Here is a 56,142-nt window from a genome sequence, read left to right as displayed (position 1 = left end):
GTCAGGACGCCGATCTGACGGACCCGCTGTTTCCCGACCTGCGGGACGACGCGCGGCTTAGCGAGAAAACCCGCGTCGCGGCCCAGGTTGCGGGCGGGCCCCAAAAGCTCTGGTTCGATCTGACACAGGTCCATCACGAAGATGGTCGCTTGTTCTATGCCGTCGATGTCAACGCCATTGTCGAGGCGGAAACGGCGCAGCGGAAATTTGTGCAGACCATGACCAAGACCTTTGCCCAACTGTCCATCGGTCTGGCGATATTCGACCGCAACCGCCAATTGGCGCTGTTCAACCCGGCCCTGATCGACCTGACCAGCCTGCCCCCCGATTTCCTGAGCTGCCGCCCAAGCCTGTCGGGCTTTTTCGACCGGCTGCGCGATCAGAACATGATGCCCGAGCCCAAGAATTACCGAAGCTGGCGCAACCAGATGAACGACCTGCTGGAAGCGGCAGAGGACGGCAACTATCAGGAAACATGGTCGCTGCCCTCAGGCTCGGTCTATTCGGTCAGCGGCAGGCCGCACCCGGATGGGGCCGTGGCGTTTCTGTTCGAGGATATCACCGCCGAAATCACCCTGACCCGCCGCTTCCGGTCGGAGATGGACCTGATGCAGTCCATTCTCGACAAGCTGGCAGATGCGATTGCCGTCTTTGCCGATGACGGCTCGCTGGCGCTAACCAACTACGCTTATCAGCAGCTCTGGGGTGACACGGAAGAAACCGGGTTTGCCATGGACTCGGTGATCGATGTGACGCGGAAATGGCAGGACCACTGCGTCGCCACCCCCATTTTGGGCGAGATTCGGGATTTTGTGGAAATGCGCGAAGACCGAGCCGAATGGTCTGCCGAAATCCGCATGCGTGGCGGGCAGGCGCTGGACTGCACGGTGACACCGATGCAGAACGGCGCGACCATCGTGCGCTTTTCCGTAGGTGAAAAAACCGGGATACATCAGGTCCCGGCCTGAACCGGGTTGCAGCCGGTCAGGCGCGGGTACATTGTGGCGCCATGACGACGCCACCCCTGCCAATCACCCTGATGTCGCCGGACGAAACCGCCACCTTTGCGGCCCGTCTTGGCGCGCGCCTGCATCCCGGCGACACGCTGTTGCTAAGGGGTGCAATCGGCAGCGGCAAAACCCATTTCGCGCGCAGCCTGATCCAATCGCTGATGCCGGTGCCCGAGGATGTCCCCTCGCCCACATTCACGCTGGTACAGGCCTATGACACCCCCGCCGGGGAGGTCTGGCATTGCGACCTCTACCGCCTGAACCATGTGGACGAGATCGAGGAACTGGGCCTGACCGAGGCGTTTGATTCAGCCCTGTGCCTTGTGGAATGGCCCAACAAGCTGGGCCCGCTGACGCCAGCGACGGCACTCACCTTGGATTTTGCGACGGACCCCGAAGCCATGGACACACGCCACCTGACCCTGTCCTGGTCCGACCCGAAATGGACCAAAAAGCTGGAGACTTCTTCATGACACACCGGTCCGCTCTGGCCGAGGCTCTGATCGCGCAAACGCAATGGGCCAATGCCACGCGCGCGCCGCTGGCCGGGGATGCCTCGAACCGGCGGTATGAACGGCTGACCGATCCGGCCACAGGCCGGACCGCCGTTTTGATGGACGCCCCGCCAGACAGGGGCGAGGACGTGCGGCCATTCGTGCGCATTGCGAATTACCTACGCGATATCGGATTGAGCGCGCCGGAAATCTACGCTGAAGACCCTAACAATGGGTTTTTGCTGCTTGAGGATCTTGGCGACGACCTGTTCGCCCGCGTCGTTCTGCGCCACCCGGACAAAGAGCGCGCGCTTTATGAAGCCGCAACAGACGCTCTGTTGCACCTGCACGAGGCGCCCTCGCTGTCGCTGCCTTCTTACGACCCGGCGCTGATGACGGAACTGGCCGGGCTGGCCTTCACCAAATATGCGTGCGGTATCCACGGGCAGTATGATGAGGACGTGCTGAAACGGTTCGGAAACCGGTTTTCCGATGTCCTGCACCGGGAAACGTCGGGCGCGAAAGTGGTGATCCAGCGCGATTACCACGCCGAAAACCTGATCTGGCTGCCAGAGCGCGAGGGTGTTCGGCGCGTCGGCCTGCTGGATTTTCAGACCGCCATGCTGGGGCATCCGGCCTATGACCTGATGTCCCTGCTGCAGGACGTCCGCCGCGCGGTCCCGGCGGGGATCGAGATGCAGATGATCAACCGCTACATTGCGGCCTCGGGCATGGATGACCATGACTTCCGCACCGCTTATAGCGTTCTGGGCGCGCAACGGAACCTTCGCATCCTTGGCGGATTCGCTCGGCTGGCGACCGAATACGGCAAGCCGGGCTATGTGGATTTGATCCCGATCACATGGGCCCACCTGATGCGCGATCTGGAACATCCCGCGCTGGTGCCGGTGGCTGAAATGCTGCGCGACACCCTGCCCGAACCCACGCCAGAAAACCTCGCGAAGCTGAGGGCCAAATGACCGCAAAACCCAAAGCCATCATGCTGTTTGCGGCGGGTTTCGGCACCCGCATGGGAGCGCTGACCAAGGACCGCCCCAAACCGCTGATTGAAGTCGCCGGAAAACCTCTGATCGACCGCGCGCTGGCGCTGGTCGACGATGTTGCACCCAAACGCGTGGTGGCCAACCTGCACTACCATGCCGACCAGCTTCAGGCGCATCTGACACCAAAAGGCGTCCTGCTGTCCCATGAACAGCCCGATATTTTGGAAACCGGGGGCGGCCTGCGCGCCGCCCTGCCCCTTTTGGGCTCTAATCCCGTGTTTACGCTGAACACCGACGCAATCTGGGCCGGTCCGAACCCCCTGACCCTGCTGCAAAATGCATGGGATCCGGGGCGCATGGATGCGCTGATGATGTGCGTTCCGGTGGGCCAAACCATCGGATACAAAGGCACCGGCGATTTCACGGCGGATGCCGAAGGGCGGATCACCCGCGGGCCCGGCCTTGTCTATGGCGGTGTTCAGATCCTGAAAACCGATGGTCTGGGTGATTTTACCGAACAGGCATTCTCGTTGAACCTGCTGTGGAACCGGATGCATGACCGGGGCCGTCTGTTCGCGTTGGAATATCCCGGCCGTTGGTGCGATGTCGGGCGGCCCGAAGGCATTGCGTTGGCCGAGGACCTGCTGGCCGATGTTTGACCCCCAAACCCATCCGCGCGTCTTCGGAGTTCCGCCAGGCGCGGATTTTCCCAAAGCGCTGGTGGAAGGGCTGCGGTACCGCTGCCCAACCCCGCCCGAGGCGTTGGCGCGGGTGCAACTGGTGGTCAACACTCGCCGCATGGCGCGGCGCGTGCGGGACCTGTTCGATCAGGGCCCGCCCGGCCTGCTGCCGCGCCTCTCGCTGGTCACCGATCTTGGGGAAAGCGTCGATCTGGCGCATATCCCTCCGGCCATACCTCCGCTGCGGCGCAGGCTGGAACTGACGCAACTGATCGCGAAACTGCTCGACCAGCAACCGGATCTGGCGGCGCGGTCGTCGCTGTTCGACCTGTCCGACAGTCTGGCCGCCCTGATTGATGAGATGCAGGGCGAGGGCGTCCACCCCAGCGCGATCCGGGGCCTTGATGTCAGCGACATGTCCGGTCACTGGGCGCGGGCACAGGCCTTTATCGGGATCGCCGACCATTTTATCGGGGCGGGAACGCAGGCGATGGACGCGCATGCCCGCCAACGGCGCGTTGTGGAAAACCTGATTTCCCGCTGGCAGACCGACCCCCCGAACCATCCGGTCATTCTGGCCGGTTCGACCGGGTCGCGCGGCACCACCTTGATGCTGATGAACGCGGTGGCCCGCTTGCCGCAGGGCGCGTTGGTGCTGCCGGGGTATGATTTCGACCAGCCCGACGGCGTCTGGACCCGGCTGGATGAGGCGCTGAGTTCGGAAGATCACCCGCAATACCGGTTTCGCAAACTGATGCGCGCGCTGGACCTGACCCCGGATCAGATCGCCCCTTGGACTGACGCCCAAGCCCCGTCCCCTGCCCGTAACCGATTGGTTTCACTGGCTTTACGCCCTGCCCCGATCACCGACGCCTGGATGACCGAAGGCCCGCGCCTGACCGATCTGGCCGAAGCCACCAACGGCTTGACTCTGGTCGAGGCGCAATCCCCAAGGGCCGAGGCGCTGGCCATCGCCCTGCGTCTGCGGCAAGCGGCTGAAACCGGCCAGACCGCCGCGCTGATCACGCCCGACCGGATGCTGACGCGTCAGGTCAGCGCCGCGCTGGATCGCTGGAATATCCTGCCCGATGACAGTGCGGGCCTGCCGCTGCAACTCTCGCCCCCGGGCCGGTTCCTGCGTCACGTCGCCGGTCTGTTCGCCCGCCGTGTGGATGGCGAAGCCCTGCTGACACTGCTCAAACACCCGCTCTGCCATGACGGGGCCGAACGCGGCGACCATCTGCTGCATACCCGCGATCTGGAATTGGACCTGCGCCGCCACGGTCCGCCCTTCCCCGACAGCACCAACCTGATAGCGTTTGCGATCCGCAAGGAAGTGCCCGAGGGGTGGGTCAACTGGGTCACCACGCAGTTCTGCGATCAGCAGATTGCCGGGGAACGCCCGCTAAGCGACTGGGTGGACCGCCTGTTTTCACTGGCAGAGGCGATATCGTCGGGCAGCACCGGCACCGAAGGAACCCTGTGGGATAAGAACGCAGGCCAGAAAGCGCTAGCCGTCATGACCGCGTTGCGGGACGAGGCGCAGCATGGCGGCCCGATGACAGCTCACGATTTCGCCGACCTGCTGGGCGCTCTGCTGGCCGGGGAAGAGGTGCGGGACCGGGACAAACCGCATCCCCATATCATGATCTGGGGCACGCTCGAGGCGCGGGTGCAAGGGGCCGATCTGTTGATCCTCGGCGGGCTGAACGAAGGCAGCTGGCCCGAGGCCGCCGCGCCCGATCCCTGGCTGAACCGTCAGATGCGCGATCAAGCGGGCCTGTTGCTGCCCGAACGGCGCATCGGCTTGTCCGCGCATGATTTTCAGCAGGCCGTCGGCGCGCCCGAGGTCTGGCTGACCCGCGCAACCCGATCCGACGATGCCGAAACAGTGCCGTCGCGCTGGCTGAACCGGATGACGAATCTGTTGCGGGGCTTGCCGGAGCAGGGCGGTCGCGACGCCCTGTCCGATATGCGCGCGCGGGGACAGAAGTGGCTGAACTGGTCCGAGGCGCTGGAACAGGCCCCTCGGATCACACCCGCGCACCGCCCCTCACCCCGCCCGCCGGTTCCGGCCCGCCCGCGCCGCCTGAGCGTGACCGAGATCAAGCGGCTGATCCGCGACCCGTATGCGATCTACGCCAAACATGTGCTGCGGCTTAAACCGCTCGACCCGCTGGTGCAGGCCCCAGATGCGCTGCTGCGCGGGATCGTCATTCACGAGATCCTGGAACATTTCGTCAAGGACAGCGTGCTGGACACCGCCTTGCTGACCCGCGAGAACTTCCTGAAACGCGCGCAGGACTTGCTGGATCAGCATGTCGCGTGGCCCACGGCCCGGCAGCTTTGGTTGGCGCGGCTGGAACGGATCGCTGATGATTTTCTAAGCGCGGAAATTGCCCGCCGCGCCGATGGCGGCCCGGTTGCCTTTGAAGCGGCGATGAAACTTGCGCTGACGCCGCTGGACTTCACCATCGCCGGACGCGCCGACCGGATTGACCGCAACAGCCGGGGCGCTCTGCGGATCATCGACTATAAAACCGGCGCGCCGCCGACGGAAAGCCAGCAAGCCAAATTCGACAAGCAATTGCTGATCGAAGCCGCGATGGCCGAGCAGGGGGCCATTGAAGGAATCGACCCAATGGCCGTGGCCGAGGCCGTCTTTATCGGCATGGGCGGCAGCTACAAAGAGGTACCCGCGCCGCTGGCCAAAGAACCCACGGACAAGGTGCTGGCTGAGTTAAAAGACCTGATTTCCGCCTATTTAGAGCCTGAACAGGGCTTCTCCTCGCGCCGGATGCTGCACAAGGACACCGATATCGGTGACTATGATCACCTCGCCCGGTTTGGCGAATGGGATCGCACCGCCGAAACCAATCCCGAGGATCTGACATGAGCCCCCACAACGACGCCACCGAGCGGCAAGTGCAGGCGGCGCGGCCGGATGCCTCGACGTGGTTGGCGGCCAATGCGGGGTCGGGCAAGACGCGGGTTCTGACCGACCGCGTGGCGCGCTTGCTACTGGGCGGGGTGCAGCCGCAGCACATCCTGTGCCTGACCTACACCAAGGCCGCCGCCAGCGAGATGCAGAACCGGTTGTTCAAACGGCTGGGCGAATGGGCGATGCTGGGGGATGATCCCCTGCAGCAGCAATTAACGGACCTTGGTGTTGCGGGTGTCATTGACCCGGCGCAACTGGCACAGGCCCGCACCTTGTTTGCGCGCGCGATTGAAACGCCCAGCGGGTTGAAAATCCAGACCATCCACTCGTTCTGCGCCGCGCTCTTGCGCCGCTTCCCGCTTGAGGCTGGCGTCAGCCCGCAATTCGCCGAGATGGAAGACCGCGCCGCCGCCCTGCTGCGCGAAGAAATTGTCGAGGATTTTGCCGAAGGCCCGCAAGTCGCTCTGATCGAGGATGTCGCGCGGTTCGTCACCGATACCGGGTTCGACAAGCTGACCGCCGCCGTAACGCAGAAACGAAACCTGTTTGCGCAGGACTTGCAATGGCCGGACCTGTTACAGCGTTTTGGCCTGCCTGACGGATTTGACGAAAACAGCCTGCTGGAACAGGTCTTTCTGGGCGGTGAGGTCGAGCTGGTTCAATCCATGCTGTCAGCCCTCACCGAAAGCGGCGGCAACAATGCCAAGGCTGCGACGAAACTCGCCGGGTTTACCGAGGCGCGGTTGGGGCAACTGCCCGTTCTGGAAAGCGTCCTGCTGACCGGGAAAAGCGCCAAGGAACCGTTCACCGCCAAGGTGAACAGCTTCCCCACCAAGGCGCTGCGCGAGGGGGCGCTGACCGATCGGATGCCACAGCTGGAATCGCTGATGCTGCGGGTCGAGGCCGCGCGGGAACAGCGATTGGCACTGATGGCGGCCCAGAAAACTGCCGTGTTGCATCGCTTTGCCGCCGCCTTCCTGCCTGAATACGAACGGCGCAAGCAGGTGCGAGGCTGGCTGGATTTCGACGACCTGATCCTGCGCGCGCGACAGGTGCTGAACGACCCCGCAGTGGCCGAATGGGTGCTCTACCGGCTGGATGGTGGCATCGACCACATTCTGGTGGACGAGGCGCAGGACACCAGCCCCGATCAATGGGATGTGGTCGAGAAACTAGCGCAGGAATTCACCAGCGGCGAGGGCGCCCGGTCCGGGGTTGAGCGCACAATCTTTGTGGTCGGCGACAAGAAACAGTCGATCTATTCCTTTCAAGGGGCCGACCCGCAGGCGTTCGATCGGATGCAGGCCGAGTTTGGGCGACGCTTGGTTGATTCAGGCTCTAAATTGGAGAGTTTGGAGCTTGAGTATTCCTTCCGCTCGTCCAGCGCGATCCTCTCTTTGGTCAATATCCTGTTCCAAAATCATGCCGAAGCCGGGTTTCAGGACAAGGCATTGCACCAAGCCTTCAAGACCAACCTGCCCGGGCGCGTCGATCTGTGGCCGGTGGTGGAAAAGGTCGAAGAGGATGAGGACACCGACTGGACCGACCCCGTCGACCGGCCCGGCGCGCGCCATCACACGGTGATTCTGGCCGAACAGGTGGCATGCTCAATCAAACGCATGATCGACCGGGGTGAGACCATTCCCCAAGATGGTGGAACGCCCGGCAAACTCGTGCGCCGCAAGGTGCAGCCGGGGGATTTTCTGATCCTAGTCCAGCGCCGCTCGGACCTGTTTGCCGAGATCATCCGCGCTTGCAAGGCCGCAGGCCTGCCCATCGCCGGGGCGGATCGTCTGAAGGTGGGGGCGGAACTGGCGGTGAAGGACCTTGCCGCGCTGCTCAGCTTTCTGGCGACGCCCGAAGACAGCCTGTCTTTGGCCACCGTGCTGAAATCGCCTCTGTTCGGGTGGAGCGAGCAAGCCCTGTTCGATCTGGCCCACCGGCGGCAGGACCGGTTCCTGTGGACAGCCCTGCGCAATCGCAAGGATGACTTCCCTGAAACGCTGGAGGTTCTGAACGACCTGCGCAGCCAGATCGATTTTCTGCGCCCTTATGACCTGATCGAACGCATCCTGACCCGCCATGACGGACGGCGGAAATTACTGGGGCGTCTGGGGGCCGAGGCCGAGGATGGCATCAATGCGCTACTGTCTCAGGCTTTGGCCTATGAGCGCACGGATATCCCCAGCCTGACCGGCTTTCTGGTCTGGATGCAGACCGACGATCTGGAAATCAAACGGCAGATGAGCGGCGTCGGCAACATGATCCGGGTGATGACCGTGCATGGCTCCAAGGGCTTGGAAGCGCCCATCGTGATCCTGCCCGACACCGGAAAACGCCAGCGCCCACGCGATGCCGAGATCATGACCGCCGATGGAACGCCACTGTGGAAGGTTCCGGCGGACGCGTCGCCTCGGCTCCTCTCCCAGGCGCGGGACGAGGCGCGCAGCCGGGAGGAAAATGAGCGACTGCGGTTGCTCTATGTGGCTCTAACACGAGCGGAAAAGTGGCTGATCGTCGCCGCTGCGGGGGATGTCGGCAAGGACCGGACCAGTTGGTATCAGATGGTTGAGGCAGCGATGGAACGGGCCGGGGCGACACAACTGGATGGCTCGGGCGTGCAACGGCTGGCGCATGGCGACTGGGATGCCCTGCCATTGATCGACCACGCCCAACCGGTGCCGTCAAGCGACCCGTTGCCGGACCTGTTCCACCAACCCGCGCCACCCGCGCCCGAGGCCACCGTAACACTCAGCCCGTCGGAGTTGGGCGGTGCCAAGGCGTTGCCGGGGGATGCCGGACAGAATGAAGAGGTCGCCAAGCTGCGCGGCACCCGTCTGCATCTGCTGCTGGAACATCTGCCGGATGCCACGCAAGACATATGGCCGCAGCTTTGCACCCGGCTTCTGCCCGATATGCAAGACGTGGACCGTCAAGAGCTGCTAAACGAAGCAACACAGGTGCTGACCGCCGAACACCTGAAACCTGTTTTTTCCACGCAAGCGATGGCCGAGGTTCCGGTCTCAGCCGACCTCAATGGGCGGCGGATACACGGGATGATCGACCGGTTGATCGTTTCGGACATGCAGGTTCAAGTGATTGATTTCAAATCAAACGCGACCGTTCCAGCAACCCCCGAGGTATGCCCCGAAGGCCTGCTGAGACAGATGGCGGCCTATGTGTACGCGCTGTCGCAAATCTATCCGGACCGAGAGATTCGCACCGCGATCCTGTGGACCCGCACGGCTGAGCTTATGTGGCTGCCACACGATCTTGTGACGGATGCCCTGTCGCGCACCCAGATATCTTGACCTCCCCCAAAAGGGTACCTAGTTTCACTGCCCAAGCGCATTCCATTCAGGAGACATAATATGTCGACCGTAGCCGTCACTGACGAAACCTTTGACGCCGAAGTTAAGAACTCGGACGTTCCCGTTGTTGTGGATTTCTGGGCCGAATGGTGCGGACCCTGTAAGCAGATCGGTCCCGCACTGGAAGAACTGGCCAGTGAATATGGCGGCAAGGTGAAAATCGCCAAGGTTGATGTGGACAGCAACCCGAACGCCGCCGCCGCCATGGGCGTGCGCGGCATCCCGGCGCTGTTCATCTTCAAGGATGGCCAGGTGGTGTCGAACCGCGCGGGCGCAGCCCCGAAGGCCGCCCTGCAAAGCTGGATCGACGAATCAATCTGATCTCGCCGCAGTAGTGAAAACAAGAAGGCGCCCGAACCGGGGCGCCTTTTTTCTTTAGGTCAGCGCTAAAAAAGAAAAAGCCGCGCGGGGCTCCGGGCGACTATTTCGGGTTAATGATCTTGGGTCAGATCAGATATTGGCGATGTCCGCGCGCACCAGACCGATATCTTCCAGCTGTGCGTCGCTGAGTTCCGACAGCAGCTTGCGGGTTTTGCGGCCTTCATTCCAGTCGGCGATTTTGCCGATGGTTGCGGTGATCGCGTCCACTACGTGCAGGATGGTAGCTGCTCCGAGCGGCGCATGGATATTTGCAGTGGTTGCCATGTGCGCAGTCCTTATATGTGAAACAGCCGACCCGTTGTCGGTTGTGAGGCTGATGTAGGACCAACGGCTGAGTCCTACAATTGCTTGTTCGACAGCCCCGAATTGCGCTCTGTGCATATCTTTTGGGCAGTTTTAGAACGGGTTGCGCCGATCTCGCGCCCGGCCCATATATAACGCCGACAGAAACGGAGGCCCTCATGGCAGACAGCGACTTTCCCGGTTGGCATGGCACAACGATCATTGGCGTCAAAAAAGGCGGGCAGGTCGTCATTGCCGGGGACGGGCAGGTCAGTTTGGGCCAGACCGTGATCAAGGGCACCGCCCGCAAGGTGCGCCGCCTGTCGCCCGGCGGGTTCGAGGTGGTCGCGGGGTTCGCCGGATCCACGGCGGATGCCTTCACGCTGCTGGAACGGCTGGAGGCCAAGCTGGAAGCCACACCTGGTCAACTGGCCCGCGCCTCGGTCGAGCTGGCAAAGGACTGGCGCACCGACAAGTATCTCCAAAAGCTTGAGGCGATGCTGATCGTCACCGACGGCAAGGACCTGTTGGTGATCACCGGGGCAGGGGACGTGCTGGAGCCCGAGCATAACGTGGCCGCCATCGGATCGGGCGGTAACTTTGCGTTGGCCGCCGCGCGTGCGATGATGGACAGCGACAAACCGGCCGAGGATGTCGCCCGTCAGGCGATGGCAATTGCCGCCGATATCTGCGTCTATACCAACGGCAATCTGACGGTTGAGACCATATCAGGCTAACAGTGCCTTGATCTCTTTGCCTTTCCAGCGGAGGTGCATTCCGATCAGCCCCATGATCGCGGTGGCGATCACGATGTAATAGGGCAGGCGGATGTCGATGCTCATTAACCCTCCACCGATCAGGGACATGACCCCTCCGGCCAGACAGAAGACGGCTGTGCAAACCCCCATGACCCAGCCCTGATCTGTGTCACTGACGGCAGACGAGAACAGGCCCAGCAGCGTCGGGTAGGAGACGCCGAAGAAGAAGTAGAAGAAGAAGACGGGGATATAGCTCAGCACACCGCTGGGACTGAAGGCAAAGCCAAAGCCGCAGATCACCATGACCACCAGCGAGAAATAGATGATCTGGTGTTTACTGAACCTCTGCTGCGCGGGCTTCACCAAGAAGGTGCTGGAAAAGGCCAGCGCGAAACCGATCACGACCATGGCCATGCTGCCGCCGATCACGCCGTAACCCCAGGCGCTGGTCAGGAAATTGTCGACGAAGACATAGAAGGTGACGTTGGCGATCATGAACAGCGCGTAGACCGGCAAGATTTTCAAGACCATCGGATGCCCGCGCACGGCAATCAAGCTGTCGGTGATGTCGCGGGGGCGAAAGACAAAGGGTGCGCGCTCGGTCCGGGTTTCTTTGAAAAATGTGGTCACAAGGAAGATGGCGATCACGACCAGAACAAAAGCCCCATAGAACGGGGTTTTCAGCGTCGCCGCGCTGCCCAGCAGGGCCGCATCAGACAGGACCGCGCCGATGATGGGCCCTCCGACTAGACCAAAGCTGACGCCGGTGACAATATAGCCCATGTTGCGATCCCGGTCGGCGGCATCAGTACTGCCATCGATCATCGCCGCCTGCGCGATGGGCTGGTTCCCGGCGGTGAATCCGGTGATCGAGCGACCCACGATCAGCATCAGCAGACTGTTCATGTAAAGCGCGGCGATGGTCAGCGCATAACCCGCCAGCGCCCCGCCCAGACAGATCAGCAGGGCATTCTTGCGCCCGATGGAATCCGATACTTTGGACACATAGACCACCCCCAGAAACCACGACAGAAAGAAGCATCCGATCACCAGCCCGTAATAGAAATGCCGCCGCCCCATGGGGGTGTTTTCCGGCAGGAAGCCGGATTTGGTCTCCATGATCAAAGAGTTGATGATGGGAAAGACCAGCCCCTGTCCGATCAGGTCCACAAACACCACAAACAGCAGGGTGATCTTGGCTATTTTCGTCATCTGCGCGCTCCTGACCCTTAACGTGTTGATATCACTGTAGCAGAGCGCATGGCATTCACCTATGGAAAGCATTTGCAAACCGGATGGGGCATTGCTAAGCAACGCCGCCGATGTTGTTTTCGCCTGTGCGGTGACTACGTAAGCCAAACCGCTGATCGAAAGGACCACACCCGTGACCGACCTGACCCCGCGCGAGATTGTCTCGGAACTGGATCGCTTTATCATCGGGCAGAAGGATGCCAAACGCGCCGTCGCCGTGGCGCTGCGCAACCGCTGGCGGCGCAAGCAGCTGGCCGATGATATCCGCGATGAGGTTTATCCCAAGAACATCCTGATGATCGGCCCCACCGGCGTCGGCAAGACCGAGATCAGCCGCCGTTTGGCAAAACTGGCCCGCGCGCCCTTCATCAAGGTCGAGGCCACAAAGTTCACCGAGGTCGGTTACGTGGGCCGCGACGTGGAACAGATCGTGCGCGATCTGGCGGATGCGGCGATCATCCAGACCCGCGAATATATGCGCGAGGATGTGAAAGCCCGCGCTTATCAGGCCGCCGAGGACCGCGTGATTGCCGCCATCGCCGGGGAAGACGCCCGCGAGGCCACGCGTGAGATGTTCCGCAAGAAACTGAAAGCCGGCGAGCTGGACGATACCGAAATCGAACTGGAGCTTTCAGACAGCTCGAACCCGATGCCGATGTTCGACATTCCCGGCCAGCCCGGCGGGCAGATGGGGATGATGAATCTGGGCGACATCTTCGGCAAAGCCTTTGGCGGGCGCACCGTCAAGAAACGCATGACCGTCGCCGACAGCTATGACGCGCTGATCGGGGAAGAGGCTGACAAGCTGCTGGATGATGAAACCGTCAACCGGGTGGCGCTGGAATCGGTCGAACAGAACGGCATCGTCTTTCTGGACGAGATCGACAAGGTCTGCGCCCGCGCGGAAGCGCGCGGCGGCGATGTCAGCCGCGAAGGGGTGCAGCGCGACCTGCTGCCTCTGATCGAAGGCACAACCGTGTCCACCAAGCACGGTCCGGTCAAAACCGACCATATCCTGTTCATCGCCAGCGGCGCGTTCCATATCGCCAAACCCTCGGACCTTTTGCCGGAATTGCAGGGGCGTTTGCCGATCCGTGTCGAGTTGCGGGCGCTGACCGAAGAAGATTTCGTGCGTATCCTGACCGAGACCGATAACGCGCTGACCTTGCAATACACCGCCCTGATGGGCACCGAAGAGGTCACCGTCAGCTTCACTGAGGACGGCATCGCTGCGCTGGCGAAAATCGCGGCAGATGTGAACCAGAGCGTCGAAAACATCGGCGCGCGGCGGCTTTATACCGTGATGGAACGTGTGTTCGAGGAACTATCCTTCACCGCGCCCGATCAGGCCGGGGCCGAAATCACCGTGAATGCGCAGTTTGTCGAGGACAATCTGGGCGAGCTGACCAAGTCCACTGATCTCAGCCGTTACGTCCTGTAAGCCCGATAACCTGCCGCTCATTTCGCCTGACCCGCAATGTCCGACTGGACGCGGGGGCAAAATGCGATAGCGTAGCCGCGAACCGCTTCTGGAGCCCGCTGTGTTGCGCTATCTGACCCTTCTGTTTGTACCCCTCTGCCTGTCCGCCTGCGTGGACCGCTCGGTGACCGAGACCGTGCCCGCGGCGCTGACCATCGGCACGCCGGAAACCGTCTTCGCCACCACCACCCGGGCCCGCGAAGCCGACGGAACCTATGGGTTCCGGCGCGGCGAGAGGTTGCAGTTTCTGGAAACCACCGTCTCAGTCCCACCGACCCATACGCCGGGGACCCTCAAATTCTCTTACGCCAACCCGGACCCGCAAAAACAGTTCGTGCTGGCAGGCGTGACCGAGTTCGACGGGCCGCAGGATTTCAGAACCCGCCTGCGCGGGACCGAGGAAGTGACCATCTTTGTACACGGCTACAACTCGACCCAGACCGAAACCCTGTTCCGCGCGGCGCAGCTGACCCATGACATCGGCATTCCGGGCTCGATCCTGGTCTATTCCTGGCCCAGCCGTGCGACGGGTTATGGCTATGCCTATGATCTGGACAGCATGCTGTTTGCCCGCGACGGGTTGGAGCAAACCATTCGCGAGTTGAAATCCATGGGCGTCCGCCGGGTTCTGCTGGTGGCGCATTCCATGGGCGGCGCCCTGTCGATGGAGATGATGCGGCAGGCGGAACTCAGCGAGCCGGGCTGGGCCAAACGGAATCTGGAAGGTGTGGTGCTGATCTCGCCCGATCTGGATATCGACCTGTTCCGCTCGCAAATGTCCCGGATCGACAACCCGCCTGATCCGTTCATCGTGATGGTGTCGCAAAAGGACAAAGTCCTGAACATCTCGGGCCGTTTGCGTGGCACGGCGGATAGTGAGAGGCTGGGCAATATCAGTTCAATTGACGAACTGGCCGAATTTCCGATCAGCGTGATCGACACAACCGCGTTCAGCGGCGATGCGGGCTCGTCGCATTTTGTTGCCGCAACCTCTCCGGCGTTGCTGGCGATCCTCAGTTCGGTGCGCCGGGTCAGCAATACCTTCGGACCCGATGAACGTCCGGGGATCGACATTCTTGTGCCGCCCAGCCAGCGCAACCCCGACGGGGCCACCGAAATCACTCTGACCGGAACAGGGCAGGCCGAGGTCAGCACCCCGTGACGCAGTTCAGCCTGCGCCGGTATCTGCTCCGGAACGCAAGTTGGCTGGGCGCGGGGGTTCTGCTGACATTCCTTTCCAGCTTCGGGCAGACGTTTTTCATCTCGGTCTTCGCCGGTGAAATCCGCGCCGAATTCGGGCTGAGCCATGGGGCCTGGGGTGGGCTGTATACGCTGGGCACCACCGCTGCCGCGATTGTGATGATCTGGGCGGGCGGGCTGACCGATATCTTCCGCGTCCGCGTTCTTGGCCCGGCGGTGTTGTCGGGGCTGGTACTAGCCGCGCTTGCGATGGCGCTGAACACGTGGCTGATCCTGCTACCGCTGGTGATCTTCCTGCTGCGCCTGTTCGGGCAGGGGATGAGCACCCATCTGGCGCAGGTCGCGATGGCGCGCTGGTTCACCGCGACGCGCGGCAAGGCGCTGTCCATCGCCACGGCCGGGTATGCGGTGGGCGAGGCGCTGTTGCCGCTGATCTTCGTGGCGCTGATGACGCTGCTGGACTGGCGCTGGCTGTGGGTCCTGGCGGCGGGCATTACGGTGCTGGGCATTCCCTTGCTCATGCGCCTGCTGCGTCAAGAAAGAACACCACAGGCCCTGTCGGACGCGTTTTCCGCCACCGGTATGCAAAACCGCCATTGGAGCCGTCGCGACGCCCTGCATAACCCGCTGTTCTGGTTCATGGCCCCGGCGGTTCTGGGGCCGTCGGCCTTTATCACCGCGTTTTTCTTTCATCAGGTCCATCTGGCCGAGGTCAAGGGCTGGCAGCATCTCCAACTGGTCGCTCTATTCCCGGTCTTTACCGGTGTGTCCGTGCTGTCGATGTTCGCTGCTGGCTGGGCGCTGGACAAATGGGGGACGGCGCGGATGATGCCGTTTTACCAGCTTCCCATCGCCCTTGGTTTTGTCATCCTTGGAACGACCGGTTCAATCAGCGGGGCGCTTCTGGGGCTGGTGTTTCTGGGCCTGACCGTGGGGGCCAACAGCACCTTGCCCAGCGCCTTTTGGGCCGAATTCTACGGCACGCGCCATATCGGTGCGATTAAGGCAATGGCGACTGCGGTGATGGTTCTGGGCTCGGCCATCGGGCCGGGGCTGACCGGGTTTCTGATCGACAAAGGCGTGTCGCTGGACACCCAGTTTCTGTGGATCGGAGGGTTTTTCGTGATGATCTGCGCGCTGGTCTGGACCGGCGTCTCCCGCGCCGTGCGCGCGTTTTAACGGGTGCGCCGCAGATAGACGTAGTAGGCCCCGTCGCCGCCATGGCTGATATGGGCGGGCGCAACCTGCATCACCGCTTGCGCCAGCGGCGGGATCGACAGCCAATGCGGCACCTGATTGCGCAGCACGCCGCGCGGGGTGGGGATCGGGCCGGGATCGTCCCGGTCCTTGCCCTTGCCGGTGATCACCAGAACCAGCCGCTTACCCTGCGCCTGTGCGGTCAGAATGAACCGGATCAGGGCGGGATGGGCATTGTCCACCCGCATGCCGTGCAGGTCCAGCTTGCCCTCGGGTTTAAGCTTGCCCCGTTTCATCCGGCCAAACGCCTTGGTGTCCATCTGCACCGGCATCGATCGCAGCGTGTCCGTGACCGAGGGTTTCAGGCTGTTGTTGCTTGGCTTTTCCAGGCGGGCCTGCCCCAACTCAAACGCTTCGATCCGCGTTTTGGGCAGTTTTTTGGGCTTGGGTTTGGGCAGCGAGATTGGATGGACTGTCTGCGGGAGTTCCGGGTGCAACCGCTCGGTCTGTTTGGCGACCTTGCGCCAAAGATCGATCTCCTCACTGGTCAGTTTGCGCCGGGTCATCAGAATTCATCCGGCAGCAGCGCATAAGCGCGCTGGATCGGCAGCAGGATCACCATCCGGCCCGGGTCCTTGAGTTTTCCGGCGGCCTCTCCGGCCTTGTCCCCGGTGCCAAAAAAGATATCGGCGCGCTGTGCGCCCTTGATAGCGGCCCCGGTGTCTTGCGCGATCATCAACCGGCGTAGCGGGGTTTTGCCGTCCTTTTCCACCCAGACCGGCGCACCCAACGGGGTAAACGCCGGGTCGGCGGCAATGCTGCGCATCGTGGTGACGGATCGGTTCATCGCCCCCAGCGGTCCAAGCTCTGGCGCAACTCGCGTCACCTCGCGGAAGAACACATAAGAGGGGTTGTGAAACAGCAGTTCCGCCCCAGCCTCGGGGTTCTTGCGCACCCAGGATCGGATCATCTGGGCGCTGACCTGATGCGCACCCAGCGCGCCTTGCCGGATCAGCTCCGCACCGATCGAGCGATAGGGATGCCCGTTGGCCCCGCCATAGCCGACCCGCATGCCGCTTCCATCGGGCAGCCGGATGCGGCCCGAGCCCTGAATCTGCAGAAAGAACAGCTCGACCGGGTCATCGACCCAGGCGATTTCCAGACCCCGGCCTTGCATCGCGTCGCCGGTCAGAATCTCGCGTCGGCTGAGCCAGACATCCGCCGCGCGCGCCTCGGGCGGCAATTTGTAGAGCGGGTATCTGAAACGCTCCGTGCGGGTTCTGGACCCATCCAGTTCAGGCTCGAAATAGCCGGTGAACAGCGCATCCTTGCCGTCTTCGACCAGCACCGGGCGAAAGAACAGCTCAAAGAACGACCGCGCCGCATCTGGTTCATAGGTCCGCGCCACAGCGCACAAAGCGCGCCAGTCCGGGTTATCCAGATCGCCACAGGTGTTCAAAAAAACCGAAAGGGCCGCGCCGTGATCATCCTCGGCCCAGCCCTGCAGGTCATCAAACGACAGAATGGATCGCGTCACCTCGGCTCCGGCGGCGCTGGAGGTGGTCATGACGCCCACCAGAAAAAGCGACCGGAGAGCGGCAATCATGCGTCCGTGGCAACAAGCAGCCAGTTCGGATCGTCCTTGCCCATGACACGGGCAAAGGTCCAGCTGTCCTTTTGGCGTTTGACGGTGTTGGGGTTGCCTTCGATGATGTCACCACCGCGATCCCGCACGACCGAGGTCAACTCGCCCACAAAGCGCATGGTGATTTCAGCCTCGTTGGTGTCTTTGTCAAAGCGCACATCGGACAGGGTGGTTTCGCGCACGCCGATGAACTCGGCCTCGATAGTCAGACCCTTGTCTTCGCGGTCGGCGACAACCGAAACGAAAGTGTCAAACACCTCTTCCGACAGGAAAGGCTGGATTTCGTCCAGATTGCCCTTTTCAAAGCCCATCACGATCATTTCATAGGCACCGCGCGCGCCCTGCACGAAATCGCTGACCGAGAATGCGGGCTCGACCCGTTTCATCGCTGCAAGCGTTTGGGCCTGTTCGCTGTCCTCGGGGACATGATCGGTGATGTCGTGATCCGGTCCGCCCTCGATCACCTCGAAATCGCGCCGCGCGGTGCTGGTATCGGGCTGTTGTGGCAGGGGCGGTTTTTCAAACCCTTCGCGCGTGCCCAACACGCTTTTCAGGCGCAGGATCAGAAAAACAGCTATGCCAAGAAGCACCAAAAGCTGGATCATGGGTGAGTTCATTTCATCCTCTTTTCAGAACCGAGACTTTGTGTACGCGGCCTCATGCCACTATGTAGGTGACAGGGGGCGGCAAGTCCACAGCCCGGCCTTAGGGAAAGGATAGCGCAAATGTATCTGTTCTTGGCATTTTTATTGGTGCCGATCATCGAAATTGCCCTGTTCATTCAGGTCGGTGGCCTGATCGGCCTGTGGCCCACCCTTGCGATTGTCGTTCTGACAGCGGTTTTGGGCACCTTTCTGGTCAGGACACAAGGTCGCATGGCGCTGGGACAACTGCAGCGATCCTTTGCCGAGCTGGACGACCCGACCGAGCCGCTGGCCCATGGCGCAATGATCCTGCTATCAGGCGCGCTGCTGTTGACGCCGGGCTTTTTCACCGATGCCGTTGGTTTTGCCCTGCTTATTCCGGCGGTGCGCATGGGCGTGTTCCGCTATCTCAAGTCCAAAGTCACCGTGGCGCAGTTTCAGATGGGGCCGGGGCCGGGCTTTCACAGCCGGGGCGCGCCGCAGGATCAGGGCGATATAATCGATGGCGAATTCACCGAAGTCCGCCCGCGCAAGGACCCGTCAAAGCCTTCGAAATGGGTCGAAGGTCCGTGACCTGCATTGAGGTGCCGCGCCCAACTTGCTAAGCAGTGGCGAATTTCATTTTTGGAGTAGATCCATGGCCGAAGAAAACGCCGCAGAAAACACCGCGGCCCAAACTGCCCCTCAGGTTCAGATGCGTGTTCTGGGACAGTTCATCCGTGACATGTCGTTTGAAAACGTGATGGCGCAAAAGGGCGTGTCGGGCGAAGTGCAGCCCGAAATTCAGGTTCAGGTGAATCTGGATGCCAAGAAGCGCTCGCAGGACCATCAGTTCGAGGTGTCGATCAAGCTGAACCTGAAATCCAAGGCCAAAGGTCTGGAAGATGTTCTGTTCCTGTGCGAGATCGACTATTGCGGCCTGTTCCACGTGGAAGGCGTTGCCGAGGATCAGCTGCATCCGTTCCTGCTGATCGAATGCCCGCGCATGCTGTTCCCGTTCCTGCGCCGTATCGTCAGCGACATCACCCGCGATGGCGGCTACCCGCCGGTGAACCTGGACAATATTGATTTCGTGGCGCTGTACCGCAACGAATTGATGCGCCGTCAGGCCGAACAGGCGCAAAAGACCGACGCCTGAGTGTTTGACCCGCGCCTGATCGGATCAGGCGCGGGTCCACAGGGCGCCGTCGCCCAACTTCTCCACAAAAGCCTCATGCGCCGCGCGTTCTTCGTCAGTAATCCGCGAAGGCAACGCTGTGTCGCGCGGCATTGGACGCCAGTCCTCACTACCCCCGCTGCCCGAGCCCGCCGACGCCGACAGCCCGAAATCCGGCTGCCGCCCGCCGATCAGTTCCAGATAAACCTCGGCCAGAATCTCCGAGTCCAGAAGCGCCCCGTGCAGCACCCGGTTCGAATTGTCGATGTTGAACCGGCGACACAGTGCATCCAATGAGGCCGGAGAACCCGGAAACCGTTTGCGCGCAATCGCCAGCGTATCCAGCGCCTGATCCATTGGAATGGGTGGCAGGCCCATCCACCTGAGTTCCGCGTTGAGGAATTTCATGTCGAAGGACGCGTTGTGGATGACCAGCTTGGCGTCACCTACGAAATCGCGAAAGCCCTGACCCACCTTGGCAAAAACCGGCTTGTCCTTCAGCGTGACCTCGCCCTTTTCCGGCGGACGCGGGGTTTCCAGCAAGTCGGGACCGATGCCGTGCACGCCGAACGCCTCTTCGGGCATCGAGCGTTCGGGGTTGATATAGACATGGTAGGTTTCGCCCGTGGCGACATGGTTCCAAAGCTCAACCGCGCCGATCTCGACAATCCGGTCGCCGCTTTCGGGGTCGAACCCGGTGGTTTCGGTATCCAGTACAATCTCACGCATCTGCCAGCCCCGCCCGTATCTGCCTGACCACATCCTGCACCTGCGCGCGGGCGTGGTCCAGCGTATCCGTCACGATCACGTAATCCGAGCGCGCGCATTTTTCGTCATTCGGCATCTGTTTGGCGCGGATCTGTTCGAACTGCGCCTCGGTCATCGTGCCGCGTTCCATCACGCGGCGCTTTTGCTCCTGTTCCGGGATCGAGACACAGGCGACCGCGTCCATCGCCGCATCTCCGCCCGTTTCAAACAGCAGGGGGATGTCGAAGACCAGAATATCGGCCGTGGCGCTTTCGCGAAACATGGCCCGGTCGGCGGCGACCAGAGGGTGCACGATACCCTCGATTACCTTCAGCGCTGCCGGGTCGGCGGCAATAATCCCCCTTAGCGCATCGCGGCTGACCGCACCGTCCTGAATAGCCGAAGGAAAAGCCGCGCCCATCGGCGCAACCGCCGCGCCACCTGGTGCATAAAGCCGATGCACCGCCGCATCCGCGTCCCACAGCGCGCACCCTTCCGCGACAAACATCTGCGCCGTGGTGCTTTTGCCCATTCCGATAGAGCCGGTCAGGCCAAGCGCGAAGCTCATGCCATGACCGCCGCGCGCAGATCGTCATCGACCTCGGGCCGCACACCGAACCAGCGTTCAAAGCCCGGAATTGCCTGATAGAGCAACATGCCAAGGCCATCCACGGTGGTACATCCGGCCTCTTCCGCTTGCTGCAAAAGCTTTGTTTTCATAGGCGTATAGACCAGATCGGTGACAACCGCGCCCGGCTGCAGCCCGTCCAGCGGCACCCGCAGGTCTGGCTGGCCCTGCATCCCCAACGAGGTCGTGTTGACCACCAACTCCGCGTTTTCAATGACATTGCCCGCCTGCACCCAGTCGACCACGGTGATCCGCTGGCCGAATTCCTCTTTCAGATGATCCGCGCGGGTGCGGGTGCGGTTGGTCAGCAGAATCTCGGGCACGCCGGCATCGGCCAGTGACTGCAGCACCGCCCGCGCTGCACCACCCGCGCCAAAGACCACAGCAGGTCCGTCCTGCGCGTTCCAGTCGGGCGCGCCGCTGCGCAGGTTCTCCATGAAGCCATAGCCATCGGTGTTATCGGCATGGATCGAGCCATCCTCGCGGAACACCAGCGTATTCGCCGCACCGATGACGGTCGCCCGGTCCGACACATGGTCGGCGATGCGCAACGCGGCCTCCTTATGCGGAACTGTCACATTGGTGCCGACAAACCCGGCCTTGGGCAGGGTGCGCAGAACGGTTTCCAGATCGGCGGGGGCCACATCCATCGGAACATAATGCCCCGGCAGCCCATAGGTTTTCAGCCAGTGCCCGTGCAGCTTGGGCGACCGTGAATGCCCGATGGGATGCCCGACAACCCCGGCCAGAGGAACCCGATAGTCCGTCATTGATCGATCACCCCTTTGACAGCCAGATAGTTGAGCAGCTCCAACAGTGGCATACCCAAAACGTTAAAGTAATCGCCGTCAATGGTTGCAAACAGCCGCACGCCTTCTTCCTCAAGTTTATATGCGCCCACCGCATGGCGAATACTGTCCCAATTGCGCGCCACGTATTCGCGCAGATAGGCATCCGAACTGGCCCGCATCCGCAGGCGCACCTGCCCCACATGGCGCCAGATCGGCTCACCATCCTGACAGATCACCGCGGCAGACAGCAACATATGCCGCTTGCCCCGCATCGCCTTGAGCTGCGCAAGCGCATCCTCGGGGGTCTCCGGCTTGGACAGCAGGTGACCTTCGAAATCCAGCACCTGATCGCAGCCCAGAACCATCGCACCCGGCATCTTGTCACTGATCTTGCGGGCTTTCATTTCCGCCAAAGCATCGGCAACATCTCGTGGTGGCGCATCTTCAACCAGCAGTGCCGCCTTTACCGCGTCTTCATCCACGCGCGCGACCTGAACAGTAAACGGCACGCCTGCCTTTTCCAGCAGCTCCGCGCGAATGGATGACCCCGAAGCCAGAATGATGGGGACAGACATGTGGACAACCCCGTGTGCAAATCATTGAGCGTTCCTGAACGGTTTGTATGGTTTTCCGGTTGACACGCAACCCCGGGATTTTCGCGCAAAACTTCCCCGAGTCGCCCGAACTCTGTCCATCCGGGACAAGGATAAGTTGCCTAGTCAGGATAACTGGGATTTCCGCAGATACCCCATGATTTATCCCCAAGGTGCAGTAGAAAATCACATTTTAAGTATTTGTAAAAAATCAGTTTTTACTGAAACTAACAGAATCATCCGAAAATCCGGGAATTCTGTCCACCTGGGGAAAACTACAGGGCAAAAAAATAATCCACGGAAATCCTGCACCCTACAAAACCATCATCCTTTTTCTTTTCTTATTTTTTTATTAGGGAGGGTTTCGAACAACGCCCCGAGGCCGGAATGACCGATCTTCTTTTCACGCTATACCCCTGGGTGAAGGCAATCCATATCATGGCCGTGATTTCATGGATGGCCGGGCTGTTCTATTTGCCCAGACTGTTCGTCTATCACGTGGAAAAGGCGCAGGCTGTCGAGGGCGCGCAGGACATTTTCTTTGAAATGGAAGAAAAGCTGCTGCGCGTGATCATGCGCCCAGCGATGATCGTGGCCTGGGTTTGCGGGCTGATCATGGTGTTCACCCCGGGCATCGTCGGCTGGGACTGGGCCTGGCCCTGGGTCAAAGGGGCGGCAGTTATTGCCATGACCTGGTTCCATCACTGGCTGATGGCCCGACGCAAAGATTTCCTTGAGGGGCGAAACAAGCTCACTGGGCGGCAGTATCGCATGATGAACGAGGTTCCGACCGTTTTGATGATTGCCATCGTTCTGGCGGTCGTTCTGAAGTTCTGAGGGGTGTTTGACTCTCGGTCAGTAACCGCTTACTTATCGCTTAACACGCCCGTCCGGGCGACGTGTCTTCCATATTGAAATTCTATCCCGTGCCGCGCGTCAAGCGGCCAAGGTTCGTATCATCATGTCCACTGACTCCCTGAATCTGGCTGATCTCAAGGCCAAAAGCCCCAAAGACCTTCTGGCGATGGCCGAAGAGCTGGAAATCGAAAACGCCTCGACCATGCGCAAGGGCGAGATGATGTTCCAGATCCTGCGCGAACGCGCGGATGACGGTTGGACCGTTGGCGGCGACGGCGTGCTGGAAGTGCTGCAGGACGGGTTCGGCTTTCTGCGCTCGCCCGAGGCGAACTATCTGCCCGGCCCCGATGATATCTATGTCTCGCCCGACATGATCCGTCTGCACTCACTGCGGACCGGCGACACCGTGGAAGGTGAGATCAAAGCACCGGATGAAAACGAGCGCTACTTTGCGCTGACCAAGGTCACAAAGATCAACTTTGAAGACCCTGAGAAAGCCAAGCACAAGATCCTGTTCGACAACCTGACGCCGCTGTACCCGGATGAGCGGCTGAAGATGGAGATCGAGGACCCGACCATCAAGGACAAATCGGCCCGCGTGATCGACCTGGTTTCGCCCATCGGGAAAGGCCAGCGGTCGCTGATCGTGGCGCCGCCGCGGACCGGTAAGACGGTGATCTTACAGAACATCGCGCACTCGATCGAACAGAACCACCCCGAGTGTTACCTGATCGTCCTGCTGATCGACGAACGCCCGGAAGAGGTGACGGACATGCAGCGCTCAGTGAAGGGTGAAGTTGTCTCCTCGACCTTTGACGAACCCGCAACGCGCCACGTGGCCGTATCCGAAATGGTGATCGAAAAAGCCAAGCGTTTGGTCGAACACAAACGAGATGTTGTTATTCTTCTCGATTCGATCACAAGACTTGGTAGGGCCTTTAACACTGTGGTCCCGTCCTCGGGTAAAGTTCTGACTGGTGGTGTGGACGCAAATGCCCTGCAGCGGCCCAAGCGGTTCTTTGGTGCGGCGCGGAATATCGAAGAGGGTGGCTCGCTCACCATCATCGCTACCGCGCTGATCGACACCGGCAGCCGGATGGACGAGGTTATCTTTGAAGAATTCAAAGGCACCGGTAACTCAGAAATCGTGCTGGATCGGAAAATCGCCGACAAGCGCGTGTTCCCGGCCATCGACATCCTCAAATCCGGCACACGGAAAGAGGATTTGCTGGTCGACAAGGGCGATCTGGCCAAGACCTTCGTGTTGCGTCGCATCCTGAACCCGATGGGCACCACCGACGCCATCGAGTTCCTGTTGTCAAAGTTGAAACAGACCAAGACAAACGGCGAGTTCTTCGATTCGATGAACACCTGACACAGGTCTTAACGCACGCGAGGCCTTCGAATGGACACGATATTCGCCTTGGCCAGCGCGCAGGGCAAAGCTGGTGTTGCTGTTATCCGCTTGTCGGGACCGGGCGCGCATGCAGCTGCGTCTGGGCTCACCGGAGGCGCTCTGCCGCCGCGCGGGATGAATCTGCGTACCCTGCGGGACCGGGATGGATCACGGCTGGACGACGGGCTGGTCCTGACCTTTCAGGCCCCGGCCAGTTTCACCGGTGAAGATGTGGCCGAGTTGCAAATCCATGGCAGCACGGCCTCGGTGAACGCGGTGTTGCGTTGCCTGTCCGAGACCGAGGGCCTGCGGCTTGCAGATCCCGGCGAGTTCACCCGGCGGGCGCTGGAAAACGGCAAGATGGACCTTACACAAGTCGAAGGTCTGGCCGATCTCATCGATGCGGAAACCGAAGCGCAGCGCAAACAGGCCCAGACCATTCTGGCGGGCGGGCTGGGTACGCTGGCCGAGCGCTGGCGGCGCGATTTGATCCGGGCGGCTTCTTTGTTGGAAGCCGTGATTGATTTTGCGGACGAGGATGTGCCGACCGATGTGACGCCAGAAGTGCGCATGCTGGTGACCGGCGTGATGGATGACCTCCGGCAACAGGCGGATGGCGTCAAAATCGCCGAACGAATCCGCACCGGGTTTGAGGTCGCCATTGTCGGCCTGCCCAACGCGGGAAAGTCCACATTGCTGAACGCGCTGGCAGGGCGCGAAGCCGCGATTACGTCAGAATACGCAGGGACCACGCGGGATGTGATCGAAGTGCGGATGGATCTGACCGGCCTGCCTGTCACCCTGCTGGACACGGCAGGATTGCGGCAGACCGAGGATTACGTTGAAAATCTGGGGATCGAGCTGGCCCGCAAACGCGCGGATCAAGCTGACCTTCGGGTGTTTCTGACCGACACGCCCGACCAGTTGGGCGTCGCGATGCAAGACGGGGATATTCAGGTTTTGCCGAAAGCGGACCTCCGGCCTGAGTCAATTGGCGGGATTTCCGGAAAAACGGGGCAGGGGATCGATGCACTCATTTCCCAGATTTCGCGTGTTCTTGGTCAACGAACCACTAGTTATGGTATTGCGACCCGCGAACGCCACCGTGTTGCGATCCTCAAGGCCGCTGATGCGCTGCAGGCCGCAATGGCGGTTCTGGAATCAGGCCCGGACCTGTATGATATCGCTGCCGAAGAGCTTCGAACGGCCATTCGAGCCCTTGAATCTTTGGTCGGCCGCATAGATGTCGAAAACCTGCTGGACGAGATATTCTCCAGTTTCTGTCTGGGTAAGTGAGGAGTGTTTCACGTGAAACATTCGAGATTTGATGTCGTCGTCATCGGCGCCGGTCACGCCGGAACCGAGGCCGCCCACGCCGCAGCCCGAATGGGTGCGACGACGGCTCTGGTTACCTTATCAGCCAATGACATTGGCGTCATGTCCTGCAACCCTGCCATTGGCGGATTGGGTAAAGGCCATCTCGTGCGTGAGATTGATGCGCTGGACGGCGTCATGGGCCGCGTGGCGGACCGGGCGGGAATTCAGTTCCGGCTGTTGAACCGCCGCAAGGGACCCGCAGTTCAGGGGCCGAGAACGCAGGCCGACCGGGCGCTTTACCGCGCGGCGATGCAGCAGGAAACTCAAAATCAGCAGAACCTTTCGGTTCTCGTCGGTGAGGTTGTTGATTTCCTGATGGAAGAGGATCGCGTCGCCGGGGTGAAACTCGCCGATGGGTCCGAGGTTCCGGCGCGGTCCGTGATTCTGACCTCGGGCACATTCCTGCGCGGCGTTATCCATATCGGAGATGTGTCGCGCCCAGGCGGACGTATGGGCGACCGCCCATCGGTCAAATTGGCGGAACGCCTGGACAGTTACAACCTGCCTATGGCCCGCCTGAAAACCGGCACCCCGCCGCGCTTGGACGGGCGCACAATCGACTGGAGTGATCTTGAACGGCAGGACGGGGATGAAGAGCCCACCCTGTTTTCGTTTCTGTCCAGCTCTGTTACGGCCCCGCAAATTTCGTGTGGCATTACCCATACGAACGCCCGAACACATGAGATCATTGAACAGAACCTGTCAAAATCCGCAATGTATGGCGGCCATATTGATGGGGTGGGGCCGAGATACTGCCCGTCGATTGAGGACAAGATCGTGCGTTTTGCGGACAAGGACTCCCACCAGGTGTTTCTGGAGCCCGAGGGCGTCAACGATCACACGATTTATCCCAACGGAATCTCGACCTCATTGCCGCAGGATGTTCAGCTGGATTATGTCCAGTCTATCAAAGGGCTGGAACAGGCTGAAATTTTGCAGCCCGGCTATGCCATTGAATATGACTATATCGACCCCCGGGTTCTGACATCTTCCCTGTCTCTGCCAGAGGTTCCGGGCCTATATCTGGCGGGTCAAATTAACGGAACCACGGGATATGAGGAAGCCGCAGCCCAGGGCATGGTTGCAGGCTTGAACGCGGCTCTGGCCGTTCAGGGCCGCGAGCCTATCCGTTTCACCCGCGCGGACAGTTATATCGGGGTAATGATTGACGATCTGACGACGCGGGGCGTGGCGGAACCCTACCGGATGTTCACCTCGCGCGCGGAATTCCGTTTGTCTCTGCGCGCGGACAATGCGGATCAGCGCCTGACGCCCGTTGGGTTGCAAATCGGCTGTGTTGGCGAAACGAGGCGGCGTCATTTTGATGCAAAAACTGAGAAATTGGATGCGGCGAAATCCAAGCTGACTGATCGCACGTATACGCCAAAGGACATGCGTGCGGCGGGTATCAGCGTCAATCAGGATGGCAACCGTCGGGACGGTATGGCGATATTGGCTTTCCCGGATGTGTCTTTCGGGGACTTGCTACCTCTGATACCAGGTCTGGACGACGTTGAACGCGATATCCGCCTCCAGGTCGAGCGTGACGCTCTTTATGCAAACTATATCGCCCGGCAGCAGCGCGACGTTGAGGCTATGAAGCGGGATGAATCCTATGAAATCCCTAGAGAATTCGACTATTTCGCGTTGGATGGGCTGTCATCCGAAATGAAGCAGAAGCTGTCTCAGGCGAAGCCAGCTAATATTGCGCAAGCCAGTCGGGTTGAAGGTGTCACGCCCGCTGCGCTGACCCTGGTTCTGGCGAAGCTGCGGCGGGACCAGAAGGTCCGCAAGGCATGACCGCAGATTACTCGAGTTTCGAACAGCTGGATGTTTCACGTGAAACATTCGCGCGTCTGGAAACGTATGTTGAGCAGGTCCAGCGCTGGAATCCCCGGATCAATCTGGTGTCCCGCAACAGCCTGAACGAGATATGGACGCGGCATATCTTGGATTCTGTGCAGGTATACCGCTGTGCGGATGAATTCGAGACCTGGGTCGATTTGGGCAGCGGCGGTGGTTTTCCCGGTATGGTCTGCGCCATCATGGCGATTGAGGACTCCCCCGCATCCCGCTTCACCTTTGTCGAAAGCGATCAGCGCAAATCCGCCTTTTTGCGCACTGTCGCACGGGAATGTGGTGTCACCTGCAAAGTTGTGTCCCGGCGCATTGAGGCTGTCGAACCGCTGAATGCGGATATCCTAAGCGCCCGTGCACTGGCAGATTTACCCACCTTATTGTCCTTTTGTGACAGACATTTAAGCAAGACAGGCACCGCCTTGTTGCCGAAAGGCGCAAGCTGGAAAAAAGAACTGAACGACGCGCGCAAGGAATGGAAATTCGAGGCCGAGCCGATTACAAGTTTAACTGAACCTCAAGCCGTAATCCTTAAGGTCAAAGGAGTATCACGTGGTTGATCTGTCTCGTCCCACCGGACCCCGTATTATTGCGGTCGCCAACCAGAAGGGCGGAGTTGGAAAAACCACAACGGCGATTAACCTGGCGGCAGGGCTGGCGGAAGCCGGGTGTAAGGTCCTCGTGGTGGATCTCGACCCACAAGGCAACGCCTCAACCGGGCTGGGGGTCGAGGATCGGGATTGGACGACCTACGATCTGATTCTGGATGACGCTCCGCTTGAGGCCGTGGTGCAGGAGACCGAAATTGGCGGGTTGTTTGTCGTTCCCGCCACTGTCGATCTGAGCTCGGCGGATATCGAATTGATTTCCAATGAAAAACGCAGCTATCTGCTGCATGATGCCCTGCGCCAGACGGCAATTGACCAGTTTGATCTGGATTTCGTGCTGATCGACTGCCCGCCCTCGCTGAATCTGCTGACCGTCAACGCCATGGTGGCCGCGCATTCTGTGCTGGTTCCCCTGCAAAGTGAGTTCTTTGCGCTCGAAGGTCTGTCACAGCTGATGCTGACGATCCGAGAGGTGCGCCAGACCGCGAATCCGGACCTGAGAATCGAAGGTGTTGTGTTGACCATGTATGACAACCGCAACAACTTGTCCCGTCAGGTCGAAAAGGATGCGCGTGACAATCTGGGTGAGATGGTATTTAAAACCAAGATACCCAGAAATGTGCGGGTCAGCGAGGCGCCGTCTTACGCGCTGCCGGTCTTGCAATACGACTCGGGGTCTTTGGGGGCGATGGCCTATCGGCACCTGGCCCGCGAAGTCATGCATAAAAACAATAAAGCCGCTGCGTAAGCGGCACTAAGGAGAGTCACGTGAACTCCAAAAAAGCAAAACCACGAGGGTTGGGGCGCGGATTGTCGGCGCTGATGGCCGATGTCACGCAGGACGCCGAAGGTCGCCCCGCAGCCGAGGTCAGGCGGCCCGATCTGAAGGTCCCGATTGAAAAGCTGCGCGCAAACCCGAACCAGCCGCGTCGGACCTTCATGCCGGAACAGCTTGATGAACTGGCGGCTTCGGTGAAGGAGAAGGGCATTATCCAGCCTCTGATCGTGCGCGAGATCAGCGGCGGGGACTATGAGATCGTCGCTGGCGAACGCCGCTGGCGGGCGGCGCAAATGGCGCAACTGCATGATATTCCGGTGATTGTGCGGGATTTCGACGATACCGAAGTTCTTGAAGTCGCGATCATCGAAAACATCCAGCGCGCCGACCTGAACGCGGTGGAAGAGGCTGCGGGCTATAAGCAATTGATGGATCGTTTTGGCCACACGCAGGAAAAACTGGCCGAGGCACTGGGAAAAAGCCGCAGCCATATCGCGAACTTACTGCGTTTGTTGTCTCTGCCGATGGATGTGCAGGCTCTGGTCATCGAAGGGAAATTGTCCGCAGGCCATGCGCGGGCGCTGATTACCGCCGAGAACCCGTCGGAACTGGCGAAACTCATCGTCAAGGATGGGTTGTCGGTTCGGGCGACGGAAGCTTTGGTCAAAAGGCAGCAGCAGGGCGACGCCCCGCAGGCGGCCCCCCGGTCCAGAAACCTGAACGCGGGCAAGGACGCGGATACGCGGGCGTTGGAAAAGGATCTTTCGGCGATTCTGGCGATGAAAGTGTCGATCAATCACAAGCCGGGGTCCGAGACGGGGCAGGTGATCCTGACTTATGAGAACCTCGATCAGTTGGACGATCTGTGTGCCAAACTCAGCCGTTAGGGCGGGTCCAGATAAACACCATGACCGCGCTTAGCACGACGGCCTGAATGATCAGCACGTGCGGGGGCAGGGCGAGTGCCAGTGACAAGGCAAAGACAGCGGCGACCGACAGGGTGGCCGCTTTTTTGGCTGTTGGGCGGATTGCGCCCGAGCTTTGCCAGTCGAGGATCATCGGCCCGAAGGTCCGGTGACTGACGAGCCAATTGTGCAGGCGCGATGAGGATCGAGCGAAGAAAAACGCAGCCAGCAGCAGGAACGGGACGGTCGGCAGCAGGGGCAGAACCACGCCAATCATCGCAAGCGCGACGCAGATCAATCCCAGAGTGGCCCAGACATAGTGCATGCTCTACCCCAAAAGTTCCCGGATCACGGCGTTCAGCACGGCGCGCCCGTCTTTTGTTGCGAACAGCCGGTTGCCCTGCTGTGCGATCATGCCGATCTCGGCCAGATGATCGATCCTGGATCGGGGCAGGGCTGAGCCGGAAACAGCCTGGTAGCGATCAATATCTAGCCCTTCGCTTACTCTCATTCCCATCATAAGGTATTCGCTTGCCTGATCTGCGATGGATAGCAGGCTGCGGTCCTTCTCTCCCGATCCGGCGAAGGCTGCGGTCAGCCATTTTTGCGGCGACAGATAAGTTTCGGTTGCAACCTTCTGTCCGTTTACCATGATCCGGCCATGCGCGCCGGGGCCGATGCCGACATAATCGCCATAGCGCCAATAGATCAGGTTGTGGCGCGATTCCGCGCCGGGCCGCGCGTGGTTCGAGACCTCATAGGCGGGCAGGCCGTGTGCGTCGCAGATGTCTTGCGTGGCCAGATACATATCGGCGGCGTGGTCATCTTCGGGCAGGCCGCGCAGTTTGCCCACCGCATAGCGATCGCCGAAGGCAGTGCCGTCTTCGATGGTCAACTGGTACAGCGACAGGTGATCGACGGCCATCGACAAGGCCTCGGTCAGTTCGGCCTGCCAGTCGGCCAGCGTCTGGTGCTGACGGGCATAGATCAGATCAAAGCTGACCCGGTCAAAACAGTGCCGCGCGATGTCAAAGGCGGCGCGGGCCTCGGCGACGGTGTGGATACGGCCCAGTCGGCGCAGGTCATCATCGTTCAGCGCCTGCACGCCCATGGAAATCCGGTTCACGCCTGCGTCGCGATAGGCCGCGAAGCGCCCGGCCTCGACCGAACCGGGATTGGCCTCGAGCGTGATCTCCATGTCATTGGCCGGGCGCCAGAGCGCGCGGGCCTCATCGATCACAGCAGCCACAGTGTCGGGCTCCATCAGCGACGGGGTGCCACCACCGAAGAAGATCGTATTCAGGACCCGGTCGGACGTTTCGGCGGCAGAGCGGCGCAGTTCGTTTAGATACGCATCAAGCCATTGTTTTTGATTGATATTTCTGGAAACATGGCTGTTGAAGTCGCAATAGGGGCACTTGGCCTCGCAAAAGGGCCAATGCACATACAGGCCAAAGCCCCCGTTGCGCCAATCATCCGCCAAAGCAGCTTTTCACGAACATCTCCACCGCGCGGCCGCGATGGCTGATCTTGTTCTTTTCCCAGCGATCCATTTCCGCAAAGGTAATGTCGTGGCCCTCGGGGACAAACATCGGGTCATAGCCGAACCCGCCCTCGCCGCGGATCGGCCAGACCAGATGGCCGGGGGCGATGCCCTCGAACACCTCGTCATGACCGTCGGGCCACGCCAGCACCAAGGTACTGCGGAATTGCGCGGTGCGGGGATGGGGGGCGTTTTTCGCCTCAAGCTCGGTATGGGCGCGGGTCATCGCCATCAGGAAATCGCGGCCATTGTCGGTTTCGGCCCAGTCGGCGGTATAGACGCCGGGCGCGCCGTCCAGCGCGTCGATGGTGATCCCGGAATCGTCCGACAGGGCTGGCAGGCCAGTGGCCTTGGCTGCGGCATGGGCCTTGATCCGGGCGTTGCCGACAAAGGTGTCCTCGGTCTCTTCCGGTTCGGGCAGGTTCATTTTGCCTGCACCCACCACCGTGACTCCAAAGGGTGCAAGGAGATGTTCCATCTCCTCAAGCTTGCCTTTGTTGTGGGTGGCGACCAGCAGCCGGTCGCCGTCGAATTTGCGGGTCATGCGGTGGCGGCCTTTTGCGCGGCGGCCAGTTCGCCGACGCCTTTTTCGGCCAGATCCATCAGCTGATCCATCTGGGTGCGGCTGAAGACCGAGCCTTCGGCGCTCATCTGTACTTCGATCAGCTTGCCTGATCCGGTCATGATGAAGTTGCCATCGACCCCGGCTTCGCTGTCCTCGGGGTAGTCCAGATCAAGCACGGGCTGACCGGCGTAAATCCCGCAGGACACCGCAGCGACGGGATCGACCAGCGGATCGCTGATCACATCGCCCGCCTTCATCAGCTTGTTCACCGCCAGACGCAGCGCGACCCAACCGCCGGTGATCGAGGCGCAGCGGGTGCCGCCATCGGCCTGAATGACATCACAGTCGACGGTGATCTGACGCTCACCCAAGGCAACCCGATCCACCCCGGCCCGCAGGGCGCGACCGATCAGGCGCTGGATTTCCACGGTGCGGCCGCCTTGTTTCCCTGACGCAGCCTCACGCCGCATCCGCGTGTTGGTCGCGCGGGGAAGCATGCCGTATTCCGCCGTTACCCAGCCCAGACCCGAACCCTTGATGAAGGGCGGTACGCGATCCTCGATCGTGGCGGTGCACAGCACATGGGTGTCGCCCATCTTGATCAGGCAGGACCCTTCGGCATGTTTGGTGAAACCTGTCTCGATGGAAACAGCGCGCATTTCGTCTAGATTACGTCCTGAGGGTCGCATGGGCATTCCTTTATCTGATGGCTTGGGGATACCGCCCCGTGGCGTTACGATGCAACCCCGATTGACCTTTCGAATACCTGCTATTTAATGACGACCCAGCAGGGGATGCGGATGAGCGAAGCAAGCAAGATTCTGAACGAGATGAACGACCGGTCGCGCGAGGTGTTCCGGCTGATCGTCGAAAGCTATCTGGACAGTGGTGAGCCGGTGGGTAGCCGCACCCTGACCCGCACCCTGTCGGAAAAGGTCAGCGCGGCGACCGTGCGCAACGTGATGCAGGATCTGGAATTTCTGGGCCTGCTCGACAGCCCTCATGTCAGCGCGGGACGGATACCGACGCAGCAAGGGTTGCGCATGTTCGTGGACGGGCTGCTTGAGGTCGGCGATCTGGGGGTCGATGACCGGCAGAAGATTGACGAGACATTAGGCTCTAACGCAGGCGATGTGGGCGGGATGCTGGACCGGGTAGGTTCGGCCCTGTCACACGTGACACAAGGCGCGTCGCTGGTGCTGACGCCCAAACATGAGGCCGAGATCAAGCATATCGAGTTCGTCTCGCTGGGGCATGACCGGGCGTTGGTGGTGCTGGTGTTCTCGGACGGGCATGTGGAAAACCGGTTGTTTACGCCGCCGCCGGGGCAGACGCCCAGTTCCATGCGTGAGGCGGCGAATTTCCTGAATGCGCTGATCGAGGGGCGGACCCTGGGTGAAGTGCGCAAGCAGATGCTGTCTCAGATCGATGCGCGCAAACAGGAAATTGATGTCCTGGCCCGCGAGATGGTCGAAAGCGGGATTGCGGCCTGGGACGGGGATGGCAGCGACTCGGCCCGGCTGATCGTGCGGGGGCGGGCGAATCTGTTGGGTGATCCCGGTGAAGCCGACGAGCTGGACCGTATTCGCACCCTGTTTGACGATCTGGAACGCAAACGTGATATCGCCGAATTCCTTGAATTGACCGAAGACGGCGAGGGTGTGCGCATTTTTATCGGCTCTGAGAACAAACTTTTCTCACTTTCGGGTTCCTCTTTGGTGGTGTCTCCATATATGAACGCTGATCGTAAGATAATCGGTGCGGTCGGGGTCATCGGGCCCACACGTCTGAATTATGGACGGATCGTGCCGATCGTGGATTATACGGCGCAACTGGTCGGCAAGCTGATTTCCGACCGGAGCTAGAGGGTAAGAGATGGCAGAGCCCAAGAACGAAGAATTTCTGGACGACATCGCAACCGCCGAGGCGGAGGAACTGGCCGAGGAGCTGATAGATATCAGCGAAGAGGCGTTGGAGATCGACGCCCTGCGAGCCGAGCGGGACGATTACAAGGACCGGTTCATGCGCGCGCTGGCAGATGCCGAGAACGCGCGCAAGCGCGGCGACAAGGCGCGCCGGGATGCGGAGCAGTATGGCGGGTCAAAACTGGCGCGCGATATGCTGCCGGTTTACGACAACATGAAGCGCGCGCTTGAGGCCGCGACCGATGAGCAGAAAGAAGTTGCTGCCGGTCTGCTGGAGGGCGTTGAGCTGACCATGCGGGCGCTGAAGGATGTGTTCCAGAAGCATGGGATCGAGGTGATCACGCCCGAAGTGGGTGATCGGTTTGATCCGAATGTGCATGAGGCAATGTTTGAAGCCCCGGTGCCGGGGACGCGGGCAGGCGACATTATTCAGGTGTCCGCCGAGGGGTTCATGCTGCATGACCGGTTGCTGCGACCGGCGCAGGTTGGGGTTTCTTCGACGCCTGCGAGCTGATTGGCCTTATCAGGCCAAGCCTCCGGCGGAGGTATTTTTGAACAGAAGAAGGGGCGGTCAGGATTTGGCCGCCTCTTTCAGTTTGTAAATCAGGTCGAGCGCCTCGCGGGGGGTGAGTTCGTCGGGCAGGATCTCGGTAAGCATGTCCGCGACGGGCGAGGCTTTGGGCGCGGGCGGCGGCGGTGGCGGCGCGGCTGAGAAGAGGGGCAGGTCGTCGATCAGCGCCTTCTGTTTGCCGCCCTCGCGTTCGGTCTTTTCCAGCTGGTCCAGCACGACGCGGGCGCGGTCGACGACCGAGGCGGGCAGGCCTGCGAGTTGCGCGACCTGAACGCCGTATGAGCGGTCGGCGGCGCCCTTGTGAACCTCGTGCAGGAAGATCACCTCGCCTTCCCATTCCTTGACGGCGACGGTGGCGTTTTCGACGCCTTCGAGTTTACCGGCCAGCGCGGTGAGTTCGTGATAGTGCGTGGCAAACAGGGCCCGGCATTGGTTGGCCGCGTGCAGGTGTTCGAGCGTGGCCCAGGCGATGGAGAGGCCATCATAGGTGGCGGTGCCACGTCCGATTTCATCAAGGATCACCAGCGCGCGGTCGTCGGCCTGATTCAGGATGGCGGCGGTTTCGACCATCTCGACCATGAAGGTCGAGCGGCCGCGGGCCAGATCGTCCGACGCGCCGACACGGCTGAACAGCTGGCTGACCACACCGATATGCGCCTGTTCGGCAGGAACGTAGCTGCCCATTTGAGCCAATAACGCGATCAGCGCGTTCTGACGCAGGAAGGTCGATTTACCGGCCATGTTGGGGCCGGTCAGCAGCCAGATCGCGGCCCTATCCTCGGCGCTCAGGTCGCAATCATTGGCGATGAAGGCATCGCCGCCTTGCTGGCGCAGGGCGTGTTCGACGACCGGGTGACGGCCGCCCTGAACGTCAAAGCTGCGCGAGGTGTCGACCTGCGGGCGCGCCCAGTTTTCACCGCGCGCGAGATCGGCCAGAGCGGTGGTCAGATCGAGCTCGGCCAACCCCCGGGCGGCTTGGTTCAGGTGGGCGGCGCGGTCCAGAATTGCGTCTGATAGCCTTTGATAGAGCCTTTTCTCGGTCTCCAGCGCCAGATTGCCTGCGTTCAGGATGCGGGTTTCGATCTCGGAGAGTTCGACGGTGGTGAACCGCACCTGATTGGCTGTGGTCTGGCGGTGGATATAGGTTTCAGAGAACGGAGGGTTCAGCATCTTTTCGGCATGGGTGGCCGTGGTTTCGATGAAATACCCTAGCACGTTGTTGTGCTTGATCTTCAGCGACGTGATGCCCGTATGTTCCGCGTATTTCTGTTGAAACCCGGCAATGACCGACCGGCCTTCGTCACGCAGGGTGCGGGCCTCGTCCAGCTCGCTGTCAAAGCCCGGGGCGATGAAGCTGCCGTCGCGGGCCAGCAGCGGGGGTTCAGCCACAAGGGCTTCGTCCAGCAGGGTCAGCAGGTCGTCGAACCCCACAAGGTTCTGCACTGCGGTGGCCAGCAGAACCGGCAGGGTGTGGCTGGTGCACAGATTGGCAATCGCCGCCGCCTGCGTCAGCCCGTTACGGATGGCGGCCAGATCACGAGGGCCGCCGCGGTCCAGCGACAGGCGCGACAGGGCGCGGTCCAGATCAGGGGTTTTTCGCAACGCTTCACGCAGGTCCGAGGCGGTCAGGTTGTCTTCGGCGGCGAAGGTCACGGCGTCCAGCCGGGCGTGGATGACGTCGAGCGTGCGTGAGGGGCTGGACAGGCGCTGTTCCAGCAGCCGCGCGCCGCCCGGCGTCACGGTGCGGTCGACCACCGACAGAAGCGATCCGGCGCGGCCACCGGACAGCGAGCGGGTCAGTTCCAGATTGCGGCGCGTGGCGGCGTCGATCTGGACGGTGCGGTCTTCGGATTCCTTCAGCGGGGTTTGCAGCAGGGGCAGTTTGCCCTTCTGGGTGATCTCAAGATAGTCGATCAGCGCGCCCATGGCCGAAACCTCGGCGCGCGTGAAACTGCCGAACGCATCCAGCGCGCTCACGTGAAACAGCCCGCAGATGCGCTTTTCCGCTGCGGTGCTGTCGAAACTGGCGCGCCCGATGGGGGTCAGAGATATGCCCAGATCGCGGGTGGGTTCGTGCAGCGCGGGCTCGGTCCCGTCTGCCACGATCAGTTCCGACGGGGCCAGCCGCGCCAGCTCCGGGCTGAGCCGCGCGCCGGTCAGCGGCATCACGTGAAACGCGCCGGTTGAGATATCGGCCCAGGCCAGCGCCGCCTCGTCCCGCACCGCGCTGTAGGCGGCCAGAAAGTTGTGGCGGCGAGCCTCAAGCAGCGCGTCCTCGGTCAGCGTGCCGGGGGTTACCAGACGCACGACATCGCGACGAACCACTGATTTAGAGCCTCTTTTCTTTGCTTCCGCCGGGCTTTCCATCTGCTCGCAAACGGCGACGCGAAAGCCCTTGCGGATCAGCGTCAGCAGATAGCCCTCGGCGGAATGTACCGGCACGCCGCACATCGGGATATCCGCGCCCTCGTGCTTGCCGCGTTTGGTCAGGGCGATGTCCAGCGCCTCGGCGGCGTTGACGGCATCGTCAAAGAACATCTCGTAGAAATCGCCCATGCGGTAGAACAGCAGCGCGTCGGCATGGGCCGCTTTGATTTCCAGATATTGTGCCATCATGGGCGTGACACCACCGGATGCTGATTTGCTCATACGCCGCCTTGTCCAAATTCTCTGAAATTATCGAAATTACTAGGGTTGCAAGTAATTTTGATAACTTCTATCAGTTTCCTCATGGATCAGGTCACCAATCCGTATACCCCGGGTGCCGGGACGCCTCCGCTTGTTCTTGCCGGACGCGATGACATCTTGCAAGCGGCAGAAACCGCGCTGAGGCGGATCAAGATCGGGCGTCCGGGACGGTCGCAGATGTTTCTGGGCCTGCGGGGCGTCGGCAAGACGGTTCTGTTGAACCATGTGTTCAACGTGGCCGAGGACGAAGGGTTCTTCACCATCAAGATCGAAGCGCCAGAAAATGGCGATTTCGCCCAGCGGTGTTTTCCCGAACTCAAACGTATCCTGTTGCGGTTGAGCACACAGAAGAACCTGCGCCACAAGCTGGAAAAAGCCGGTGCGGCGATGCGCAATTTCGCGTCGGTCTTTCAGCTGTCTTACGAAGGGTTTGAATTCGGCGCGACCCCAAGCCCCGGCGTTGCCGATACCGGCGATTATGAGACCGATTTTGCCGAAATGATCCGCATGGTGATCGAAGCCGCGCAGGCGGCGGACCGGCATGTGGCCTTGTTTGTGGACGAGGTGCAATACCTGTCGCCGGATGAGCTGGCCGCGATCACGGTCACCTGCCACGATGCCGCCCAGCGCAAACTGCCCTTTGTCTTTTTCGGAGCAGGCCTGCCGCAGATCGCCAAACTGGCCGGGGACGCGAAATCTTATGCCGAGCGGCTGTTTGAATTCCCCGAGGTCGGATCGCTCAGCGATGAGGCGGCCATCCGGGCCCTGCGTCAGCCGGCGCAGGATGAAGGCGAGGATTTTGACGACGACGCGCTGCACGAGATTTTGCGGAGATCGCGCAATTACCCTTATTTCCTGCAGGAATGGGGGTCGCATGTGTGGGCAGTGGCGGACACGTCGCCGTTCACCGTGGACGACGTGCGTCGGGCCGAACGCTCGTTGATCCGGCATCTGGATTCCAGCTTTTTCCGGGTGCGGTTTGACCGGTGCAAACCGGTTCAGCAAAAATACTTGCGGGCGATGGCAGAACTGGGTCCGGGCCCTCATACCACCGGCGCGATTGCCGAAGCGTTGGGCTGCGAGCCGTCGCAGGTGTCGACCACCCGCGCGAACCTGATCCAGCTCGGCATGATCTGGAGCCAGCGGCACGGCGAGACAGCCTTTACCGTACCGCTGTTTGACGAATTCATGCGACGGCAGATGCCCGAGCTTGTGAAACACACACCAAAGAAACGAAAGGCATAAGCCATGCCCAAAACGAAGATCACCAAAGAAGAGGCGCTGGCCTTTCACCTGGACCCCACCCCCGGCAAGTGGGAGGTGCAGGCCACCGTTCCCATGACCACGCAGCGCGACCTGTCGCTGGCCTACAGCCCCGGCGTTGCGGTGCCGTGTGAGGCCATCGCCGAAGCGCCCGAGACCGCGTATGACTATACCAACAAGGGCAATCTGGTTGCCGTGATCTCGAACGGAACAGCCGTGCTGGGCCTTGGCAATCTGGGCGCGCTGGGCGGCAAGCCGGTGATGGAGGGTAAGGCGGTTCTGTTCAAACGCTTTGCCGACGTGAACTCGATCGATATCGAGTTGGACACCGAGGACCCGGATGAGTTTTGCCGCGCCGTGCGCCTGATGGGGCCGACCTTTGGCGGCATCAATCTGGAAGATATCAAAGCGCCCGAGTGTTTCATCATCGAACAGCGCCTGAAGGAAGAGATGGACATCCCCGTCTTCCACGATGACCAGCATGGAACAGCGGTGATCTGCGCCGCGGGTCTGCTGAATGCGCTGCATATCTCGGGCAAGAAGATCGAGGATGTGAAAATCGTTCTGAACGGAGCGGGGGCCGCCGGGATTGCCTGTATCGAACTGCTGAAATCGATGGGCGCGCGGCACGAGAACTGCATCGTCTGTGACACCAAGGGTGTGATCTATCAGGGCCGGACCGAGGGGATGAACCAGTGGAAATCGGCCCACGCTGTCGCAACCGATCTGCGCACGCTGGAAGATGCGATGAATGGCGCGGATGTGTTCCTGGGTGTGTCGGTCAAGGGTGCGGTGACGCAGGACATGGTTGCCAGCATGGCGGACAATCCGGTGATCTTTGCCATGGCGAACCCGGACCCGGAAATCACTCCGGAACAGGCGCATGAGGTTCGTGTGGACGCCATCGTTGCCACCGGTCGCAGCGATTATCCCAATCAGGTCAACAACGTGTTGGGCTTCCCCTACCTGTTCCGTGGCGCGCTGGATATCCACGCCCGCGCCATCAATGACGAGATGAAGATTGCCTGCGCCCACGCGCTGGCCCGTCTGGCGCGCGAAGATGTGCCGGACGAAGTCGCCATGGCCTATGGCAAATCGCTGACTTTTGGCCGGGACTACATCATTCCCACGCCTTTTGACCCACGCCTGATCCATCGCATTCCGCCAGCGGTTGCGAGGGCGGGCATGGATACCGGTGCGGCGCGGCGCCCGATCATCGATATGGATGCGTATGAGCTGAGCCTGAAATCCCGCATGGACCCGACCGCCAGCATCCTGCGCGGTCTGAACGCCCGGGCACGTCAGGCGCAAAGCCGGATGATCTTTGCCGAAGGTGATGACCCCCGTGTCCTGCGGGCGGCGGTGATGTATCAACGCTCGGGTTTTGGCAAGGCGCTGGTCGTCGGACGGGCCGAGGATGTGAAAGAAAAGCTCGAGGCTGCTGGTTTGGGCGACGCCGTGCGCGAGCTTGAGGTGGTGAATGCGGCCAACACCATGCATCTCGAAACCTACAAGGATTTTCTGTACCAGCGGCTGCAGCGCAAAGGGTTCGACCACAAGGATATCCACCGGCTTGCGGCCCGTGACCGGCATGTGTTTTCGTCTCTGATGCTGGCACATGGGCACGGTGACGGGCTTGTCACCGGTGCCACGCGGAAATCGGCGCATGTGCTGGACCGGATCAATCACGTTTTTGATGCGGACGCTGCGCACGGAGCAGTCGGCGTAACAGCCGTATTGCACAAGGGTCGGATCGTGCTGATTGGCGACACGCTGGTGCATGAATGGCCTGATGAAAACGATCTGGCCAATATCGCCGAACGCTCGGTTGCCGTTGCCCGCCATATGGGGCTTGAGCCGCGCGTGGCTTTTGTCAGCTTCTCGACCTTCGGCTACCCGATCTCGGAACGGGCGGAAAAGATGCATCGCGCCCCGGCGGTTCTGGACCGGCGCAATGTCGATTTCGAATACGAGGGTGAGATGACCGTGGATGTCGCGCTGAACGTGGACCAGCAAGAGGCATATCCGTTTTCGCGCCTGACCGGCCCGGCCAATATCCTGATCGTGCCTGCGCGGCACTCGGCCAGTATCTCGACCAAGCTGATGCAGGAAATGGGTGGGGCGACCGTGATCGGCCCGATCCTGTCCGGAATCGATAAGCGGGTTCAGATCTGTTCCACCGTGTCGACCGCGAATGACATTCTGAACATGGCCATTCTGGCCTCGTGCGATATTAAATAAGCCATGACGATCTGGAATCTGGGTTCAATCAACGCCGATATGGTCTACGACCTGCCGCATTTGCCAGCGGCGGGTGAAACGCTTGCCGCCAATGGTCTGGACCGGTTTCTAGGCGGGAAAGGGGCCAATATGTCGGTGGCGGCGGCCCGCGCAGGGTCGCAGGTCAGCCATATTGGCGCAGTTGGCTCTGATGGGCGCTGGGCGAAGAACCGGCTGACGGAATATGGTGTCGACACCCGGCATATTGTCGAGGCAGATGTCGCCACCGGCCATGCGATCATCGCGGTCGATGCGCAGGGCGAGAACCTGATCGTGCTCTATCCCGGCGCAAATCACGCGCTGGAGGTCGGGCAGGTAGGGCAGGCGCTGGCCTCGGCCAATACCGGCGACATTCTGGTGATGCAGAACGAAACCAACGCACAGGTCGATGCCGCGCGGCTGGGTCACAGGCTGGGCCTGACGGTCTGCTATGCGGCAGCCCCGTTTCAGGCGCGGGCGGTGCAGGCGGTACTGCCCTATCTGGATTTCCTGATTCTGAATGAGGTCGAAGCCGAACAATTGCGGCAGGACACCGGTCTGGACGCCGCTGATCTGCCGGTGCGCCATGTGATTGTGACGCTGGGCTCAAAAGGTGCGCGGTATTTGCAGCAGGGCCGTGATCCCATGGAATTTGCGGCACACAAGGTGCAGCCCGTTGATACGACCGGGGCGGGCGATACTTTTACCGGCTACGTTCTTGCGGGCATGGATCGCGGCATTCCGATCGAGCAGGCCATCCTGCAGGCAAACCGTGCCGCGGCCCTGATGGTCACGCGGCACGGCACGGCAGATGTCATCCCAGATCTGCGAGAGGTGCGCGACGCCAAGTTCGATTAGGACCCGGCGAAGGGTGCATCCGTGCCCCAAAGCTGCTTAACCCGAGCGTCGCGCCCGCAGGCTTTGCGGTAGGCTTTGTAGGCATTCTTCTGGCGTTTGGGACCAAAGCGCGTGAATACCAGTTTGTCGCCTTTGTAGTAATCCTGATGATAGGCCTCGGCCGGGTAAAAGGTCGATTGCTGCAGGATTGGCGTGACCACTTTTTGCCCAAGGGCGGATTGGGCCGCTGACTTTGCAGCCTCTGCTTGCGCCTTTTCTCCGGCGTTAGAGACGAAAATTGCCGTGCGATAGCTGTCGCCCCGGTCGCAGAACTGACCGCCTGCATCTGTTGGGTCGACCGAGCGGAAGAACATATTCAGCAGCGTTGCACGTGAAACGCGGGCCGGGTCGAAGGTGATCTGAACCGCCTCATAATGCCCGGTGCCGCCTTTTGAGACCTGATCGTAAGTCGGGTTCGCCGCTTTGCCGCCGGTATAGCCCGAGACCGCTCCGATCACGCCGGGTACGGATTCGAAATCGGATTCGACGCACCAGAAGCACCCACCGGCCACTGTCAGCGTCTCGGTTCCGGCGGCGGGGGCTGGCAGAGCGCGCAGCATTGCGGCCACGGCGATCAAGGTAAACAGCAGGGCGGTTTTGAAGTTATCGAGGTAAGCAGTCCGTGTCATGGCAGGTCTCCTTTTGATCCAAGGGTGGCCAATGTTTCTGCCCGTTGCAATTGCCTGACATGGTTTATAACGCGCTGGTGAGACGAGTTTATCGTCGCTGCTGTGCGGCGCGTGACTTGCGCGGCGTCGCCAAAAAGCATCTTCTGATCGGCAAGGCAAAATGGGCTTTGGAGGACGGGATGGCACAGACCGCGCGGGCTGAAACACGGCTGGTGGTGATTGTTGCACCCAACTTCAACATGGCCGCGACAATGGGCTTTATCGACCCGTTTCGGGCGGCCAACTATCTGGACGGTCGGTCTTATTTCCAGTGGGAGATTGTGTCCGAAGATGGCGGGAATTGCGTGGCCAGCAACGGCGCTAGTATCGAAACCAATCCTTTGCAGATCGAAGATGCGGATATCGTCATCGTGTCCGCAAGCTGGACCCCCGAAAAACACCTGACGACAAAGCTAGGCACCGCGCTGCGACACTGGGCACGCGGCGGCGCAACTCTGGGCGCGCTCGACACCGGGGCGTTCATTCTTGCACAAGCCGGGTTGCTAAAAGGGCGGCGGGCGACGGTTCACTATGAACATATTGACGCCTTTCAGGAGCTTTTTCCGGGTGTTGAGGTGGTGGAAAACCTGTATGTGCTGGACGGCAACCGCATCACCTGCTGTGGCGGAACGGCTGCGGTGGATTTCGGGCTGCAGATTGTGCAGGGCATCCATGGCAGCGCCCTGGCCAACGCAGCCGCCCGGTACATTTTCCACGACCGACTGCGCGGTCCGGCTGAGATGCAGCAGCCGAGCGGCAGCGAACCTCTGGGCTCGACCGTGCCTGCCAAGCTGCGGGCAGCGATTCAGGTGATGGAGGCCAATCTGGAAGAGCCGATCCCGATCCCCGAGATCTGCCAGCAGGCGGGTCTGTCGCACCGCCAGTTGGACCGGTTGTTCGCCACCTTTATCCGCAAAACCCCGGCGCTTTATTACCGGGACATTCGTCTGGACCGGGCGCGCGGGCTGGTGACCCAGACCGAATTGCCGATGGCCGAGGTGGCGCTGGCCTCGGGCTTTGCCAGTCCGGTGCATTTCAGCCGGTCCTACAAGGACAGGTTCGGTCTGCCGCCCAGTCAGGACCGGATCGAAGGGCGCGTTCCCTTCGAATTCCGCGCTTGGCCGATGCACCGGACACGCCGGGACTAGGGGTCTGCGTCCATAAATATCAAAACGGCGGCTAATATTGTTAAGGCATAATGTGAATTTCAGCAGATCATATGCGTCCAAGATCAGCCATCCGAGTCGACCATGCGCCAGTTGCCCACTGAAACCCAGTTCCAGCGTATCTCTGACGGGTACAGCCCCGATCCGTTCAACACCAGCTCACTAAGGGCCGAGGCCTATGTCGATCCGGCATGGTATCAGGTCGATCTGAACGAGATCCTCGCCAAAACGTGGCAATGGGTCTGTCACGTCGAAAAGCTGCGCAATCCGGGGTCGTACATGACGGTCGAAATCGCCGGGCGGCCCATCGCCGTGGTGCGCGACCGCGAGGGCACTTTGCGCGCCTTCTACAATGTCTGCAAACACCGCGCGCATCACCTGCTGTCGGGCGAGGGCGAAACCACCCGCATCATGTGTCCCTACCACGCTTGGACCTATAAGCTGGACGGCCAACTTGTCCGCGCGCCCGAGACGGAGAATCTGGCGGAGTTCAGAACCAAAGACATCTGTCTGGACCAGGTGCAGGTCGAAGAATTCGCAGGCTTCATCTATGTCAATTTAGACCCTAACGCGGTGCCTTTGCACAAGGTCTCAGGCAATCTGGAAACCGAAATCCGCCATTGGGCCCCGGATATTGAGAATCTGACCTTCGGCCATCGCCTGACCTATGACATCAGGTCAAACTGGAAGAACGTGGTCGACAATTTTCTGGAATGCTACCACTGCCCAACCGCGCATAAAGACTTCTGCGATCTGGTCGATATGGACACCTATAAGGTGACGACCTACGGCATCTACTCCAGCCACATGGCCGAGGCGGGCAAGGGTGCAAACACCGCCTATGACGTGTCCAATGCCACCGTGCGCACCCATGCGGTGTGGTGGTTGTGGCCCACAACCTGCCTGATGCGCTATCCCGGGCGGTCCTCGATGATCGTGCTGAATATCATCCCTATGGGTCCGGACCGAACGCTGGAGACCTATGATTTCTTCCTTGAAACCCCGGAACCGGACGCGGCCGAGCTGGAAGCCATCCGCTATCTTGACGAGGTTCTGCAACGTGAAGACATCGACATCGTCGAAAGTGTGCAACGGGGAATGAGCACACCAGCCTTCACGCAAGGCCGGATCGTGCACGATCCGAACGGCTCGGGCAAATCCGAACATGCGGTGCATCATTTCCACGGGCTGGTTCTGGACGCCTACGCAAAGGCCGCGCCGTGAGGCGGCCCAACATCGTTGTGATCATGGCCGATCAACTGGCACCGCAGTTTTGCGGCGCGTACGGCCACCCGGTGGTCAAGACCCCTCATATGAATGCGCTGGCAGCAAGGGGCATGCGGTTCGATGCCGCTTACTGCAATTCGCCGCTCTGTGCGCCGTCGCGATTTGCCTTCATGTCCGGGCAGTTGATCAGCCGGATTGCCGCCTATGACAATGCCAGCGAGTTTCGCGCCTCGGTTCCCACCTTTGCGCATTACCTGACGGCGCTGGGCTATCGCACCTGCCTGTCGGGCAAGATGCATTTTGTCGGTCCCGATCAGAAACACGGGTTTCAGGACCGGGTGACCACCGATATCTACCCCGCCGATTTCGCCTGGACCCCGGATTGGGAAGCCCCGGATGAGCGGATCGACAAGTGGTATCACAACATGCAGACGGTCAAGGAAAGCGGTGAGGCTATCGCCACCTTCCAGACCGATTACGATGATGAGGTCGAGTTCGCCGCCCGCCGCTGGCTGATCGACCGGGGCCGGGATCGCGCCGCAGGGGAGGAGGCCCCGTTCTGTTTGGTCGCCAGTTTCATCCACCCGCATGACCCTTATGTGGCCAAGCCGGACTGGTGGAATCTATATGCGGATGTCGACGTTCCAATGCCCGAATTCACCCTGACGCCCGAAGAACAGGACCCGTTCTCGCATCGGGTGATGGACGGGATCGAGGCGAGCTATGTCCCTCTGACCGAAAAAGAAATCCGCCGCGCGCGCCGTGCTTATCTGGCCAATGTCAGTTACTTTGACAGTAAAGTTGGCGCGATGGTCCAGGCGCTTGAGGATATCGGCGAGCTGGACAACACAATCGTCATCATCACCGCCGATCATGGCGACATGCTGGGCGAGCGGGGGCTGTGGTACAAGATGAACTTCTTCGAGTACTCGGCCCGCGTGCCTCTGATCATGGCAGGGCCTGGTGTTGCGCAGGGAGCAGCCACGAACGCCTGTTCCCTTGTCGATCTGCTGCCAACCTTTGTGGACATTGCCGGCGGGTCCGATGCAAATTACGGCGAACCGGTTGACGGGCGCTCTCTGATGCCTCTGGCACGGGGCGAGGGTGACCCGGTGGACGAAGCCATCGGCGAATATTGCGCCGAGATGACGCCCTATCCGGTGTTCATGATCCGGCGCGGGTCGCTCAAATATATTCATTGCGACCCGGACCCGCCGCAATTGTACGATCTGGCCGCCGATCCGCTGGAACGGGTGAATGTAGCAGATGATCCCGCCTATGCCGATTCTGCTGCCGGTTTTGCCGCCGAAGTTGCCCAACGCTGGGACAGTGAAAAACTGCGGGCTGATGTGATCGCGACGCAGAAATCCCGCCGTGCGCTGCATGCGGCGATGGAGGCGGGCGCTGGCGAGCCTTGGGACTACAATCCGCCACGCGATGCCACGCAGGAATATGTGCGCAACCACATGGACTGGACCGTTGCCGCGATCCGCTATCGCTATCCGCCATTGAAGGAGGGCAAAGAATGATGCTGGACGGCAAAACCGCCCTTGTCACCGGCGGGCGCGGCGGCATCGGGCGCGCCATCGTGGCCCGGTTCCTGCGCGAAGGCGCGCGGGTTTACTCTGCCGATTTGACGCCCGAGGGGTCTCTGGCGGCCCATAACGACGACGGCAGCATCTTCGTTAAACTGGATGTCACGCAGGAAGCAGATGTAATCGCCGCAATGGAGCAGGTCGGGGCCGAGGCAGGCAAGCTGGACATTCTGGTCAACGCTGCTGGGATCGAGATCGAAAAGACCATCGAAGAGACCACGCTTGAGGAATGGAACCTGTCTTTTGCGGTGAATGTGACCGGCACGTTCCTAACCTCGAAACACGCGCTGCCGTTGATGCGCAAGGCTGCTTCGGGTGGCACCGCCTCGATCATCAATTTCGGTAGCTATGACGGGTTTATCGCCGATCCCGGCCTCGCCGCCTATTGCGCCACCAAGGGCGCGATTCACGCCCTGACCCGCGCGATGGCCTGCGATCACGGGCCCGAGGGTATCCGCGTGAACGCGATCTGCCCGGGCTATGTCGACACTCCCATGTTGCAGAGCTTTTTCACTGGTGACGGTTCGGGCGGCGGCGGCAAGACCATCGACCAGTTACAGCAAGCCGTGCGCGATGTGCACCCGCTGCGCAGCTATGGCACGCCGGAGGACATCGCCAATCTCGTCAACTGGCTGGCCTCGGACGAGGCGCGATACGCAAGCGGTCAATTGTGGGTATTGGACGGAGGGCTGAGCGCGCAGGTTCAGCAGATGAAGCTATGAGCACGCTGCGTCTGGCAGGGAAACGGGCCTTGGTCACGGGCGGGCGGCAAGGCATCGGGCGCGGGATTGTCGAGGCATTTGCCCGCGAAGGTGCAACGGTCACGACCTGTGGCCGGGGGTCACGGCCCGAAGGGCTGGGTCAGAACGTCCAGTGGTATCAGTTGGACGTCACCGATGCGGTTGCGGTCGAAGAACTGGCCCGGATCACCAATGGCACGGACGTCCTTGTGAACAACGCGGGCGTTCAGGTGGAAAAGACCGTCGTGGACAGCACGGATGCGGATTGGGAGGCGGTGATCGGCACCAATTGCCGGGGCGTGTTCAACCTGTGCCGGGCGTTTATCCCTCGGATATCCGATGGGGGTTCAATCATCAATATCGGCTCTATTTCGGGGCAAAACGCCGATCCGTCCATGGCGCTTTACAATGCGTCAAAGGCGTTTGTGCATGGCTTGACCCGATCCATTGCTGTTGATCATGGCCCCCGGCTGCGCTGCAACGCAATCTGCCCCGGCTGGATTGAAACCGGCATGCTGGACGCCGGGTTCGACCTTGCCCAGGACCCCGGGGCCGCGCGCCGGGACGCCATCGCGCGCCATGCCATGCGCCGCTTTGGCAGGCCCGAGGATATCGCCAGCATGGCGGTCTGGCTGGCCTCGGACGAAGCCGGTTTTGCCACAGGCCAGTTGTTCACCGTCGATGGCGGCCTGACGGCGGCCTCACCTCTAAATCCGGGATTGTTCTGATGGACATACAGCACACGGCTTGTCTGGGCGGTGGGGTTATCGGGGCCAGTTGGGCGGCGCTGTTTTTGGCATCGGGGCGCTCGGTTGCCTTGTTTGACCCGGACCCTGAGGTTGAACGCAAGGTGCACCACTATGTGGAAACCGCATGGCCTACACTGGGTGCGCTGGGCCTGACTAAGAACGGCACCCCCGACGCGATCAGCTTTCATCTTAGCGCTGCGGACGCGGTGCAGGGTGCCGGGTTTGTGCAGGAAAACGTGCCCGAGCGCCTACCGATCAAGCATGGCATATTCGCCGAGATCGAGCCTGCCCTGGACCCCGACGCCATCCTCGCCAGTTCTGCCTCGGGTTTGACGCTGGGCCAGATGCAACCGGGCTGGTCTGATCCATCGCGCTTTGTGTTGGGGCACCCGTTCAACCCGCCGCATCTGATCCCTTTGGTTGAGGTGATGGGGAATGAGAAAACAGCCGATGGCGTGGTCGACTCCGCGCAGGCCTTTTACGAAAGTGTTGGCAAGACCACGATCCGCGTGAACAAAGAGGTGCCGGGTCATGTGGCAAACCGGCTGCAGGCCGCGCTGTGGCGTGAGGCGATTCATCTTGTGGTCTCGGGCGTCGCCTCGGTCGAGGATGTGGACAAGGCGGTCTGGGCCGGGCCGGGGGTCAGATGGGCGGCGATGGGGCCGACCATGCTGTTCAACCTGGGCGCTGGCGAAGGCGGGCTGAAAGCGTTCTGCGACCACTTCACCGATACGTTCAACGGGTGGTGGAACGATCTGGGTCAGGTCTACCTGACCGACGATGTGGCGAAACAGCTTGCAGATGGCGTCGCGGCGCAGGCCAACGGGAGGACCCCAGAGGAATTGTCCGCGCAGAGGGACGCGTTGATCGTAGCGATGCAGAAATCCATCGCCGATCTGCGCTGAACCTAGCCCAGCAACTGTCCCAGCTTCATCGCAACGCCCATATTGCCCGAGGATTTGAGCTTGCCCAGCGCCACACCGGTCATCGGGTTCAGCTTGCCGGTCAGCAAATTGGTCAGATTGTCCTGCGAGATGCGGATGGTGCAGTCGGTATCGCGGTCCTGCGTCGTCGCCTGATTGTCGGCCAGAACAATCACCCCGGCCTCACCGCAATCGAATTTCAGCGAGCCGTCGAAGCTTTTGCCATGCAGCCCCTTTTGAATCCCGTCGGCTATGTCCTGCAGCATCCCAATCCCCTTGTGCCATTGGTCCATGGGTAAAGGGAGGGCAGGCGCGTTAGCAAGGATGACCCGACTGGAACTTAGGAGGTCTGCAGAATCTCTACCGTTCGCTCACAGGGCTGTCCGCCGTAGAAGGCATCCAGAACGGCCTGAAACTCTGCCGGAGCGTCCGGGACCGAGGAAAACAGCGTCATCGACGAGCGCAGTTTTTTCGCATCAATCCCGCCCAGAATCTCGCTGGCATCCCGCCCTTGGTGCAGCAGCATCAACCGGGCGGTTTCAGTCAGGCGGCGGCGCAGTTCGGGGTGGTTCAGATAGCTCGCGGCCTCATCCAGATCCTCGATCCCGTAAAGCTGCGCCATGTGCGAGCGGCCAAGCTCGGCCAGTTGCGGAAACACGAACCACATCCAGTGGCTGGTTTTCTGCCCCTGTTCCAACTCACGCAGGACATCGGACCAAACCGTGTCCTGCGCCTCGATAAACATATCGAGTTCGTTGTCGTCCTCGTCGATCACTTGGACAATCGCTTGTCGCGGGCGGCCAGTAGCTTCAGGCGCAGGGCGTTCAACTGGATGAAGCCCGCCGCGTCGGTCTGATCATAAGCGCCGGCGTCATCCTCAAAGGTCACATGTTCCTCGGAATAAAGCGATTGATCCGACCAGCGGCCCACGGTCGAAGCCAGACCCTTGTACAGCTTCACGCGCACGGTGCCGGTGACATGTTCCTGCGACTTGTCGATGGCGGCCTGCAGCATCTCACGCTCGGGCGAGTACCAGAAGCCGTTATAGATCAGTTCCGCATATTGCGGCATCAGCTGGTCTTTCAGATGCATCGCGCCCCGGTCCATGGTGATGGATTCGATGCCGCGGTGGGCTTCCAACAGGATGGTGCCGCCCGGTGTCTCATAGATACCGCGCGATTTCATGCCCACGAACCGGCCTTCGACCAGATCGAGGCGACCAATGCCGTGCTTGCCGCCATATTCGTTCAGCTTGGTCAGCAGCGTTGCGGGGCTCATCGCCTCGCCATTGATGCTGACCGCGTCGCCTTTTTCAAAGCCGATCTCGATGAATTCGGGCTCGTTCGGCGCATCTTCGGGATGGACGGTGCGCTGATAGACATAGTCGGGGGCCATATCGGCGGGGTCTTCCAGAACCTTACCTTCCGACGAGGTGTGCAGCAGGTTGGCATCGACCGAGAACGGAGCCTCGCCACGCTTGTCCTTGGCAATCGGGATCTGATGCGCCTCGGCCCATTCGATCAGGCGGGTCCGGCTGGTCAGGTCCCACTCGCGCCACGGCGCAATCACCTTGATATCGGGTTCCAGCGCGTAAGCCGCCAGTTCGAACCGGACCTGATCATTGCCCTTGCCGGTTGCACCATGCGCCACCGCATCGGCCCCTGTGGCATGGGCGATATCGACCAGATGTTTCGAGATCAGCGGTCGCGCGATCGAGGTGCCCAGCAGGTACAGACCCTCATACAGCGCATTGGCGCGGAACATCGGGAAGACGAAGTCGCGGACGAACTCTTCGCGGATATCCTCGATATAGATGTTCTCGGGCTTGATCCCCAGCATCTCGGCCTTTTGTCGTGCCGGTTCCAGCTCCTCGCCCTGACCCAGATCGGCGGTGAAGGTGATCACCTCACAGCCATACTCGGTCTGCAGCCATTTCAGAATGATCGAGGTATCGAGGCCACCGGAATAGGCCAGAACAACTTTCTTGGGCGCGGACATCTGACTTCCTTTATGCGTAGAACGCTTGGCCCCTAGCGGGTTTTGAACGCGGGGGCAAGTTATGTGCGTTGACCGCAGGCGGGAATTAAGGTGAAACGGGCGGAAAGAGAACAAGGATTGGTTGAGAGGGCGGTTTTCAGGATGTTGGGTTGGAAGATTTTTGTGCATTCGGTTCGGATGGTTTTTCGCAATAGGTGGGAAGCCCTTCGCATCGCGCTTGTACCCTCAACGCTGATTGCAATTGTGACGTATCTGTTCTTCCAATCTCAAACCACGCGATCGGCCAATCAACCATGGACAGAGTGGTTTGGTTCACTGAGCAGCATCGCCCAGATTGGATTTGTGCTGGCTATTGTGGCCAATGTCTCTGTCATCATCTGGGTATTTATTGGCGATTGTATACTTGACAAACCCGAGCTTAAGTGGGTTTTGCGGCCCATAGATCGAGCATCAAAAAACCAGTCTTCGTCGCCTATGTGAAAGCCTCTATCAGAGTTCTCGGCGCTGCGTGGGTGATCTCATTCTTGATTGGAGTGAGCTTTTATTTCATCCTGTTTTTCCTAACCAAGACGACACCACTTTCTAAATCAGCTATGAAAATTGTTCCCGTCGCCTCATTTCTTTTGTCGTACTATTTTGTTTTCAGATTGGGTTTGGTTTTCCCCGCAGTAGCGGTTGGGGAACGGTTGACTGTTCGGGAGGCATTCCGAACCACAAAGGGCAGATCTGGAACACTTTTGTTTCTCACATTTATTCAGCTCGTTGGCTTGTTCTGTACATCCGTGGTGATTGAGTTGACACGGCATGTAGTACCTCTGGCGGCAACTTCTGCAGAAGTTTTTGTACAACTGTTCTACTCGTTTGTGTGTATTAGTGTCTGGACCACAATGTACGGCATCTTCATCGAAAAGCGCGAACTCGCCTGATCCGCGTACACATATGTAATCCTTGCCCTTCCTGCACTGATGCGGCACTGAGCCCCCATGACCGATTTCATGACCCGCGCCCGCGCTGCCGAACAGGCGATGCGCTCTGTGTTTCCGGCGACGCCTCTGCAGCGCAATGCCCATCTGTCTGATCGCTATGGGGCCGATATCTGGCTGAAACGGGAAGACCTCAGCCCGGTGCGGTCCTACAAGATTCGGGGCGCGTTCAACGCGATGCGCAAGCAGCAGGGGCAGGACCTGTTCGTCTGCGCCAGCGCGGGCAATCACGCGCAGGGCGTGGCGTTCATGTGCAAGCATCTGAACGTGCGCGGTGTGATCTTCATGCCGGTCACGACACCGCAGCAGAAAATCCAGAAAACCCGCATCTTTGGCGGGGAGAATATCGAGATCCACCTGTCCGGCGACTATTTCGACGACACGCTCGCCGCGGCGCAGGCGTGGTGTGCCCAGCAGGGCGGGCATTTCCTGTCGCCCTTTGACGATGAGGATGTGATCGAGGGGCAGGCCTCATTGGCGGTCGAGATCGAGGAGCAATTGGGCAGGCTCCCCGATCATGTGATCTTGCCGGTGGGCGGGGGCGGCATGTCTTCGGGCGTGGCGACGTGGTTCGGGGATCGCACCCATTGTCTGTTTGTCGAACCAAAGGGCGGGGCTTGCCTGCATGCGGCAATGGCGGCGGGGCATCCGGTGGCGCTGGATCACGTCGACAATTTCGTCGATGGCGCGGCAGTGGGTCGGATCGGCGCGAAGCCGTTTGAGTTGCTAAAATCACGTCATCTGTCGGATGTGCTGGTCCTGTCCGAGGATCGTATCTGCACCACCATGATCGAAATGTTGAATGTCGAAGGTATCGTGCTGGAACCCGCCGGGGCTTTGGCGATTGAAGCTATTGCCGATGTGCAGAGTTTCATTCGCGGCAAGACGGTGGTCTGCGTCACCTCGGGCGGCAATTTCGATTTCGAACGCCTGCCCGAGGTCAAGGAGCGCGCCCAGCGCTACTCAGGCGTCAAGAAATACTTCATCCTGCGCCTGCCGCAGCGCCCCGGCGCGTTGAAAGAGTTTTTGAACATTCTCGGCCCCGAGGACGATATTGCCCGGTTCGAATACATGAAGAAATCGGCGCGCAATTTCGGCTCAGTCCTGATCGGGATCGAAACCCGCAAGCCCGAGAATTTCATGCGCCTGTTCGCGCATCTCGACGAGGCCGGGTTTACCTATACGGACATCACCGAGGATGAGACGCTGGCCCAGTTCGTAATCTAGCGCAGGTTCCGGGCCAGGTCGGCCTGAAAGACGGATTTCGATTCATCATAAGCGGTAAGGATTGCCGGGATATCCACATCCGCAGGCTGCCCTGCGGCGGCGCGGCGTTCGCCATCCTGACAGAGTTTCGAGAACCGATCGAACCCAAGGCTCAGCGCGCTGCCCTTGAGGAAATGCAGGTTCTGTTCCAGATCTCGTCGTGCGGGGTCGTTTTGCAGGCGCTCGATCACCTCCTGCACCTCGTCCAGGAAGATGTCGACCACCTCGTCAAACTCCTCGGCGCCGACCTCGTCCCGCAATTGTCTGACCCTGGGCCAGTGAATCATGGCCGCCCCCTGCATCGGATTTCTCATGCCCGAAGGTAGCCCTCCGCCAGTAAACAGGCGGTTAAGCGCAGCCCTTCACCGGATGTTAAACTCGCCCGCGATAGGGTCGCGCTGTCGGGTCAGGGAACGCAGCGCAGGGTTTTCACAGTGTCACAGACCTTTCCAAAGGATGTCAGGTCCGATCAGGGCTTCGGCGCGATCCGCAAGGTTCTGGTCGTTGATGACAGCCGTTTGCAACGGCGTATTCTGGTGGCCTCGCTCAAGAAATGGGGCTTTGAGGTGCTGGAGGCCGATAATGGCGAGGCCGCGCTGGACTTGTGTCAGGGCGATCCGCCGGACCTTGTGCTGAGCGATTGGATCATGCCGGGCATGAGCGGGCTGGAATTCTGCCGCGCCTTTCGCGCGCTGGAGACCGAGCAGTACAGCTATTTCATCCTGTTGACCTCAAAAAGCGAAAAGCAGGAGGTGGCGAAGGGGCTGGATGCGGGGGCTGATGATTTCCTGATCAAACCGCTTGAAGCGGATGAGCTGCGCGCGCGTATCTCCGCAGGCGCCCGCATTCTGGATATGCAGCGCGAGTTGTCCGAGAAGAACAAGATGATCGCATCGGCGCTGGAGGAATTGAAGCTGGCCCATGACGCGATCGACAAGGACCTGATGCAGGCGCGCAAAATTCAGGATTCGTTGGTGCCCGAACTGACCCGCACGTTCGGCAACTCGCGGGTCAGCCTGCTGCTGAAACCCTGCGGCCATATCGGGGGCGATCTGGTGGGCATGTTCTCACCCGGCGTCAATCGGCTGGGGTTTTACAGTATCGACGTGTCCGGCCACGGCATCACCTCGGCGATGATGACGGCGCGGCTTGGCGGTTATCTGTCCAGCACGCATTTCGATCAGAACGTCGCGATGGAGAAGCGGTTCAACAAGTTTTATGCGCTGCTGCCGCCCGAGGAAGTGGCCGAAATGCTCAATTGCCGCCTGATGGCCGATGCCGGGGTCGAGGAGTACTTCACCATGGTTTACGCCATTGTGGACCTGCGCAACGGGCATCTGAAAATGGTGCAGGCGGGGCACCCGCACCCGCTGCTCTTGCGCCGTGATGGCAGCACAGAGTTTCTGGGTCAGGGCGGATTGCCCATCGGTCTACTGCCGGATGTGTCCTTTCAGCAGATCGAAACGCATCTGAACCCCGGCGACAAGCTGTTGCTGTATTCCGATGGGTTTACCGAATGCCAGATGGCGGATGGCGAAATGCTAGACGAAGACGGGCTGCGCCGGATGGCGCAGGATTGCGTGGCAGGGCAGGGCGGCCCCGAGTTTCTGGAGGATATGTTCTGGCGATTGTCCCAGACCCTGTCCCCAGGCAGCGGGATGGATGACGATGTGTCGGCGGTGTTCTTCGAATATAACGGCCCCTAAAGCCCGTTCAGATGCAGTTGGGCAAAATGGCGGTCGCCGTCATTGCCCAGCAACTCTACCGCGTCGGCGCAGTCCATCCAAAGCGCCTCGTGAAACGGCTCGGAGGGCGGACCCATTCGGCGCACCGGACGGGCGCGGTAGATCAGGCAGATTTTCTCGGCCCACAGGTCATATTCCGGCATATAGGTGAATCGGCGGAACGCGCCGACGCGGCGGGGTGCGGCCACAAGCCAGCCGGTTTCCTCGAACACTTCGCGGTGCAGGGCGGTGACAGGCGATTCGCCCGGATCAATTCCGCCGCCGGGCAGTTGCAGATCCGGCCCCGGTTCGGTCTGGCAGGTCAGCAAAAGATGCCGGCCGCGCGGCAGCAGGGCATAGACGCCGACACGCCGAGTATACGCCCGCCCGGCTTCGGGGCTTTCGCCGAACCGTCTGATCATGTATGGCCCCTTACAACCCAATCTGTACGACCTATATGGTGCCGGTATGCCAACCTGTGGCGTGTAAGGAAACCCCATGTCTCTTGGAACGAAAATCGCGTGGGACGATACCGTCCTGCCCTTTCAACTCGATGTATCGGATATGCGTGGCCGTGTGGCCCGTCTGGATGGCGTGCTGGACGGCATCCTGAAGCAGCACGACTATCCCGAACAGGTCGAGGCGCTGGTGGCCGAGATGGCCCTGCTGACCGCGTTGATCGGCCAGACGGTATCCTTGCGCTGGAAGCTGTCGCTGCAGGTGCAGTCCAAGGGCGCGGTGCGCATGATCGCAACCGATTACTACGCCCCGAAGGTCGAGGGTGAACCAGCCCGCATTCGCGCCTATGCCAGCTTCGACCGGGATCGGCTGACCGACAGCGCGCCCTTCGATCAGGTGGGCGAAGGCTATTTCGCCATCATGATTGATCAGGGCGAGGGCACGCAGCCCTATCAGGGAATCACGCCCCTTGCCGGAGGCTCGATCAGCGCCTGCGCCGAGGCGTATTTTGCCCAATCCGAGCAGTTGCCGACCCGGTTTTCGCTGAGCTTCGGCAAATCGACCGAGCCCGGTGTCGGCGAACACTGGCGCGCGGGCGGGATCATGTTGCAGCATATGCCCAAAGCCTCACCCTTTGCCGCGTCGGGCGAAGGCACCGGTGAAATCCTCACCGCTGCCGATCTGGTTGACGGGGAAGAGGGTGAGAACTGGGGCCGCGTCAACATCCTGCTGGATACGGTCGAGGACCTGGAAATGATCGGCCCCTCGGTTGCGCCCACCGACCTGCTGATCCGTCTGTTTCACGAGGAAGGCCCGCGGGTCTTTGACGCGCAGGCGGTGCAGTTCGGCTGTACCTGTTCTGAAGATCGCGTGCGCCAAAGCCTGTCGATCTATTCGGCCA

At 60.7% G+C, this 56,142-nt stretch carries 55 protein-coding genes (2 of these 55 cut by a window edge); 35 read left to right on the top strand and 20 right to left on the bottom strand.

The window, feature by feature from the left end; translation table 11 throughout:
• The 7 genes in view from ACR0JN_RS10520 to trxA are tightly spaced (at most 60 nt apart) and all read left to right on the top strand, a layout consistent with a single transcriptional unit that may run on beyond the window.
• A protein-coding gene (locus ACR0JN_RS10520) for a PAS-domain containing protein (RefSeq protein WP_480885462.1) crosses the window boundary here: on the top strand, positions 1 to 968 show its 3' portion. The gene continues 529 nt to the left of window position 1, outside the view; 968 of the gene's 1,497 nt are visible here — the last part of the coding sequence; the start codon falls outside the window, past its left edge; the stop codon is at positions 966 to 968.
• Between the two features lie 41 nt (positions 969 to 1,009).
• Positions 1,010 to 1,483: a tRNA (adenosine(37)-N6)-threonylcarbamoyltransferase complex ATPase subunit type 1 TsaE gene (gene tsaE, locus ACR0JN_RS10515; RefSeq protein ID WP_480885461.1), complete on the top strand. Its 474-nt coding sequence runs from the start codon at positions 1,010 to 1,012 to the stop codon at positions 1,481 to 1,483.
• Positions 1,480 to 2,484, top strand: coding sequence for an aminoglycoside phosphotransferase family protein (locus tag ACR0JN_RS10510; protein WP_480885460.1), 1,005 nt, complete (start codon positions 1,480 to 1,482; stop codon positions 2,482 to 2,484). Before tsaE ends, ACR0JN_RS10510 begins: the two co-directional genes overlap by 4 nt.
• Entirely contained in the window at positions 2,481 to 3,167 is a 687-nt protein-coding gene (locus tag ACR0JN_RS10505; RefSeq protein WP_480885459.1) for a nucleotidyltransferase family protein, read from the top strand. The genes ACR0JN_RS10510 and ACR0JN_RS10505 overlap by 4 nt, the downstream gene beginning before the upstream one ends.
• Entirely contained in the window at positions 3,160 to 6,084 is a 2,925-nt protein-coding gene (gene addB / locus ACR0JN_RS10500; protein WP_480885458.1) for a double-strand break repair protein AddB, read from the top strand. Before ACR0JN_RS10505 ends, addB begins: the two co-directional genes overlap by 8 nt.
• Positions 6,081 to 9,440 (top strand): double-strand break repair helicase AddA, encoded by a 3,360-nt coding sequence (gene addA / locus ACR0JN_RS10495; protein ID WP_480885457.1) that lies wholly within the window; start codon positions 6,081 to 6,083, stop codon positions 9,438 to 9,440. Before addB ends, addA begins: the two co-directional genes overlap by 4 nt.
• Before the next feature lie 60 nt (positions 9,441 to 9,500).
• Entirely contained in the window at positions 9,501 to 9,821 is a 321-nt protein-coding gene (trxA, locus tag ACR0JN_RS10490; protein WP_480611835.1) for a thioredoxin, read from the top strand.
• Between the two features lie 129 nt (positions 9,822 to 9,950).
• Here trxA and ACR0JN_RS10485 read toward each other — a convergent pair whose 3' ends face one another.
• Complete coding sequence (locus ACR0JN_RS10485) at positions 9,951 to 10,145, bottom strand: DUF1127 domain-containing protein (RefSeq protein WP_480818115.1); 195 nt, start codon at positions 10,143 to 10,145, stop codon at positions 9,951 to 9,953.
• A 197-nt stretch (positions 10,146 to 10,342) separates the two neighbouring features.
• Here ACR0JN_RS10485 and hslV point away from each other — a divergent pair, with 197 nt between their 5' ends.
• Positions 10,343 to 10,900, top strand: coding sequence for an ATP-dependent protease subunit HslV (gene hslV, locus ACR0JN_RS10480; RefSeq protein WP_480885456.1), 558 nt, complete (start codon positions 10,343 to 10,345; stop codon positions 10,898 to 10,900).
• Here hslV and ACR0JN_RS10475 read toward each other — a convergent pair.
• Positions 10,892 to 12,133 carry an MFS transporter gene (locus tag ACR0JN_RS10475; protein WP_480885455.1) on the bottom strand — a complete coding sequence of 414 codons (1,242 nt, stop codon included), beginning with the start codon at positions 12,131 to 12,133 and terminating at the stop codon, positions 10,892 to 10,894. The two genes, hslV and ACR0JN_RS10475, sit on opposite strands and share 9 nt — an antisense overlap.
• A 172-nt stretch (positions 12,134 to 12,305) precedes the next feature.
• Between ACR0JN_RS10475 and hslU the strand changes: the two genes are divergently transcribed.
• The 3 genes from hslU to ACR0JN_RS10460 all read left to right on the top strand — a co-directional run bounded on the left by hslU (position 12,306) and on the right by ACR0JN_RS10460 (position 16,031).
• Positions 12,306 to 13,613 carry an ATP-dependent protease ATPase subunit HslU gene (gene hslU / locus ACR0JN_RS10470; protein WP_480885454.1) on the top strand — a complete coding sequence of 436 codons (1,308 nt, stop codon included), beginning with the start codon at positions 12,306 to 12,308 and terminating at the stop codon, positions 13,611 to 13,613.
• A gap of 100 nt (positions 13,614 to 13,713) precedes the next feature.
• A complete protein-coding gene (locus ACR0JN_RS10465) occupies positions 13,714 to 14,814 on the top strand; it encodes an alpha/beta hydrolase (protein WP_480885453.1) in 1,101 nt (366 codons plus the stop codon).
• Entirely contained in the window at positions 14,811 to 16,031 is a 1,221-nt protein-coding gene (locus tag ACR0JN_RS10460) for an MFS transporter (RefSeq protein ID WP_480885452.1), read from the top strand. The genes ACR0JN_RS10465 and ACR0JN_RS10460 overlap by 4 nt, the downstream gene beginning before the upstream one ends.
• Here ACR0JN_RS10460 and ACR0JN_RS10455 read toward each other — a convergent pair.
• From ACR0JN_RS10455 to ACR0JN_RS10445, 3 genes are read right to left on the bottom strand one after another with little or no spacing between them, the layout of a single operon-like run.
• Positions 16,028 to 16,615 (bottom strand): Smr/MutS family protein, encoded by a 588-nt coding sequence (locus ACR0JN_RS10455; RefSeq protein ID WP_480885451.1) that lies wholly within the window; start codon positions 16,613 to 16,615, stop codon positions 16,028 to 16,030. The two genes, ACR0JN_RS10460 and ACR0JN_RS10455, sit on opposite strands and share 4 nt — an antisense overlap.
• Complete coding sequence (gene mltA, locus ACR0JN_RS10450) at positions 16,615 to 17,655, bottom strand: murein transglycosylase A (RefSeq protein WP_480885450.1); 1,041 nt, start codon at positions 17,653 to 17,655, stop codon at positions 16,615 to 16,617. The genes ACR0JN_RS10455 and mltA overlap by 1 nt, the downstream gene beginning before the upstream one ends.
• Complete coding sequence (locus ACR0JN_RS10445) at positions 17,652 to 18,311, bottom strand: Tim44/TimA family putative adaptor protein (RefSeq protein ID WP_480818107.1); 660 nt, start codon at positions 18,309 to 18,311, stop codon at positions 17,652 to 17,654. The genes mltA and ACR0JN_RS10445 overlap by 4 nt, the downstream gene beginning before the upstream one ends.
• A gap of 108 nt (positions 18,312 to 18,419) precedes the next feature.
• On the opposite strand from ACR0JN_RS10445, the gene ACR0JN_RS10440 reads away from it, so the two are divergent.
• Entirely contained in the window at positions 18,420 to 18,911 is a 492-nt protein-coding gene (locus ACR0JN_RS10440) for an FxsA family protein (protein WP_480885449.1), read from the top strand.
• A gap of 64 nt (positions 18,912 to 18,975) precedes the next feature.
• Entirely contained in the window at positions 18,976 to 19,476 is a 501-nt protein-coding gene (gene secB, locus ACR0JN_RS10435) for a protein-export chaperone SecB (protein ID WP_480818105.1), read from the top strand.
• A 24-nt stretch (positions 19,477 to 19,500) separates the two neighbouring features.
• On the opposite strand, the gene dnaQ is transcribed toward secB, so the two are convergent.
• The 4 genes from dnaQ to ACR0JN_RS10415 are packed head-to-tail and all read right to left on the bottom strand — an operon-like array spanning position 19,501 to position 22,235.
• A complete protein-coding gene (gene dnaQ / locus ACR0JN_RS10430; protein WP_480885448.1) occupies positions 19,501 to 20,223 on the bottom strand; it encodes a DNA polymerase III subunit epsilon in 723 nt (240 codons plus the stop codon).
• Positions 20,216 to 20,809 carry a dephospho-CoA kinase gene (gene coaE, locus ACR0JN_RS10425; RefSeq protein ID WP_480885447.1) on the bottom strand — a complete coding sequence of 198 codons (594 nt, stop codon included), beginning with the start codon at positions 20,807 to 20,809 and terminating at the stop codon, positions 20,216 to 20,218. Before coaE ends, dnaQ begins: the two co-directional genes overlap by 8 nt.
• Positions 20,806 to 21,639, bottom strand: a complete 834-nt coding sequence (locus ACR0JN_RS10420; protein WP_480885446.1) for a shikimate dehydrogenase — start codon at positions 21,637 to 21,639, stop codon at positions 20,806 to 20,808. Before ACR0JN_RS10420 ends, coaE begins: the two co-directional genes overlap by 4 nt.
• On the bottom strand, positions 21,636 to 22,235 hold the full coding sequence (locus tag ACR0JN_RS10415) for a Maf family protein (protein ID WP_480885445.1): 600 nt from the start codon (positions 22,233 to 22,235) through the stop codon (positions 21,636 to 21,638). The genes ACR0JN_RS10420 and ACR0JN_RS10415 overlap by 4 nt, the downstream gene beginning before the upstream one ends.
• 405 nt (positions 22,236 to 22,640) lie before the next feature.
• On the opposite strand from ACR0JN_RS10415, the gene ACR0JN_RS10410 reads away from it, so the two are divergent.
• The 7 genes from ACR0JN_RS10410 (at position 22,641) to ACR0JN_RS10380 (ending at position 30,014) form a co-directional block, all read left to right on the top strand.
• Positions 22,641 to 23,090, top strand: a complete 450-nt coding sequence (locus ACR0JN_RS10410; protein ID WP_480885444.1) for a CopD family protein — start codon at positions 22,641 to 22,643, stop codon at positions 23,088 to 23,090.
• Between the two features lie 124 nt (positions 23,091 to 23,214).
• Positions 23,215 to 24,486, top strand: a complete 1,272-nt coding sequence (gene rho, locus ACR0JN_RS10405) for a transcription termination factor Rho (protein ID WP_480818099.1) — start codon at positions 23,215 to 23,217, stop codon at positions 24,484 to 24,486.
• A 30-nt stretch (positions 24,487 to 24,516) separates the two neighbouring features.
• On the top strand, positions 24,517 to 25,803 hold the full coding sequence (gene mnmE / locus ACR0JN_RS10400; protein WP_480885443.1) for a tRNA uridine-5-carboxymethylaminomethyl(34) synthesis GTPase MnmE: 1,287 nt from the start codon (positions 24,517 to 24,519) through the stop codon (positions 25,801 to 25,803).
• A gap of 12 nt (positions 25,804 to 25,815) precedes the next feature.
• On the top strand, positions 25,816 to 27,684 hold the full coding sequence (gene mnmG, locus ACR0JN_RS10395; protein WP_480885442.1) for a tRNA uridine-5-carboxymethylaminomethyl(34) synthesis enzyme MnmG: 1,869 nt from the start codon (positions 25,816 to 25,818) through the stop codon (positions 27,682 to 27,684).
• Positions 27,681 to 28,301 (top strand): 16S rRNA (guanine(527)-N(7))-methyltransferase RsmG, encoded by a 621-nt coding sequence (gene rsmG, locus ACR0JN_RS10390; protein WP_480885441.1) that lies wholly within the window; start codon positions 27,681 to 27,683, stop codon positions 28,299 to 28,301. The genes mnmG and rsmG overlap by 4 nt, the downstream gene beginning before the upstream one ends.
• Positions 28,294 to 29,097: a ParA family protein gene (locus tag ACR0JN_RS10385; protein WP_480611860.1), complete on the top strand. Its 804-nt coding sequence runs from the start codon at positions 28,294 to 28,296 to the stop codon at positions 29,095 to 29,097. Before rsmG ends, ACR0JN_RS10385 begins: the two co-directional genes overlap by 8 nt.
• Positions 29,098 to 29,117: 20 nt before the next feature.
• Positions 29,118 to 30,014 carry a ParB/RepB/Spo0J family partition protein gene (locus ACR0JN_RS10380; protein WP_480885440.1) on the top strand — a complete coding sequence of 299 codons (897 nt, stop codon included), beginning with the start codon at positions 29,118 to 29,120 and terminating at the stop codon, positions 30,012 to 30,014.
• On the opposite strand, the gene ACR0JN_RS10375 is transcribed toward ACR0JN_RS10380, so the two are convergent.
• The 4 genes from ACR0JN_RS10375 to rph are packed head-to-tail and all read right to left on the bottom strand — an operon-like array spanning position 30,004 to position 32,829.
• Positions 30,004 to 30,357 (bottom strand): YbaN family protein, encoded by a 354-nt coding sequence (locus ACR0JN_RS10375; protein ID WP_480885439.1) that lies wholly within the window; start codon positions 30,355 to 30,357, stop codon positions 30,004 to 30,006. The two genes, ACR0JN_RS10380 and ACR0JN_RS10375, sit on opposite strands and share 11 nt — an antisense overlap.
• 3 nt (positions 30,358 to 30,360) lie before the next feature.
• Positions 30,361 to 31,515 carry a radical SAM family heme chaperone HemW gene (gene hemW / locus ACR0JN_RS10370; protein WP_480885438.1) on the bottom strand — a complete coding sequence of 385 codons (1,155 nt, stop codon included), beginning with the start codon at positions 31,513 to 31,515 and terminating at the stop codon, positions 30,361 to 30,363.
• The gene (gene rdgB / locus ACR0JN_RS10365) at positions 31,505 to 32,119 is read right to left on the bottom strand and encodes an RdgB/HAM1 family non-canonical purine NTP pyrophosphatase (protein WP_480885437.1); all 615 of its coding nucleotides are present in this window, start codon (positions 32,117 to 32,119) and stop codon (positions 31,505 to 31,507) included. Before rdgB ends, hemW begins: the two co-directional genes overlap by 11 nt.
• Complete coding sequence (gene rph / locus ACR0JN_RS10360; RefSeq protein WP_480699372.1) at positions 32,116 to 32,829, bottom strand: ribonuclease PH; 714 nt, start codon at positions 32,827 to 32,829, stop codon at positions 32,116 to 32,118. Before rph ends, rdgB begins: the two co-directional genes overlap by 4 nt.
• A gap of 111 nt (positions 32,830 to 32,940) precedes the next feature.
• On the opposite strand from rph, the gene hrcA reads away from it, so the two are divergent.
• Positions 32,941 to 34,005 carry a heat-inducible transcriptional repressor HrcA gene (gene hrcA, locus ACR0JN_RS10355; RefSeq protein WP_480885436.1) on the top strand — a complete coding sequence of 355 codons (1,065 nt, stop codon included), beginning with the start codon at positions 32,941 to 32,943 and terminating at the stop codon, positions 34,003 to 34,005.
• 10 nt (positions 34,006 to 34,015) lie between these two features.
• Positions 34,016 to 34,579 (top strand): nucleotide exchange factor GrpE, encoded by a 564-nt coding sequence (locus tag ACR0JN_RS10350; protein ID WP_480885435.1) that lies wholly within the window; start codon positions 34,016 to 34,018, stop codon positions 34,577 to 34,579.
• A 57-nt stretch (positions 34,580 to 34,636) separates the two neighbouring features.
• Here ACR0JN_RS10350 and mutS read toward each other — a convergent pair whose 3' ends face one another.
• Positions 34,637 to 37,252, bottom strand: coding sequence for a DNA mismatch repair protein MutS (mutS, locus tag ACR0JN_RS10345; RefSeq protein WP_480885502.1), 2,616 nt, complete (start codon positions 37,250 to 37,252; stop codon positions 34,637 to 34,639).
• A gap of 114 nt (positions 37,253 to 37,366) precedes the next feature.
• On the opposite strand from mutS, the gene ACR0JN_RS10340 reads away from it, so the two are divergent.
• The 3 genes from ACR0JN_RS10340 to ACR0JN_RS10330 are packed head-to-tail and all read left to right on the top strand — an operon-like array spanning position 37,367 to position 41,704.
• Positions 37,367 to 38,569, top strand: coding sequence for an ATP-binding protein (locus tag ACR0JN_RS10340; protein WP_480885434.1), 1,203 nt, complete (start codon positions 37,367 to 37,369; stop codon positions 38,567 to 38,569).
• Between the two features lie 3 nt (positions 38,570 to 38,572).
• Positions 38,573 to 40,828 (top strand): NADP-dependent malic enzyme, encoded by a 2,256-nt coding sequence (locus ACR0JN_RS10335; protein ID WP_480885433.1) that lies wholly within the window; start codon positions 38,573 to 38,575, stop codon positions 40,826 to 40,828.
• 3 nt (positions 40,829 to 40,831) lie between these two features.
• Positions 40,832 to 41,704 carry a ribokinase gene (locus tag ACR0JN_RS10330; RefSeq protein WP_480885432.1) on the top strand — a complete coding sequence of 291 codons (873 nt, stop codon included), beginning with the start codon at positions 40,832 to 40,834 and terminating at the stop codon, positions 41,702 to 41,704.
• Here the strand turns inward: ACR0JN_RS10330 and msrA are convergent.
• The gene (gene msrA / locus ACR0JN_RS10325; protein ID WP_480885431.1) at positions 41,701 to 42,372 is read right to left on the bottom strand and encodes a peptide-methionine (S)-S-oxide reductase MsrA; all 672 of its coding nucleotides are present in this window, start codon (positions 42,370 to 42,372) and stop codon (positions 41,701 to 41,703) included. The two genes, ACR0JN_RS10330 and msrA, sit on opposite strands and share 4 nt — an antisense overlap.
• 77 nt (positions 42,373 to 42,449) lie before the next feature.
• Here msrA and ACR0JN_RS10320 point away from each other — a divergent pair, with 77 nt between their 5' ends.
• The 6 genes from ACR0JN_RS10320 to ACR0JN_RS10295 all read left to right on the top strand — a co-directional run bounded on the left by ACR0JN_RS10320 (position 42,450) and on the right by ACR0JN_RS10295 (position 48,793).
• Positions 42,450 to 43,559, top strand: coding sequence for a GlxA family transcriptional regulator (locus ACR0JN_RS10320; protein ID WP_480885430.1), 1,110 nt, complete (start codon positions 42,450 to 42,452; stop codon positions 43,557 to 43,559).
• Between the two features lie 102 nt (positions 43,560 to 43,661).
• Positions 43,662 to 44,801: an aromatic ring-hydroxylating oxygenase subunit alpha gene (locus ACR0JN_RS10315; RefSeq protein ID WP_480885429.1), complete on the top strand. Its 1,140-nt coding sequence runs from the start codon at positions 43,662 to 43,664 to the stop codon at positions 44,799 to 44,801.
• The gene (betC, locus tag ACR0JN_RS10310) at positions 44,798 to 46,333 is read left to right on the top strand and encodes a choline-sulfatase (protein WP_480818083.1); all 1,536 of its coding nucleotides are present in this window, start codon (positions 44,798 to 44,800) and stop codon (positions 46,331 to 46,333) included. Before ACR0JN_RS10315 ends, betC begins: the two co-directional genes overlap by 4 nt.
• Entirely contained in the window at positions 46,330 to 47,121 is a 792-nt protein-coding gene (locus ACR0JN_RS10305; RefSeq protein ID WP_480818082.1) for an SDR family NAD(P)-dependent oxidoreductase, read from the top strand. Before betC ends, ACR0JN_RS10305 begins: the two co-directional genes overlap by 4 nt.
• Positions 47,118 to 47,867, top strand: coding sequence for an SDR family NAD(P)-dependent oxidoreductase (locus ACR0JN_RS10300; RefSeq protein ID WP_480885428.1), 750 nt, complete (start codon positions 47,118 to 47,120; stop codon positions 47,865 to 47,867). Before ACR0JN_RS10305 ends, ACR0JN_RS10300 begins: the two co-directional genes overlap by 4 nt.
• Positions 47,867 to 48,793, top strand: a complete 927-nt coding sequence (locus tag ACR0JN_RS10295) for a 3-hydroxyacyl-CoA dehydrogenase NAD-binding domain-containing protein (RefSeq protein ID WP_480885427.1) — start codon at positions 47,867 to 47,869, stop codon at positions 48,791 to 48,793. The genes ACR0JN_RS10300 and ACR0JN_RS10295 overlap by 1 nt, the downstream gene beginning before the upstream one ends.
• Positions 48,794 to 48,795: 2 nt before the next feature.
• Here ACR0JN_RS10295 and ACR0JN_RS10290 read toward each other — a convergent pair whose 3' ends face one another.
• From ACR0JN_RS10290 to ACR0JN_RS10280, 3 genes are all read right to left on the bottom strand, one after another.
• Positions 48,796 to 49,077, bottom strand: coding sequence for an SCP2 sterol-binding domain-containing protein (locus ACR0JN_RS10290; RefSeq protein ID WP_480885426.1), 282 nt, complete (start codon positions 49,075 to 49,077; stop codon positions 48,796 to 48,798).
• Positions 49,078 to 49,151: 74 nt separating this feature from the next.
• Positions 49,152 to 49,556 (bottom strand): DUF1810 domain-containing protein, encoded by a 405-nt coding sequence (locus ACR0JN_RS10285; RefSeq protein WP_480885500.1) that lies wholly within the window; start codon positions 49,554 to 49,556, stop codon positions 49,152 to 49,154.
• A gap of 26 nt (positions 49,557 to 49,582) precedes the next feature.
• Positions 49,583 to 50,809 carry an argininosuccinate synthase gene (locus tag ACR0JN_RS10280; RefSeq protein WP_480818078.1) on the bottom strand — a complete coding sequence of 409 codons (1,227 nt, stop codon included), beginning with the start codon at positions 50,807 to 50,809 and terminating at the stop codon, positions 49,583 to 49,585.
• A gap of 422 nt (positions 50,810 to 51,231) precedes the next feature.
• Between ACR0JN_RS10280 and ACR0JN_RS10275 the strand changes: the two genes are divergently transcribed.
• Both ACR0JN_RS10275 and ilvA read left to right on the top strand, forming a co-directional pair.
• Positions 51,232 to 51,735 carry a hypothetical protein gene (locus ACR0JN_RS10275; RefSeq protein WP_480885425.1) on the top strand — a complete coding sequence of 168 codons (504 nt, stop codon included), beginning with the start codon at positions 51,232 to 51,234 and terminating at the stop codon, positions 51,733 to 51,735.
• A gap of 57 nt (positions 51,736 to 51,792) precedes the next feature.
• Positions 51,793 to 53,019, top strand: coding sequence for a threonine ammonia-lyase IlvA (gene ilvA, locus ACR0JN_RS10270; protein ID WP_480885424.1), 1,227 nt, complete (start codon positions 51,793 to 51,795; stop codon positions 53,017 to 53,019).
• On the opposite strand, the gene ACR0JN_RS10265 is transcribed toward ilvA, so the two are convergent.
• Positions 53,016 to 53,345: an Hpt domain-containing protein gene (locus ACR0JN_RS10265; protein WP_480885423.1), complete on the bottom strand. Its 330-nt coding sequence runs from the start codon at positions 53,343 to 53,345 to the stop codon at positions 53,016 to 53,018. The genes ilvA and ACR0JN_RS10265 overlap by 4 nt on opposite strands.
• Before the next feature lie 147 nt (positions 53,346 to 53,492).
• On the opposite strand from ACR0JN_RS10265, the gene ACR0JN_RS10260 reads away from it, so the two are divergent.
• Entirely contained in the window at positions 53,493 to 54,764 is a 1,272-nt protein-coding gene (locus ACR0JN_RS10260; protein WP_480885422.1) for a PP2C family protein-serine/threonine phosphatase, read from the top strand.
• Here ACR0JN_RS10260 and ACR0JN_RS10255 read toward each other — a convergent pair.
• Positions 54,761 to 55,204: an NUDIX hydrolase gene (locus ACR0JN_RS10255; RefSeq protein WP_480885421.1), complete on the bottom strand. Its 444-nt coding sequence runs from the start codon at positions 55,202 to 55,204 to the stop codon at positions 54,761 to 54,763. The two genes, ACR0JN_RS10260 and ACR0JN_RS10255, sit on opposite strands and share 4 nt — an antisense overlap.
• 76 nt (positions 55,205 to 55,280) lie before the next feature.
• On the opposite strand from ACR0JN_RS10255, the gene hslO reads away from it, so the two are divergent.
• Positions 55,281 to 56,142: the 5' portion of an Hsp33 family molecular chaperone HslO gene (hslO, locus tag ACR0JN_RS10250; protein WP_480818072.1), read on the top strand. The gene runs 125 nt beyond the window's last position; only the first 862 of its 987 coding nucleotides appear in the window; it begins with the start codon at positions 55,281 to 55,283; the stop codon falls past the right edge of the window.

Source organism: Ruegeria sp. G12 (assembly GCF_056533565.1).
The sequence above is the reverse complement of the archived record's forward strand: the minus strand, read 5'-3'. Positions and strand labels throughout refer to the sequence as shown.

Bases quoted from the DNA above. Each gene is read 5' to 3' on its own strand.
- tsaE (WP_480885461.1), top strand. From the start codon at position 1,010: ATGACGACGCCACCCCTGCCAATCACCCTGATGTCGCCGGACGAAACC.
- ACR0JN_RS10510 (WP_480885460.1), top strand. From the start codon at position 1,480: ATGACACACCGGTCCGCTCTGGCCGAGGCTCTGATCGCGCAAACGCAA.
- ACR0JN_RS10505 (WP_480885459.1), top strand. From the start codon at position 2,481: ATGACCGCAAAACCCAAAGCCATCATGCTGTTTGCGGCGGGTTTCGGC.
- addB (WP_480885458.1), top strand. From the start codon at position 3,160: ATGTTTGACCCCCAAACCCATCCGCGCGTCTTCGGAGTTCCGCCAGGC.
- addA (WP_480885457.1), top strand. From the start codon at position 6,081: ATGAGCCCCCACAACGACGCCACCGAGCGGCAAGTGCAGGCGGCGCGG.
- trxA (WP_480611835.1), top strand. From the start codon at position 9,501: ATGTCGACCGTAGCCGTCACTGACGAAACCTTTGACGCCGAAGTTAAG.
- ACR0JN_RS10485 (WP_480818115.1), bottom strand. From the start codon at position 10,145: ATGGCAACCACTGCAAATATCCATGCGCCGCTCGGAGCAGCTACCATC.
- hslV (WP_480885456.1), top strand. From the start codon at position 10,343: ATGGCAGACAGCGACTTTCCCGGTTGGCATGGCACAACGATCATTGGC.
- ACR0JN_RS10475 (WP_480885455.1), bottom strand. From the start codon at position 12,133: ATGACGAAAATAGCCAAGATCACCCTGCTGTTTGTGGTGTTTGTGGAC.
- ACR0JN_RS10455 (WP_480885451.1), bottom strand. From the start codon at position 16,615: ATGACCCGGCGCAAACTGACCAGTGAGGAGATCGATCTTTGGCGCAAG.
- mltA (WP_480885450.1), bottom strand. From the start codon at position 17,655: ATGATTGCCGCTCTCCGGTCGCTTTTTCTGGTGGGCGTCATGACCACC.
- ACR0JN_RS10445 (WP_480818107.1), bottom strand. From the start codon at position 18,311: ATGAACTCACCCATGATCCAGCTTTTGGTGCTTCTTGGCATAGCTGTT.
- ACR0JN_RS10440 (WP_480885449.1), top strand. From the start codon at position 18,420: ATGTATCTGTTCTTGGCATTTTTATTGGTGCCGATCATCGAAATTGCC.
- secB (WP_480818105.1), top strand. From the start codon at position 18,976: ATGGCCGAAGAAAACGCCGCAGAAAACACCGCGGCCCAAACTGCCCCT.
- dnaQ (WP_480885448.1), bottom strand. From the start codon at position 20,223: ATGCGTGAGATTGTACTGGATACCGAAACCACCGGGTTCGACCCCGAA.
- coaE (WP_480885447.1), bottom strand. From the start codon at position 20,809: ATGAGCTTCGCGCTTGGCCTGACCGGCTCTATCGGAATGGGCAAAAGC.
- ACR0JN_RS10420 (WP_480885446.1), bottom strand. From the start codon at position 21,639: ATGACGGACTATCGGGTTCCTCTGGCCGGGGTTGTCGGGCATCCCATC.
- ACR0JN_RS10415 (WP_480885445.1), bottom strand. From the start codon at position 22,235: ATGTCTGTCCCCATCATTCTGGCTTCGGGGTCATCCATTCGCGCGGAG.
- ACR0JN_RS10410 (WP_480885444.1), top strand. From the start codon at position 22,641: ATGACCGATCTTCTTTTCACGCTATACCCCTGGGTGAAGGCAATCCAT.
- rho (WP_480818099.1), top strand. From the start codon at position 23,215: ATGTCCACTGACTCCCTGAATCTGGCTGATCTCAAGGCCAAAAGCCCC.
- mnmE (WP_480885443.1), top strand. From the start codon at position 24,517: ATGGACACGATATTCGCCTTGGCCAGCGCGCAGGGCAAAGCTGGTGTT.
- rsmG (WP_480885441.1), top strand. From the start codon at position 27,681: ATGACCGCAGATTACTCGAGTTTCGAACAGCTGGATGTTTCACGTGAA.
- ACR0JN_RS10375 (WP_480885439.1), bottom strand. From the start codon at position 30,357: ATGCACTATGTCTGGGCCACTCTGGGATTGATCTGCGTCGCGCTTGCG.
- rdgB (WP_480885437.1), bottom strand. From the start codon at position 32,119: ATGACCCGCAAATTCGACGGCGACCGGCTGCTGGTCGCCACCCACAAC.
- rph (WP_480699372.1), bottom strand. From the start codon at position 32,829: ATGCGACCCTCAGGACGTAATCTAGACGAAATGCGCGCTGTTTCCATC.
- hrcA (WP_480885436.1), top strand. From the start codon at position 32,941: ATGAGCGAAGCAAGCAAGATTCTGAACGAGATGAACGACCGGTCGCGC.
- ACR0JN_RS10350 (WP_480885435.1), top strand. From the start codon at position 34,016: ATGGCAGAGCCCAAGAACGAAGAATTTCTGGACGACATCGCAACCGCC.
- mutS (WP_480885502.1), bottom strand. From the start codon at position 37,252: ATGATGGCACAATATCTGGAAATCAAAGCGGCCCATGCCGACGCGCTG.
- ACR0JN_RS10340 (WP_480885434.1), top strand. From the start codon at position 37,367: ATGGATCAGGTCACCAATCCGTATACCCCGGGTGCCGGGACGCCTCCG.
- ACR0JN_RS10335 (WP_480885433.1), top strand. From the start codon at position 38,573: ATGCCCAAAACGAAGATCACCAAAGAAGAGGCGCTGGCCTTTCACCTG.
- ACR0JN_RS10330 (WP_480885432.1), top strand. From the start codon at position 40,832: ATGACGATCTGGAATCTGGGTTCAATCAACGCCGATATGGTCTACGAC.
- msrA (WP_480885431.1), bottom strand. From the start codon at position 42,372: ATGACACGGACTGCTTACCTCGATAACTTCAAAACCGCCCTGCTGTTT.
- ACR0JN_RS10315 (WP_480885429.1), top strand. From the start codon at position 43,662: ATGCGCCAGTTGCCCACTGAAACCCAGTTCCAGCGTATCTCTGACGGG.
- ACR0JN_RS10305 (WP_480818082.1), top strand. From the start codon at position 46,330: ATGATGCTGGACGGCAAAACCGCCCTTGTCACCGGCGGGCGCGGCGGC.
- ACR0JN_RS10300 (WP_480885428.1), top strand. From the start codon at position 47,118: ATGAGCACGCTGCGTCTGGCAGGGAAACGGGCCTTGGTCACGGGCGGG.
- ACR0JN_RS10295 (WP_480885427.1), top strand. From the start codon at position 47,867: ATGGACATACAGCACACGGCTTGTCTGGGCGGTGGGGTTATCGGGGCC.
- ACR0JN_RS10290 (WP_480885426.1), bottom strand. From the start codon at position 49,077: ATGCTGCAGGACATAGCCGACGGGATTCAAAAGGGGCTGCATGGCAAA.
- ACR0JN_RS10285 (WP_480885500.1), bottom strand. From the start codon at position 49,556: ATGTTTATCGAGGCGCAGGACACGGTTTGGTCCGATGTCCTGCGTGAG.
- ACR0JN_RS10280 (WP_480818078.1), bottom strand. From the start codon at position 50,809: ATGTCCGCGCCCAAGAAAGTTGTTCTGGCCTATTCCGGTGGCCTCGAT.
- ilvA (WP_480885424.1), top strand. From the start codon at position 51,793: ATGACCGATTTCATGACCCGCGCCCGCGCTGCCGAACAGGCGATGCGC.
- ACR0JN_RS10265 (WP_480885423.1), bottom strand. From the start codon at position 53,345: ATGATTCACTGGCCCAGGGTCAGACAATTGCGGGACGAGGTCGGCGCC.
- ACR0JN_RS10255 (WP_480885421.1), bottom strand. From the start codon at position 55,204: ATGATCAGACGGTTCGGCGAAAGCCCCGAAGCCGGGCGGGCGTATACT.